General features: G+C 47.4%; 50 protein-coding genes, 5 tRNA genes and 2 riboswitches (2 of these 57 cut by a window edge). Of the genes, 35 read left to right on the top strand and 20 right to left on the bottom strand.

Annotated features, from left to right (window positions below; genetic code table 11):
* The 3 genes from ttcA to AAKU61_RS03615 form a co-directional block, all read right to left on the bottom strand.
* Positions 1 to 81: the start of a tRNA 2-thiocytidine(32) synthetase TtcA gene (gene ttcA / locus AAKU61_RS03625; RefSeq protein ID WP_354329756.1), read on the bottom strand. The gene continues 834 nt to the left of window position 1, outside the view; the window shows 81 of its 915 coding nt (coding positions 1-81); the start codon lies at positions 79 to 81; the stop codon falls past the left edge of the window.
* A gap of 74 nt (positions 82 to 155) precedes the next feature.
* Positions 156 to 554 (bottom strand): dihydroneopterin aldolase, encoded by a 399-nt coding sequence (locus AAKU61_RS03620; protein WP_322120331.1) that lies wholly within the window; start codon positions 552 to 554, stop codon positions 156 to 158.
* An 86-nt stretch (positions 555 to 640) separates the two neighbouring features.
* A complete protein-coding gene (locus AAKU61_RS03615; RefSeq protein ID WP_354329717.1) occupies positions 641 to 1,531 on the bottom strand; it encodes an SDR family oxidoreductase in 891 nt (296 codons plus the stop codon).
* Positions 1,532 to 1,610: 79 nt separating this feature from the next.
* Here AAKU61_RS03615 and AAKU61_RS03610 point away from each other — a divergent pair, with 79 nt between their 5' ends.
* From AAKU61_RS03610 to AAKU61_RS03590, 5 genes are all read left to right on the top strand, one after another.
* The gene (locus AAKU61_RS03610) at positions 1,611 to 2,855 is read left to right on the top strand and encodes a class I SAM-dependent methyltransferase (RefSeq protein WP_354329715.1); all 1,245 of its coding nucleotides are present in this window, start codon (positions 1,611 to 1,613) and stop codon (positions 2,853 to 2,855) included.
* Positions 2,856 to 3,042: 187 nt separating this feature from the next.
* Positions 3,043 to 3,240, top strand: a complete 198-nt coding sequence (locus AAKU61_RS03605; protein ID WP_322120328.1) for a DUF2905 domain-containing protein — start codon at positions 3,043 to 3,045, stop codon at positions 3,238 to 3,240.
* A gap of 326 nt (positions 3,241 to 3,566) precedes the next feature.
* A complete protein-coding gene (locus AAKU61_RS03600; protein ID WP_322120327.1) occupies positions 3,567 to 5,195 on the top strand; it encodes a tetratricopeptide repeat protein in 1,629 nt (542 codons plus the stop codon).
* A gap of 154 nt (positions 5,196 to 5,349) precedes the next feature.
* The gene (locus AAKU61_RS03595) at positions 5,350 to 6,906 is read left to right on the top strand and encodes an HDOD domain-containing protein (protein WP_354329713.1); all 1,557 of its coding nucleotides are present in this window, start codon (positions 5,350 to 5,352) and stop codon (positions 6,904 to 6,906) included.
* A gap of 159 nt (positions 6,907 to 7,065) precedes the next feature.
* Complete coding sequence (locus AAKU61_RS03590; RefSeq protein WP_354329711.1) at positions 7,066 to 7,713, top strand: LysE family transporter; 648 nt, start codon at positions 7,066 to 7,068, stop codon at positions 7,711 to 7,713.
* Between the two features lie 185 nt (positions 7,714 to 7,898).
* Here AAKU61_RS03590 and AAKU61_RS03585 read toward each other — a convergent pair whose 3' ends face one another.
* From AAKU61_RS03585 to kefF, 4 genes are all read right to left on the bottom strand, one after another.
* The gene (locus tag AAKU61_RS03585) at positions 7,899 to 8,708 is read right to left on the bottom strand and encodes a hypothetical protein (RefSeq protein WP_354329709.1); all 810 of its coding nucleotides are present in this window, start codon (positions 8,706 to 8,708) and stop codon (positions 7,899 to 7,901) included.
* Between the two features lie 24 nt (positions 8,709 to 8,732).
* Positions 8,733 to 9,305, bottom strand: coding sequence for a TMEM165/GDT1 family protein (locus AAKU61_RS03580; protein WP_322120323.1), 573 nt, complete (start codon positions 9,303 to 9,305; stop codon positions 8,733 to 8,735).
* Between the two features lie 169 nt (positions 9,306 to 9,474).
* Positions 9,475 to 9,606, bottom strand: a riboswitch (yybP-ykoY riboswitch).
* A 33-nt stretch (positions 9,607 to 9,639) separates the two neighbouring features.
* Positions 9,640 to 11,448: a glutathione-regulated potassium-efflux system protein KefC gene (gene kefC / locus AAKU61_RS03575; RefSeq protein ID WP_322120322.1), complete on the bottom strand. Its 1,809-nt coding sequence runs from the start codon at positions 11,446 to 11,448 to the stop codon at positions 9,640 to 9,642.
* Complete coding sequence (gene kefF / locus AAKU61_RS03570; RefSeq protein WP_354329707.1) at positions 11,448 to 12,050, bottom strand: glutathione-regulated potassium-efflux system oxidoreductase KefF; 603 nt, start codon at positions 12,048 to 12,050, stop codon at positions 11,448 to 11,450. Before kefF ends, kefC begins: the two co-directional genes overlap by 1 nt.
* Before the next feature lie 282 nt (positions 12,051 to 12,332).
* Here kefF and AAKU61_RS03565 point away from each other — a divergent pair.
* The 16 genes from AAKU61_RS03565 to AAKU61_RS03490 all read left to right on the top strand — a co-directional run bounded on the left by AAKU61_RS03565 (position 12,333) and on the right by AAKU61_RS03490 (position 29,361).
* A tRNA-Tyr gene (locus AAKU61_RS03565) sits at positions 12,333 to 12,417 on the top strand.
* 49 nt (positions 12,418 to 12,466) lie between these two features.
* Positions 12,467 to 12,540 (top strand) — tRNA-Gly (locus AAKU61_RS03560).
* A gap of 43 nt (positions 12,541 to 12,583) precedes the next feature.
* Positions 12,584 to 12,658, top strand: a tRNA-Thr gene (locus tag AAKU61_RS03555).
* A gap of 79 nt (positions 12,659 to 12,737) precedes the next feature.
* Entirely contained in the window at positions 12,738 to 13,931 is a 1,194-nt protein-coding gene (tuf, locus tag AAKU61_RS03550) for an elongation factor Tu (protein WP_322120244.1), read from the top strand.
* A gap of 94 nt (positions 13,932 to 14,025) precedes the next feature.
* Positions 14,026 to 14,101 (top strand) — tRNA-Trp (locus AAKU61_RS03545).
* A 36-nt stretch (positions 14,102 to 14,137) separates the two neighbouring features.
* The gene (secE, locus tag AAKU61_RS03540; protein WP_354329705.1) at positions 14,138 to 14,521 is read left to right on the top strand and encodes a preprotein translocase subunit SecE; all 384 of its coding nucleotides are present in this window, start codon (positions 14,138 to 14,140) and stop codon (positions 14,519 to 14,521) included.
* Positions 14,521 to 15,114: a transcription termination/antitermination protein NusG gene (nusG, locus tag AAKU61_RS03535; RefSeq protein WP_354329703.1), complete on the top strand. Its 594-nt coding sequence runs from the start codon at positions 14,521 to 14,523 to the stop codon at positions 15,112 to 15,114. Before secE ends, nusG begins: the two co-directional genes overlap by 1 nt.
* Before the next feature lie 127 nt (positions 15,115 to 15,241).
* Complete coding sequence (rplK, locus tag AAKU61_RS03530; RefSeq protein ID WP_186886082.1) at positions 15,242 to 15,673, top strand: 50S ribosomal protein L11; 432 nt, start codon at positions 15,242 to 15,244, stop codon at positions 15,671 to 15,673.
* A complete protein-coding gene (gene rplA, locus AAKU61_RS03525) occupies positions 15,673 to 16,368 on the top strand; it encodes a 50S ribosomal protein L1 (protein ID WP_354329701.1) in 696 nt (231 codons plus the stop codon). Before rplK ends, rplA begins: the two co-directional genes overlap by 1 nt.
* A 296-nt stretch (positions 16,369 to 16,664) precedes the next feature.
* Positions 16,665 to 17,201 carry a 50S ribosomal protein L10 gene (gene rplJ / locus AAKU61_RS03520; RefSeq protein ID WP_323492395.1) on the top strand — a complete coding sequence of 179 codons (537 nt, stop codon included), beginning with the start codon at positions 16,665 to 16,667 and terminating at the stop codon, positions 17,199 to 17,201.
* Between the two features lie 50 nt (positions 17,202 to 17,251).
* On the top strand, positions 17,252 to 17,620 hold the full coding sequence (rplL, locus tag AAKU61_RS03515; protein WP_322120316.1) for a 50S ribosomal protein L7/L12: 369 nt from the start codon (positions 17,252 to 17,254) through the stop codon (positions 17,618 to 17,620).
* A gap of 255 nt (positions 17,621 to 17,875) precedes the next feature.
* Positions 17,876 to 21,982: a DNA-directed RNA polymerase subunit beta gene (gene rpoB / locus AAKU61_RS03510; RefSeq protein WP_322120315.1), complete on the top strand. Its 4,107-nt coding sequence runs from the start codon at positions 17,876 to 17,878 to the stop codon at positions 21,980 to 21,982.
* A 198-nt stretch (positions 21,983 to 22,180) separates the two neighbouring features.
* Positions 22,181 to 26,407, top strand: coding sequence for a DNA-directed RNA polymerase subunit beta' (gene rpoC / locus AAKU61_RS03505; RefSeq protein ID WP_354329698.1), 4,227 nt, complete (start codon positions 22,181 to 22,183; stop codon positions 26,405 to 26,407).
* Between the two features lie 410 nt (positions 26,408 to 26,817).
* Complete coding sequence (locus AAKU61_RS03500; protein WP_354329696.1) at positions 26,818 to 27,666, top strand: biotin--[acetyl-CoA-carboxylase] ligase; 849 nt, start codon at positions 26,818 to 26,820, stop codon at positions 27,664 to 27,666.
* A gap of 105 nt (positions 27,667 to 27,771) precedes the next feature.
* Positions 27,772 to 28,614 carry a type III pantothenate kinase gene (locus AAKU61_RS03495; RefSeq protein ID WP_354329694.1) on the top strand — a complete coding sequence of 281 codons (843 nt, stop codon included), beginning with the start codon at positions 27,772 to 27,774 and terminating at the stop codon, positions 28,612 to 28,614.
* Positions 28,615 to 28,674: 60 nt separating this feature from the next.
* Positions 28,675 to 29,361, top strand: coding sequence for an SPOR domain-containing protein (locus AAKU61_RS03490; protein WP_322120311.1), 687 nt, complete (start codon positions 28,675 to 28,677; stop codon positions 29,359 to 29,361).
* A 125-nt stretch (positions 29,362 to 29,486) separates the two neighbouring features.
* Here AAKU61_RS03490 and AAKU61_RS03485 read toward each other — a convergent pair whose 3' ends face one another.
* A complete protein-coding gene (locus AAKU61_RS03485) occupies positions 29,487 to 30,065 on the bottom strand; it encodes a PilZ domain-containing protein (RefSeq protein ID WP_354329692.1) in 579 nt (192 codons plus the stop codon).
* Positions 30,066 to 30,336: 271 nt separating this feature from the next.
* Here AAKU61_RS03485 and AAKU61_RS03480 point away from each other — a divergent pair, with 271 nt between their 5' ends.
* The 3 genes from AAKU61_RS03480 to AAKU61_RS03470 all read left to right on the top strand — a co-directional run bounded on the left by AAKU61_RS03480 (position 30,337) and on the right by AAKU61_RS03470 (position 33,358).
* A complete protein-coding gene (locus AAKU61_RS03480) occupies positions 30,337 to 30,819 on the top strand; it encodes a cache domain-containing protein (protein ID WP_354329690.1) in 483 nt (160 codons plus the stop codon).
* A 311-nt stretch (positions 30,820 to 31,130) separates the two neighbouring features.
* Positions 31,131 to 31,997 carry an N-formylglutamate deformylase gene (gene hutG / locus AAKU61_RS03475; protein WP_354329688.1) on the top strand — a complete coding sequence of 289 codons (867 nt, stop codon included), beginning with the start codon at positions 31,131 to 31,133 and terminating at the stop codon, positions 31,995 to 31,997.
* Positions 31,919 to 33,358, top strand: coding sequence for a formimidoylglutamate deiminase (locus AAKU61_RS03470; RefSeq protein WP_354329687.1), 1,440 nt, complete (start codon positions 31,919 to 31,921; stop codon positions 33,356 to 33,358). The genes hutG and AAKU61_RS03470 overlap by 79 nt, the downstream gene beginning before the upstream one ends.
* A 206-nt stretch (positions 33,359 to 33,564) precedes the next feature.
* Here AAKU61_RS03470 and AAKU61_RS03465 read toward each other — a convergent pair whose 3' ends face one another.
* On the bottom strand, positions 33,565 to 36,033 hold the full coding sequence (locus AAKU61_RS03465) for a PAS domain-containing sensor histidine kinase (RefSeq protein ID WP_354329685.1): 2,469 nt from the start codon (positions 36,031 to 36,033) through the stop codon (positions 33,565 to 33,567).
* 31 nt (positions 36,034 to 36,064) lie between these two features.
* Here AAKU61_RS03465 and AAKU61_RS03460 point away from each other — a divergent pair, with 31 nt between their 5' ends.
* The 3 genes from AAKU61_RS03460 to AAKU61_RS03450 all read left to right on the top strand — a co-directional run bounded on the left by AAKU61_RS03460 (position 36,065) and on the right by AAKU61_RS03450 (position 39,123).
* On the top strand, positions 36,065 to 36,190 hold the full coding sequence (locus tag AAKU61_RS03460; protein ID WP_354329683.1) for a hypothetical protein: 126 nt from the start codon (positions 36,065 to 36,067) through the stop codon (positions 36,188 to 36,190).
* 549 nt (positions 36,191 to 36,739) lie between these two features.
* Positions 36,740 to 37,189, top strand: a complete 450-nt coding sequence (locus tag AAKU61_RS03455) for a DUF3429 domain-containing protein (RefSeq protein WP_354329681.1) — start codon at positions 36,740 to 36,742, stop codon at positions 37,187 to 37,189.
* Positions 37,190 to 37,239: 50 nt separating this feature from the next.
* Complete coding sequence (locus AAKU61_RS03450) at positions 37,240 to 39,123, top strand: M61 family metallopeptidase (RefSeq protein WP_354329679.1); 1,884 nt, start codon at positions 37,240 to 37,242, stop codon at positions 39,121 to 39,123.
* A 245-nt stretch (positions 39,124 to 39,368) separates the two neighbouring features.
* Here AAKU61_RS03450 and metF read toward each other — a convergent pair whose 3' ends face one another.
* From metF to ahcY, 3 genes are all read right to left on the bottom strand, one after another.
* On the bottom strand, positions 39,369 to 40,196 hold the full coding sequence (gene metF / locus AAKU61_RS03445; protein WP_354329677.1) for a methylenetetrahydrofolate reductase [NAD(P)H]: 828 nt from the start codon (positions 40,194 to 40,196) through the stop codon (positions 39,369 to 39,371).
* Entirely contained in the window at positions 40,196 to 40,537 is a 342-nt protein-coding gene (locus AAKU61_RS03440) for a phage holin family protein (protein WP_322121166.1), read from the bottom strand. The genes metF and AAKU61_RS03440 overlap by 1 nt, the downstream gene beginning before the upstream one ends.
* 99 nt (positions 40,538 to 40,636) lie before the next feature.
* Positions 40,637 to 42,091, bottom strand: a complete 1,455-nt coding sequence (gene ahcY / locus AAKU61_RS03435; protein ID WP_503012573.1) for an adenosylhomocysteinase — start codon at positions 42,089 to 42,091, stop codon at positions 40,637 to 40,639.
* A gap of 26 nt (positions 42,092 to 42,117) precedes the next feature.
* Positions 42,118 to 42,196, bottom strand: a riboswitch (S-adenosyl-L-homocysteine riboswitch).
* Positions 42,197 to 42,517: 321 nt separating this feature from the next.
* On the opposite strand from ahcY, the gene AAKU61_RS03430 reads away from it, so the two are divergent.
* Positions 42,518 to 43,621, top strand: a complete 1,104-nt coding sequence (locus AAKU61_RS03430) for an alkane 1-monooxygenase (RefSeq protein WP_354329676.1) — start codon at positions 42,518 to 42,520, stop codon at positions 43,619 to 43,621.
* Between the two features lie 283 nt (positions 43,622 to 43,904).
* On the opposite strand, the gene AAKU61_RS03425 is transcribed toward AAKU61_RS03430, so the two are convergent.
* The gene (locus tag AAKU61_RS03425) at positions 43,905 to 44,447 is read right to left on the bottom strand and encodes an adenine phosphoribosyltransferase (protein ID WP_354329674.1); all 543 of its coding nucleotides are present in this window, start codon (positions 44,445 to 44,447) and stop codon (positions 43,905 to 43,907) included.
* Positions 44,448 to 44,526: 79 nt separating this feature from the next.
* Complete coding sequence (locus AAKU61_RS03420) at positions 44,527 to 46,521, bottom strand: cation:proton antiporter domain-containing protein (protein WP_354329672.1); 1,995 nt, start codon at positions 46,519 to 46,521, stop codon at positions 44,527 to 44,529.
* A 118-nt stretch (positions 46,522 to 46,639) separates the two neighbouring features.
* Between AAKU61_RS03420 and AAKU61_RS03415 the strand changes: the two genes are divergently transcribed.
* The 7 genes from AAKU61_RS03415 to hpf all read left to right on the top strand — a co-directional run bounded on the left by AAKU61_RS03415 (position 46,640) and on the right by hpf (position 52,284).
* A complete protein-coding gene (locus tag AAKU61_RS03415; protein WP_354329670.1) occupies positions 46,640 to 47,713 on the top strand; it encodes a KpsF/GutQ family sugar-phosphate isomerase in 1,074 nt (357 codons plus the stop codon).
* Entirely contained in the window at positions 47,713 to 48,258 is a 546-nt protein-coding gene (locus AAKU61_RS03410; protein WP_354329668.1) for a KdsC family phosphatase, read from the top strand. The genes AAKU61_RS03415 and AAKU61_RS03410 overlap by 1 nt, the downstream gene beginning before the upstream one ends.
* Positions 48,255 to 48,932, top strand: coding sequence for an LPS export ABC transporter periplasmic protein LptC (gene lptC / locus AAKU61_RS03405; protein ID WP_354329666.1), 678 nt, complete (start codon positions 48,255 to 48,257; stop codon positions 48,930 to 48,932). The genes AAKU61_RS03410 and lptC overlap by 4 nt, the downstream gene beginning before the upstream one ends.
* 19 nt (positions 48,933 to 48,951) lie before the next feature.
* A complete protein-coding gene (gene lptA / locus AAKU61_RS03400; protein WP_354329664.1) occupies positions 48,952 to 49,530 on the top strand; it encodes a lipopolysaccharide transport periplasmic protein LptA in 579 nt (192 codons plus the stop codon).
* A 1-nt stretch (position 49,531) separates the two neighbouring features.
* Complete coding sequence (lptB, locus tag AAKU61_RS03395) at positions 49,532 to 50,272, top strand: LPS export ABC transporter ATP-binding protein (RefSeq protein ID WP_354329662.1); 741 nt, start codon at positions 49,532 to 49,534, stop codon at positions 50,270 to 50,272.
* A 17-nt stretch (positions 50,273 to 50,289) separates the two neighbouring features.
* Positions 50,290 to 51,786, top strand: a complete 1,497-nt coding sequence (locus AAKU61_RS03390; RefSeq protein WP_354329752.1) for an RNA polymerase factor sigma-54 — start codon at positions 50,290 to 50,292, stop codon at positions 51,784 to 51,786.
* Positions 51,787 to 51,939: 153 nt separating this feature from the next.
* Complete coding sequence (gene hpf / locus AAKU61_RS03385; protein ID WP_322121175.1) at positions 51,940 to 52,284, top strand: ribosome hibernation-promoting factor, HPF/YfiA family; 345 nt, start codon at positions 51,940 to 51,942, stop codon at positions 52,282 to 52,284.
* A 287-nt stretch (positions 52,285 to 52,571) separates the two neighbouring features.
* On the opposite strand, the gene ggt is transcribed toward hpf, so the two are convergent.
* From ggt to lolB, 6 genes are all read right to left on the bottom strand, one after another.
* Entirely contained in the window at positions 52,572 to 54,380 is a 1,809-nt protein-coding gene (gene ggt / locus AAKU61_RS03380; protein WP_354329660.1) for a gamma-glutamyltransferase, read from the bottom strand.
* Positions 54,381 to 54,557: 177 nt separating this feature from the next.
* Positions 54,558 to 55,151, bottom strand: coding sequence for a 50S ribosomal protein L25/general stress protein Ctc (locus AAKU61_RS03375; RefSeq protein ID WP_354329658.1), 594 nt, complete (start codon positions 55,149 to 55,151; stop codon positions 54,558 to 54,560).
* A gap of 107 nt (positions 55,152 to 55,258) precedes the next feature.
* Positions 55,259 to 56,221, bottom strand: a complete 963-nt coding sequence (locus AAKU61_RS03370; RefSeq protein WP_322121178.1) for a ribose-phosphate pyrophosphokinase — start codon at positions 56,219 to 56,221, stop codon at positions 55,259 to 55,261.
* 128 nt (positions 56,222 to 56,349) lie between these two features.
* Positions 56,350 to 56,426: transfer RNA gene (locus AAKU61_RS03365), tRNA-Gln, on the bottom strand.
* Between the two features lie 72 nt (positions 56,427 to 56,498).
* Positions 56,499 to 57,356: a 4-(cytidine 5'-diphospho)-2-C-methyl-D-erythritol kinase gene (ispE, locus tag AAKU61_RS03360; RefSeq protein ID WP_354329656.1), complete on the bottom strand. Its 858-nt coding sequence runs from the start codon at positions 57,354 to 57,356 to the stop codon at positions 56,499 to 56,501.
* A gap of 50 nt (positions 57,357 to 57,406) precedes the next feature.
* On the bottom strand, positions 57,407 to 57,671 hold the final stretch of the coding sequence (gene lolB, locus AAKU61_RS03355) for a lipoprotein insertase outer membrane protein LolB (protein ID WP_354329654.1). Its footprint extends 320 nt past the window's final position; the window shows 265 of its 585 coding nt (coding positions 321-585); the start codon falls outside the window, past its right edge; its stop codon occupies positions 57,407 to 57,409.

Genomic DNA, 57,671 nt, shown 5'->3' with positions numbered 1-57,671 from the left:
GCACAGGCGCTTGTGCAGCTTATTATTTTCGTAAGTGATTTTTTCTTGCGACTTTTGGCTAACTGGTGTCTGCACTGGCATCGCGCCGGTAATAGATAAATCAGACAAATCAGACAAATCGGCAAAACTGGTTTCTTGTACTTGCATGATGGCGCTTAAATGTCGGTTTTAATTTGAAATACTTCTACGCCCACACCTTCGCAATCGGGGTAGACATCAGGCTTCATGGTCGAGACCCGGACTGCGCGCACGCGAGGATGTGCCAGCATACTTTTGGTGACATCGTCACACAAGGTTTCTTGTAAATGAACGTGCCCTTGTGCCATGCGTTGTGCGATGGTTTCGCGGATAAAATCATAATCTACTACTTCGTCCAGATGATCTGCGGATGGTGTAGAGAGCGCCAGCGGAATATATAAATCTACATTGATGATCACGCGTTGCTCGCCTTTTTTCTCAAAATCGTGCACCCCGATATTGATCATGACTTCGTAATTACGCAAAAATAAACGCCGACAATCGGCGAGTTGTGGATAGTGGAGGACAGATAGCATGATGGGGTCAGTTCAATGTAATGGAATTATGGAATTATGGAATTGTAAAACTACAGTAGGTCGAATACGGGTAAGGAATAAGATCGTTATTTAGGTGTCGCCGAGGTCGCTAAAAACATAATGTCACGTGCAGACGGCAGCAAATGCTGGCCGCCATCCACCATGATGGTCGTGCCGGTAATCGCAGGCATGTCGGCGACAAAGCAAATCGTATTGGCGATATCCTCAGGTGTACTAGAGCGACCCAGCGGCGTGACTTGATGTGCTTGCGCAAAATCTTCGGCAGTCTGGTGGCCGGACACCATCGTAATCCCGGGCGATACGCCAACCACGCGCACCTTGGGTGCGAGTGCCTGTGCCAAGGTCGTTGTGGCACATTGCAAGGCTGCTTTGGATAGGGTGTACGACAAAAAATCAGGATTCAGATTTTGCAGCTTTTGGTCCAGCAAATTAATCACGCAGCTTTGTTGCCCATCCGGCGTGGCTGCATGTAAAGCCCGTGATAACAAAAGCGGAGCTAACAAATTGGCATGCATATGTTTATCTAAACGCAGTTTGGAGACATCGCTAATACTATCCTCTTCAAATAGCGAGGCGTTATTTACAACGCATTGCACGCTGCCAAAGGCCGCGATGACTCTGGGTAGCAGCTCTTTGACGGAAGTTTCATTCGCCAGATCACAATGCAAGGCAATTGAGCGTCTGCCCATGGCCTTGATCTCCGCCACTACATCAAGCGCTTCTTCTTCTGAGCGACCATAATGTACCGCAACATCCCAGCCACGCTGCGCCAAAGTCAGCGCAATGGTGCGACCGATGCGTTTGGCGGCGCCGGTGACCAAGACCACTCGTGTCAAACCATCTTGCGTCAAACCTGATGGCGAATTGATGGCCGTTTCTGTCTTGGTAGCTGAAGCGGATGCGGTATCAGATGCTGAAGGAGCGGCTGAACCAGCGGCTGTAATGGTAATTGTCATGGCGATACTTTCTTACTCGGCTGATTCTTTTTAATCTTAAATTTCACCTTGAAGGCGACGATTTTTATACAATGCGGCTATGCGACTATCTCACTCCACACGACAGCAACTTACATTACCTGCACCCGGCGCCGATGCCCAGGCGGCCTCTGAGGCTTTACAGCAGCACATTATTCAACAGATTGACGCAAATGCAGGCTGGATCTCGTTTGCTCGCTATATGGAACTGGCTTTGTATGCGCCGGATCTGGGTTATTACAGCGGTGGTGCGGCAAAACTAGGCAAAGACGGCGATTTTACAACCGCGCCAGAAATGTCAGCGCTATTTGGTGCGACCTTGGCGCAACTGGCGGCCTCTTTATTAGCGCAAACCAGCGCGCAAGTGATGGAATTCGGGGCGGGTACCGGGAGACTGGCGTTTGACTTCTTGTCAGAATGTCAGGCTGCTGGGATTGCCGTTGAGCGCTATTTTATCGTGGAATTGTCCGGCGAGCTAAGAGCAAGACAAGAAGACCTGCTGAAAAATTTCCCGCAGGTGCAATGGTTGCAACAAATGCCCGAAGCTTTTTGTGGTGTTGTACTGGGTAACGAGGTACTGGACGCTATGCCAGTGCATTTGGTGGTGAAGACAGAACGGGGCTGGCGCGAAGTCGGTGTGAGCCTACGCAATCAAGCTGAGCCTGAGCACACCGCGGCAGAGAGCACGATCAAGCAAGGCTCGGAGTTGATTTTTTCTGACCGCGAGTTGGATGCACAATTACAGTCGCAGCTGCTGGCACAAATCCCCGGCGCTGATCAGCTTCCGCTGGGATACATGACGGAACTCCATCCGGTTGCCGTAGGCTTTATGCGCAGCCTGGCTGCAATGCTGAAAAAGGGGGGCGAACTCAGCGGCAAAGGCGCGCTCGCCATTCTGATTGATTATGGATTTCCTGCGCATGAATACTATCTGGATCAACGTACGCAGGGCACGCTGATGTGTCACTATCGGCACCATGCGCATCCCGATCCATTTTATTTGCCGGGTTTGCAAGATATTACGGCGCATGTGGATTTCACCAGCATGGCGCTGGCAGCGCAAGCAGGTGGGCTGGAATTGTTAGCTTATGTCAGCCAGGCGGGATTTTTGCTGGAAGCCGGCATCGGTGAATTGCTTATGCGAACCTCCGCCAGCGACCCCATGGCGTATTTGCCAAAAGCCAACGCTCTGCAAAAGCTGATTTCTCCTGCCGAGATGGGGGAGTTATTTAAAGTCTTGGTGGTTGGTGCGGGAGTAGAACTGGATGCCAGATTATTGCGACACGACCGTAGTCATCGATTATAGAGAGTCGATAAGGCGTACTTTAAGCAGAATGATGAAGTGATCTATACATATATACTCCCATTAAGTATATTTTAATCGTCCAATTAAAGTCTGGACAGTCAGCAGTATTTAGAAAAAAATTAGGGGAGTATATGATATTCATCGCCAATTTAGCCGTATTTTCTAGCCTCACTTCAGAGGCTTGGCAATGATACGCTGGGTACTCACGATTTTTATCGCATTGATCGTCTTTAGCGCCTTATTACCTTGGTTAGAAAAACTGGGGATAGGGCGTTTGCCTGGCGATGTCCGCTTTAAATTGTTTGGTCGGGTTTTCTCTCTGCCATTTGCCTCGACCATTATTTTGTCCTTGGTCGTGCTCTTGTTGGCGCGCTTCCTCAAATAAGCTGATACGTCTGACCGTTAGTTGCTTATTTACTTAGTCACTCATCTAGCGCCTGAGTTCGCAACTGAGTTAGCCGCCATAAACCAGTTGAATGTGGTTTTAGCGTGAAGCTAGCTTGAAAATTGCCCAAAGCCATTTTGGATAGGTTAAAGTTTTAGACATTGAGACCGTCAATTTAAAGACATTGCGCCCGAGCAACGAAGTTTGGTTGCAGCTAAGTTTGAAACTGAGGTTGAAACTAAAGCTAAAACTAAAATTCAAGCGAAATCCAAGTTGCAGGCGGCAAGTCAGCATCCCGATAAAAATAACGAATACCTAAGGTGTCCATGAGCGATTTAGCTGAAATAAGAGCATTGCTCATTGAGCCGCATGCAGGCATGCGGGTCAGTTTGCACAATATGCTGAATTTATGCGGCATAACTAAAATTGAACATGCTTTGACCGCTGGTACAGCGATCCGTACTATCCAATCCAAAGTGTTTGATCTGATTTTATGTGAATACGATCTTGGCGTAGGCCAGGATGGTCAGCAATTATTAGAAGACGTGCGCCACCACAAACTGACACCGCTTTCTACCATCTTTATTATGGTTACGGCCGAGCGTGCTTACGCCAAAGTGGTTAGTGCGGCAGAGCTGGCACCTTCCGATTATCTATTAAAACCCTTCACCGCCGACATGCTGCTAGAGCGTGTGATCAAGGCAATCGAAAAACGTAAAGCGTTTGTCGAAATCTTCGCTCTGATGGAGCAAGGTGCTTTGGTCGAAGCGATTACCGCCTGCCATCACGGCGAGCGAGATTATCCCAAATACGTCGTTGACTTCATGCGCTGGCGTGCCGAGTTGCATGTCGTTCTGGGCGAAGCCGCCGAGGCAGAGGCGCTCTACACTGCTTTGTTTGAAATGAAAGCCGTGGCCTGGGCCAAACTCGGTCTAGCCAAAACTCTATTTATGCAAGGGCGCTTTGAAGAGGCCGAAGATATTCTCAAAACGCTGGTTGCTGAGAATAACAAATACATGGACGCCTACGACTGGCTGGCTAAAACTCACGAAGCGATCGGCGAGTTGCCCGAGGCACAGACAGTGCTGGAAACCGCCATCGAAGTATCACCCCACGCAGTACGTCGCTTGCGTCGCCTGGGTGAAATCGCCCTAGAAACAGGGGATATAGAAACTGCCGAAGCCACTTTTAAAAAAGTCGTCGCCAAAGCCAAATTCTCAGAATTCCGTGACCCCGAGGACCATGTCAAATTAGTGGATGCCTTAGTCAAAAAAGGCGATAACGAGCAAGCAAAATCGGTCATCCGCGACATGGAAAAAAACATGGTCGGGCTGAAAAAGACTGCAGCCTGCCGTGCGATTTCTACGGCTAAAATCCATGCCGCTACGGGTGATGCGCGCCTCGGTGACGAGTTGGGCGCAGCAGTTGCCGCCAGCCGCGAAAATATAGGCTTGTCGACCAATCTGAAATTAGGTTTAGCCAAAAGCTGTCTGGAAAATGATCAAGAGGGTGAGGCCACTGAGGTCATTCTTGACGTGATGCGTAATGCCACTAACCAAAAAATGATGACCCGCGCGATCGGGGTATTTGAGAGCGTAGGCAAAGGACATCTGGCAAAAGAGTTGGCACAGCAAAGTCAAAAAGAAGTCATGGATTTGGTAGCGCAAGGTGTGCAAAAAGCCAAGCAAGGTGATTTCCGCGGCTCGGTAGAATTACTCACAACCGCCGCTCGTAAATCGCCAGATAATCCGCAAGTCGTGATGAACGCGGCTTTGGCAGCGCTGAAGTGTCTGGAGAATCTGGGTTGGGACAATCAGATCGGGGAGCAGGCCAAACATCTAATCGAATCTGCGCGTCGCCTGGACCCGATGAACCCGCGACTCAAAGCGATTCAGGGTTTGTATGATGAGCTTCAAAAGAAATATGGTATTACCGCAGTAAGAAAAGTGAAATAGATACATAAATTAAGAACAAAAAGAGAAGCAAAGTAGGACGCATTGAGTTTGGCGTAGTAATCAAATTACGCATAATCAAAGCAAAACAAAGCACAACCAAAGCACGATCTAAAACGAGCAAGCCAATCGCCAGCGTACCTACTTATTGTTATCTATGCCTATCGATACCTCCGTTAATTTAGAGCAGAATGCGCCAGAAATTGCGCGTGATCGCTTGCTCAGAAAAATTGCAGAAGATGCTACTTTGCCGACCTTGGGGGCAGTCGTATCCAAGGTGGTGGAGATCACGTCTTCTGGCGAAGATTCGATCGCCAAGCTGGCACATTTTGTTTTGGCTGACGTAGCACTGACGCAAAAAATATTGCGTTTGTCAAACACCATTCACTACCGCACCCGGGCTACCGCCCCAGTCACTACGATTTCAAGAGCGATTTTTTTGCTCGGGTTTGACACGGTAAAAACCGGTGCATTGGCGATGTTGCTGGTGGATTGTTTTAAAGATAAAAAACATGCGCAAAGTGTCCGCAAAGAGCTAGTACATGCGCTTTGCGCCAGTATCGTCGGACGTGAACTGGCGCAGCGTAGTCATTATCAAGATGCAGAAGAAGCCGCTGTTGCTGCTTTGTTTAAAAATATTGGACGGGTTCTAGTCGCCTCGTTTGATCATGTTTTATATGGACGTATACAGGCCATGCAGACAAGCGGGCAGGCGAATGCTGCCGATGCCTCCAGCTTGTTGTTAGGTTGCAGTTATGACCGTTTTGGCGAGATGGCATTGCAGGATTGGAAAATTCCCGACACCATTATTCAATCGCTGGGGGCATTACCCGCCGGTGAACAAAAAAAAGCCGGCCATCGCAACGAGTGGCTTAAGCAAGTCGCCACCTTTAGCGATGGCGTAGCGAGTCTGGTACTCACCACAGGCACAGATAATCTGAGCGTACGCTGCAAACCTTTACTGCAAAAATTTGGCAAAGTATTAGAGCTGGATCAAATTAAGCTGGAAGAAATGCTGGCGCGAGTGACGCAAGAAACCAGACAACTAGCAGAGAGTATGGACATCGCTCTTCCAGCTGCTGGCGATACCGACGAAATGCTCTCTGCAGACGGCGAATTCCCTAGCGAATTTTTGCTAAAAAGTTTTAATGCAGATCAAATGCAGCAGGCTGAACGCTACGCTAGCGGCAAGCCACGCAATGCGCGTGACCTCTTGCTGGCAGGGGTACAAGACGTCACGCAAATGCTAGCTTCTGATCAAATCAAACTCAATGACATGATATTGCTGGTGCTGGAGACCTTGTACAGCAGCATGGGTTTTCGCTTCGCCACGGTTTGTTTGCGAGACCCGTCCAGTTCCAGCTTTATGGCACGTGTGTCAGTTGGCGAACTGTATGCAGAGCGACAGCGAGGTTTTGTATTCCCGATGAAAGTAGAGCAAGATGTGTTTCATTTGGCCATGACCAATAATGCGGATTTGATGATCTCTGATGCGACCGCTCCGAAGATACAAAAACTGCTCCCAAGCTGGCATCGTGCGCTGTTACCAGATGCTCTGAGCTTTATCGTACTACCGCTCGTCATCCAGAAAAAATCATTGGGATTTTTTTATGCAGACCGTGCAATCGCGGCAGAAGAGGGCGTCCCTCCTGACGAAACTGCATTGATTAAAACCTTAAAGAGTCAATTATTAGCCGCCATGATGCGTGGCTAAGTAAAGCCAGTCCAATAGCAAATAAGTAAGCATAAAAATTTTATTTCTCTTATTTTGTGATGCGCTTGTCCTCGAATTTCTTCCACAGATTAAAATAGACCCCCAGCAAACTTGCTGCCTGGCTTATTCGCTCTTGCTCAAAATACTTACGGACTCATCATGACGTTTACCCTCTGGCTTACCTTTTTTTTCGCAGCCTGCCTGATTGCGATTTCCCCAGGCTCTGGTGCCGTACTCTCGATGGCGCATGGCTTAAATTATGGCGTTAAAAAAACGAGCGGCACCATCATGGGCTTGCAAGCCGGTTTGCTATTGGTGTTTACGATTGCCGGTGCTGGCGTAGGATCTATCTTGATGGCGTCCGAATTTGCTTTCAGCGCTGTCAAAATCATCGGTGCCTTGTATTTGATTTATTTAGGCATTAGCCAATGGCGTGCCAAAGTCGATGTCAGTGCTAATGAAGGTGCTTTGGCATCGCAAGCATCGACGGCACCGGATTTGCGTAAGCGATTTTTAATTGGATTTTTGACCAATGCCACGAACCCAAAAGGGATCATTTTTATGGTGGCGGTGTTGCCGCAATTTATTAGCCACGACGCGCCCTTGTTGCCGCAGCTGTTGATATTAGGGATGACGATGTGCGCTGTAGATTTGGTGGTGATGCATAGCTATGCATGGGCAGCGTCATCGATGCAACGCTATTTCCGCGATCCACGTTTAGTGAAAAAGCAGAATCGCTTTTTCGGCGGGATTTTAATGGCGATTGGCGCGGCGTTATTTTTTGTTAAGCGCAGTCCGGGTACTTAAATTGCGACTCAATTCACTTCAGTTTGCGACTGATTGATATAGACAATAAATTATATACTCTAGGTAGGTATATATTAGTTGTCCATACAATCCTTGGGCAATGAAGCATATTTTAATAAAATAAAGGGGAGTATATTAAATAATCCCCTTATTCCCCTCAATACACACACGCGATTTCGCTCAGCTTAGTCCAGCGGAATTTCTTGCTTCTTCGCCAGCGCATCAATGTCTTGCCAGATACTCATTTGATTCAGCAAACGCGTTGCCGGATCAAGCATGGCATTGAGATTGAAAAAACGTTCCAGCGCGGTGTCATCAAAATTACTGGTTTGCGAGAAATTGGTACGCTTGTATTGCTGTTTAAATGCCAGTAATAAATCACCGGGCGTATCTTTGTGCCAATACTGCATCAAGCCGCCGACCATCAATGCGCTGTCGGTTGTTTGCTCCAGCATCTTAGGGTTACGTGAACTGCCCACATCCCGATAATCTAGCAAGCGCGGAAAATAGAAGCGTTTGACCCAGCTTGCCGGAATGCCGCCATCGCGGGTAATCGCGACACTACGCCAGAGCTTCCAGCTCTTTTCCGCATTGTCGGCTTCAATAAATTGTTGATCGGCATGCAGTACGCAGGCTTCACCCAACTCGATTTCTAACACCACTGGCAAACCGGCTTGCACGGCGATGTCTTCCAGTTCTGGCATCTTCGGTTTTTCTCCGCGTGCTTCTTGCAATGCCTGGATAAAGGTGCCCAGCGTTGCTTCATGCGCCGCATGCAATTCACTGGTGGTTTGACGGAAGGCGATGCAGGCGGCGAAGTAGGCCATTAGTTCGCCGACGTAAATGCCGTTCTCGACATGAGCCTGTTCAGCTCCGGTATGCAAGCCTTGGCGAGCGCTACCAGCGTGAATGCCGTTACGCAAAATCGGATACAGCTGGGTGGAGACAGTGCCGTATTTGACCAGTGTTCCTGCGGGTAAGCTAAATGTCGTCATGTCGATCTGATCTACTCTAAAAATTCAAAAAAATTGATTGCCGAGTCCCGTCAATACGACGATACCCAGAACTGCAAAAATAGCGGCGGCGATCCAACGTACCAGCTTGAACGGAAAGTTTGGCGAGGCGACTTTACCAAGGAACACCGCAGGCACATCGGCTATCAACATACCCAAGGTACTACCCGCAACGACCAGACCTAGATTGCTGTATTTAGCAGCTAAGGCGACGGTTGCAAGTTGCGTTTTGTCGCCGATTTCTGCCAGAAAAAATGTAATGCAGGTCACTATAAAAACACCGTAACGACCCTCGGTAACGGTATTCTCTTCCATCTCGTCTGGCTTCAGCGTCCAGGCCGCAATTGCCAGAAACGATAAGCCCAATGCCCAGCGCAAAATGGTAGGGGAGACGTGGCTGGCAACCCATTGCCCTAACAAACCAGCCAGAGCATGATTCGCCAATGTTGCGACTAAAATCCCTAAAATAATGGGGATGGGTTTCTTATAGCGAGCGGCCAGAAGCAGCGCGAGTAATTGAGTTTTGTCGCCAATTTCACCAATGGTGATGGCAAGGGCAGAGACGAAGAAAGCTTCCATGAGATGTGCGGATCAGGCGAGATAAAAACCAATGATAAATGCACCTCTCGCCCAATCCCAGGTAAGTAAGGTGCATATATCAAAGGTCTTGCCCAATCTTTGTAAATACGGGTTAGCTGATGCTGCTAATGCTGAACTAATAATTCAACTAACAGTTCAATCAATAACCAAGCTCATGCTCGTACTTACTAAGGCCAAACGCACCATGACGGTTGTCAAGTATGTTGATGCGTTTTCTTCTGCGTTGATAAGCAAATTGCTGAAAAAACGCTGAAGCAGGCTACTCCCCAATGAAATAAGTTGTGGATTATACAGCATACGATTTCTGTCAAACTCAGGACGCATCCCAACCGCTTTTATGCGCCGCCTCACGCGCTTCCTTGTCGCGGTTAAACATTTCTTCCAGCTCATCCCGCGCTTGTTTGGCAATCGATACGACTTGCTGTTGATCTTTGTAGTGCGGATAAACTGCATGGATCGTTTTAATATTGTGCGAGCGGAAGCGCATCGCTGTTTGCCGTGCCTGATACACGCCAAAACCAAGATGCTCCAGCACTTGCCGACCTAATTGCAATGATGCCTCAAAGGTTTCCCGTTCAAAAATTGTTACGCCTCTGTCCATTAGCTGGTAACAATGCCCGACATTACGGGCTCTGGCAATAATACTCAGATTGGGGAAATGCTCTTTGGCGATATCAACCAATGCCAGACTATCTTCCACGTCATCAATCGCAATCACCAGGACTTTGGCTTTATCGGCACCCGCCGACAGCAACAAATCGGCGCGAGTGGCGTCACCGTAAAAAATTTTAAAACCAAATTTGCGTAGTAATTCGATTTGGTCAGGATCGTGATCCAGAACAGTGGACGTAATCCGGTTGGCATACAGCAAACGGCCGATGATTTGTCCAAAGCGTCCAAATCCGGCAATGATGACCGGATTATCTTGTGAGGTGATTTCGTCGTCCGGTGGTTTTGACAAGTTGCGTAGATGCGGTTCTATCCACTTATCGTAAATCACGAGCAATAGCGGCGTCGCCACCATCGACAAGGCAACCACGACGACCAGTAGGGCGGAGGTTTCAGCGGAAAATACCTTGGCGCTAGTCGCGGTGGCAAACACGACAAATGCAAATTCGCCACCTTGTGCTAACAAAAAAGTGAACAGGGAGCGTTGAACTTTGGGAATCGAGAAGCGCACACTGAGGAAGTACAGCACCGACATTTTCAGGAATAAAAATACCAAGACCAGACCGATAATTTGTAGCGGCTTGGTTAAAAATAATCCAAAATCGACAGACATACCTACGGCAATAAAAAACAAACCAAGTAACAAGCCTTTAAATGGCTCCAGATCGCTTTCGAGCGCATGCCGGTACTCAGATTCTGCCAGCAACACGCCCGCTAAAAAAGTGCCAAGTGCCATCGACATATTGACTGATTCCATCAGCAAGGCAATCGAGATCACCAGGAGTAAAGCAAAGGCAGTGAAGATTTCGCGCATCCCGGTTTTGGCGATAATGCGCATGATGGGTCTGATTAGATAGCGACCACCGACGATCAGAGCAGCGATGACACCGATGACTTTGAGGCCGCCTAACCAGCCTTCGGTTTCGCCCTGCGCATCTGCGACTCCCAGCAAGGGAATCAGTGCAATCATCGGAATCGCTGCAATGTCTTGAAACAAAAGAATAGAAAAGCTAGCGCTACCAGCGGGAGTCGTCATTAAATTACGTTCTTCCAGCGTTGCCAGCGCAATGGCGGTGGATGACAGTGATAAACCCAGTGACGCGATCAGTGCAGTTCGCCAGTCGACACCAAATGCAAGACCGGCGAGGAATAAAGCACCGGCGCAGCCAATCACTTGTGCTCCGCCCCAGCCGAAGATGGGACGTCGCATTGCCCATAATCGCTTCGGCTCTAATTCAAGCCCAATGACAAATAACAGTAGCACCACGCCGAATTCTGAAAAGTGCAAAATGACCTGTACATCTTCAATCAACCGAAAGCCCCACGGACCGATCGCCATACCTGCCAGTAAATAACCCAGCACTGCACCTAAGCCTAAACGCTTCGCAATTGGTACGGCAATCACGGCTGCCAGCAGATAAATCAGTGCATTAAGTAACAAATTATTTTCCATCAAGGAGCCTCTTGCGCTGATGCGGGGTAATGAATTGGGTCCGATGGCGTCGTGATCTTCGGTATCCAATCAGGATAGGTATTCAACAAGTCGCGATATTCTTGGCAGTGCTGATTGACGGTAACCTCGTCTGCCTGATCAGCGCCAAACAGCAAATGCGGTTTGCACCAGTTCATTCCACATAGATGTGCAGTTTGTTGCAGTGGGGGTAAGAATAAGCCGAATTCATGGCGATGGGCTCCTTCCGCCTGATAATCTTGCTTGCCACCTCCGGTGGTGGTGGCAAGCAAAAAATCTTTAGCTTTTAACGCGGTGCCGTCGGTTCCATAAGCCCAGCCATATTCCAGCACGACATCCATCCACTGTTTAAGAAGAGCGGGTACGCTGTACCAATGGATTGGGAATTGGAAAATAATCAAATCGGCTTTTTCCAATAAAGATTTCTCATTTGCAACATCTATAAAAAAATCTGGATAACGATCGTATAGATTGTGTACATGGACATGAGGCAATGTCTTTGCGGCATCAATCATCCTTCGGTTGACGCGGGAGCGATGCAGCGCAGGATGGGCGCAAATCAATAAAATGGAGGGCGGGGGCATAATTTTGTTTGGGACAATGGAATTAGATTCGATGTTTAGATGCACAGATAGCAAAACATCCTAGCGTATTTTTACGCGGCTCTTTCTCTGATCATTTACTTATAAGTGTTTATTTTGCACAAGCCTAGTATTGTTTCCTGATAGTCAATAGTTCGCGTCGTGTATTCGACACAAAAGCAAAATTCAAAAGCTTTAAAACCAAACCAAGAGAAAAATCAGCCCGCATTCCAAAAAAGCTGTTGACAGTCGAATCGAACATCTCCATAATTCGGGGTTCCCTGCGGAGGGGTGGCCGAGTGGTTAAAGGCGACAGACTGTAAATCTGTTCTCTCTGAGTACGCTGGTTCGAATCCAGCCCCCTCCACCACAGGAAAAAATTACCGTACGTGAATTGTGCGGCTGAAGTGGTGGCCCCTGCGGGTGTAGCTCAATGGTAGAGCTGAAGCCTTCCAAGCTTATGACGAGGGTTCGATTCCCTTCACCCGCTCCAGTTTTGTATTTTTGTGCAGCATAAATGCTGCGCAAAGCAAGCTGCCCTTGTAGCTCAGTGGTAGAGCACTCCCTTGGTAAGGGAGAGGCCACGTGTTCGATCCACGTCAAGGGCACCATGTTTCTGTGTTGTTTTCAAATCTAAAAGTTGTCGGGCGTGTGCCTGAGCATTCTCATCAAAATCGTTAGGAGTCTAAAATGGCAAAAGGTAAGTTTGAGCGCACCAAGCCGCACGTCAACGTAGGCACAATTGGTCACGTAGATCACGGTAAAACCACATTGACGGCAGCGATCGCGACAGTATTGTCCAAAAAGTTTGGCGGCGAAGCCAAAGCCTACGATCAAATTGACGCAGCGCCAGAAGAAAAAGCACGCGGCATCACGATCAACACAGCCCACGTAGAATACGAAACAGCCAATCGTCACTACGCCCACGTAGACTGCCCAGGCCATGCTGATTATGTTAAAAACATGATCACCGGCGCAGCACAAATGGACGGCGCGATCTTAGTTTGCTCCGCAGCAGACGGCCCAATGCCACAAACTCGTGAGCACATCCTGTTGGCGCGCCAAGTTGGTGTTCCTTATATCATCGTATTCCTGAACAAATGCGACATGGTTGATGACGCTGAATTGTTAGAGCTCGTTGAAATGGAAGTACGTGAATTACTGTCCAAATACGAATTCCCAGGCGACGACCTGCCAATCATCCAAGGTTCCGCGAAATTGGCGCTCGAAGGCGACAAAGGTCCACTGGGCGAAGAAGCCATCATGAAACTCGCTGATGCACTAGACAGCTACATCCCAACACCAGAACGCGCTGTTGACGGCGCTTTCCTGTTGCCAGTAGAAGACGTCTTCTCCATCTCCGGTCGCGGCACCGTAGTAACAGGCCGTATCGAACGCGGTATCGTTAAAGTTGGTGAATCATTAGAAATTATCGGCATCAGCGACACTGCAGTTACGACTTGCACCGGCGTTGAAATGTTCCGCAAATTGCTCGACCAAGGTCAAGCAGGCGACAACGTTGGTGTATTGTTGCGCGGCACTAAGCGTGAAGACGTACAACGCGGTCAAGTGTTAGCAAAGCCAGGTTCTATTAAGCCACATGCCCACTTCACAGGTGAAATCTACGTCTTGTCCAAAGACGAAGGTGGTCGTCACACACCATTCTTCAACAACTACCGTCCACAGTTCTACTTCCGCACAACGGACGTAACTGGCTCGATCGAGTTGCCGAAGGATAAAGAAATGGTCATGCCAGGTGACAACGTCTCTATCACAGTCAAGCTGATCAACCCGATAGCGATGGAAGAAGGCTTGCGCTTCGCGATTCGTGAAGGTGGTCGTACAGTTGGCGCTGGTGTTGTTGCTAAAATCTTGGCCGATTAATTCAGTCAGAGTTTGTAGAAGTTTTTGAGTTGATTTCGAAGTAAATATAGCGGCTTGCCAAGGCCGCTATATTCGTCAAGTCGTTCTAAGTTGTAGGGGTGTAGCTCAATTGGCAGAGCGTCGGTCTCCAAAACCGAAGGTTGTAGGTTCGATTCCTACCGCCCCTGCCACCATCAAAGCCACAAGGCGCCGAAAGTAAATAAAGTATGTCTAACCAATCCGTACAAACTGTAAGCACAACGAATGATAAATATAAAATCATTCTGGCGATTGTTGCTGCGGTTGCTGGTGTTGCTGCTTTTTATATCCTTGTGAATCAGCCGGGTTATATTCGTGCGGCAGCGTTAGTTGTTGGTTTATTGGTTGCTGTCGGATTGATCTGGTCGTCAGAAACCGGGCGTAACTTTGTTTCTTTTGCCAAAGAATCAGTGCGCGAAGTAAAAAAGGTTGTTTGGCCTACTCGTAAGGAGGCTGGTCAAATTACTGCAGTTGTATTTGGGTTTGTATTTGTAATGGCTCTTTTTCTCTGGGGCACTGATAAATTTCTCGAATTTCTATTGTTAGATGTAGTTCTTGGATGGAAATCATAATGACTGAGCACATTCAGGAAGATCAAGATGGTGCAGAACCTAATGTTTCTGTGCCTAAAAGTGCTAAAAGATGGTACGTAGTTCATGCTTATTCTGGTATGGAAAAAAGCGTACAGCGCGCCTTGATGGAGCGCATTGAGCGTGCAGAAATGCAAGATAAATTCGGACAGATTCTGGTTCCTACCGAAGAAGTTATTGAAGTAAAGAACGGTAAAAAAGCAGTAACAGAGCGCCGCTTATTTCCAAGTTATGTTTTCGTTGAGATGGAAATGACGGACGATACTTGGCATTTGGTCAAAAATACCAGCAAGGTTACAGGTTTTATAGGTGGAAAATCAAATAAGCCTGCGCCTATCCCTCAGCGTGAGGTTGATAAGATTTTGCAGCAAATGCAAGACGGTGTTGAGAAGCCAAGGCCAAAAATATTGTATGAAGTGGGTGAAGTTGTTCGAATTAAAGATGGTCCATTTACTGACTTCAACGGCAATGTTGAAGAAGTAAACTACGAGAAATCGAAAGTTCGAGTCACTGTTACGATTTTCGGGCGAGCAACTCCAGTAGAGCTGGATTTTGGTCAGGTAGAAAAAGTGTAAAGAATTAACGTCATTCAGTACGGTAAGTTAGTAATAATTTAAAAACTGAAAAGCAGTAAACAGAGGAGCCCATCACTGCATTTACTGCTATGCCGGGCGCTACTACTCAACTAATGAAGGAGCCATCATGGCAAAGAAAATTATTGGTTTTATCAAGCTGCAAGTGCCAGCTGGTAAAGCAAACCCATCCCCGCCAATCGGACCAGCTTTGGGTCAACGTGGTTTGAACATTATGGAATTCTGCAAGGCGTTTAACGCCCAGACCCAAGGTGTAGAGCCAGGTATGCCGATTCCTGTTGTGATCACTGCATTTGCTGATAAGTCTTTCACTTTCGTGATGAAGACGCCTCCAGCAACGTATATGATCAAAAAAGCAGCTGGCATCACTAAAGGTTCAGCGAAGCCTCATACTGATAAGGTTGGTAGCATCACACGTAAGCAAGCAGAAGAAATCGCGACAACAAAACGCGCTGATTTGACTGCCGCTGATATGGACGCAGCAGTGCGCACTATCGCGGGTTCTGCGCGCTCCATGGGTATCACGGTAGAGGGACTGTAATGGCTAAGTTATCCAAAAAAGCAAAATTGCTCAAAACCAAAGTTGATCGTTTAAAAGTTTACTCTTTTGATAATGCGGTAACTTTGATCAAAGAATGCGCAACAGCAAAGTTCAATGAATCCATCGACGTTTCGATCCAACTTGGTGTTGATCCAAAGAAATCAGATCAAGTAGTTCGTGGTTCAGTTGTATTGCCTTCCGGCACTGGTAAAACAGTCCGCGTTGCGGTATTTGCTCAAGGTGCTAAGGCTGAAGAAGCAAAAGCTGCAGGCGCTGATATCGTTGGTATGGAAGATTTGGCTGAGCGTATTAAAGCAGGCGATATGCCGTTCGACATCGTTATTGCATCTCCAGATACCATGCGTATCGTTGGTACTTTAGGTCAGATTTTAGGTCCACGTGGTTTAATGCCTAATCCAAAAGTTGGTACTGTGACTCCAGACGTTGCGACAGCAGTTAAAAATGCAAAGGCAGGTCAAGTTCAATACCGTACAGATAAAGCAGGTATTATCCATTCAACTATCGGTCGTAAATCTTTCGCTGATGGTGATCTGAAGGCAAACTTGGTAGCTTTAGTTGAAGCATTGAATAAAGCGAAGCCAGCTTCCAGCAAGGGTGTTTATCTGCGTAAGATTTCTCTGTCATCCACAATGGGTGCTGGTGTACGCGTTGACCATAGCAATCTGGCAGGTTAATCAAGAATTAAGTCCGTACATTGATAAAGATGTACGGCCAATCTTTGGGCTGGCTAATAAATTTTAATTAGTCAGAGTGTCAAAGACCGTTGGGCTTAATTTATTTCTAATAAGTTAAGTTAAATCGCAAGAGAGTAATCTCAAGTACCCAACGCAGATGGTGTACCCGGATAAGTTTTGTAGTTACATACTGTTAATCCAGTAAAACTCCTAACTTCGGACGCCGTGTTCGAAACGATATGAGGGAGACACATCATCCTGATGTGAAGACTGAGTATCATAATTGGAGGTTGACCGTGAGTCTCAATCTGAATGATAAAAAAGCCGTCGTCGCTGAAGTCTCTGCAAAAGTAGCAACTGCTCAGACTATCGTCGTAGCTGAATATCGTGGTATCCAGGTCGGTCATTTGACGCAATTACGTGCTAATGCGCGTGCTCAAGGTGTGTACATGCGAGTATTGAAAAATACACTTGCACGTCGTGCTGTTGAGGGAACTGTGTTTGCAAGCCTCGCTTCTGAAATGACTGGTCCGTTGATCTATGCGATCTCGGAAGATGCTGTTGCAGCTGCAAAAGTTGTTCAAGATTTTGCAAAAAGCAATGACAAACTAGTCGTAAAGGCAGGCAACTATGCTGGTAAATCGCTAGATAAAGCTGGCGTTATGGCATTGGCAAGCATTCCTGCTCGTGAAGTGTTGTTGGCGCAAGTGTTAGGTATGATGCAGGCTCCTGTATCTAGCTTCGCACGCGCTTTGGCCGCTCTCGCAGCAAAGAAAGAATCTGATTCACCTGCAGCACCAGTAGCAGAAGTTACTGAAGCCGTTGCTGAATAAGATTTTTCGTCAAATACTGAATTAATGTAATTTATAAATTGGAGTTTCAAATGGCAATTAGCAAAGACGATATCCTGGAAGCCGTAGGCGCGATGTCCGTAATGGACTTGAACGACTTGGTTAAGGCATTCGAAGAAAAATTTGGCGTATCTGCTGCTGCAATGTCTTCTGGTCCAGCCGCTGGCCCAGCTGCTGCTGTAGAAGAGCAAACAGAATTCAACGTGGTTCTGACTGAAGTTGGCGCAAATAAAGTTGGCGTAATTAAAGCAGTTCGTGAATTGACAGGTTTGGGCTTGAAAGAAGCCAAAGACGTAGTTGATGGCGCACCGAAAACAGTTAAAGAAGCTGTTTCTAAAGCCGATGCTGAAGCTGCTAAGAAGAAATTGGAAGATGCTGGCGCGAAAGCAGAAATTAAGTAATTTTGTAATAATAAGGCAGATCTTGGGATTTGCCTAAGTCAAAGACAGGAATCTTCTCGAAAGAGAAGGTTCCTCTTTGGCTTCTTTGTCGTTGTAATGATGTTGTTTAGATAATGTCGTTTCAGTTGTATTTTTTTTGTTCTGGAAATTCATAAGGTTAAGGGCTGAGACTTGAGGTTTCTTTTTGTAATTGTTACACCAATTATGTTTTGAATCCTGAATTCTCCATCCTTCCTTGTCACTAACGGAGTGTCCATGCACTACTCATTTACTGAGAAGAAGCGCATTCGTAAGTCTTTCGCGAAACGCGCTAACGTTCACAACGTTCCGTTCCTGCTGGCGACCCAGCTCGAGTCATATTTAGGTTTTTTACAGGCAGACAAAACAGCGTCTGCTCGTAAAAATGAGGGCTTGCAGTCAGCCTTCACCTCAATATTTCCGATCGTGTCGCATAACGGGTTCGCACGTCTTGAATTTCTATCCTATGTTTTAGGTGATCCTGCTTTTGACGTCAAGGAATGTCAACAGCGTGGTCTTACTTTTGCATCTCCTTTACGTGCCAAGGTACGTTTGGTAATTCTTGATAAAGAATCGCCAACTAAACCAGTTGTTAAAGAAATGAAAGAGCAAGAAGTCTATATGGGTGAATTGCCACTCATGACGACTACTGGCTCTTTCGTCATCAACGGTACTGAGCGGGTTATCGTTTCTCAGTTGCACCGTTCCCCTGGCGTGTTCTTTGAGCATGACAGAGGTAAGACTCACTCATCAGGTAAATTATTATTTTCGGCAAGGATTATTCCTTACCGTGGATCATGGTTAGATTTTGAGTTCGATCCTAAAGATATTTTGTTCTTCCGCATCGATCGTCGTCGCAAGATGCCGGTCACCATCTTGTTGCGTGCTATTGGCATGAACAACGAGCAGATACTGGCAAACTTCTTCGTATTTGATAACTTCACTTTGCATAATGACGGCGCTGAAATGGAATTCGTTTCTGAGCGTTTGCGTGGCGAGGTTGCACGTTTCGATATCTCTGATAAAGCCGGTAAAGTCATTGTCGCCAAAGATAAACGTATCAATGCTAAGCATGTACGTGAGATCGATGTTGCTGGCATTAAGCATATATCGGTTCCAGAAGATTATCTGTTGGGTCGCGTATTAGCTAAAAATATCGTCGATGGCGATACTGGTGAGGTGATTGCTAATGCAAATGATGAATTGACAGAAGAATTGATGGGTCGCTTGCGCGACGCGAAGGTTGGAACTATCCAGACTTTGTACACCAACGATTTGGATCAAGGTTCTTATATTTCCCAGACTTTGCGTGCTGACGATACAGCGGATCAGATGGCTGCTCGCGTCGCAATTTATCGTATGATGCGCCCAGGCGAACCGCCAACAGAAGATTCAGTCGAAGCCCTGTTCAATGGCTTGTTCTACAGCGAAGATCGTTACGATTTATCCGCTGTCGGTCGTATGAAGTTCAACCGCCGTATCGGTCGTGATGAGCTGACTGGCGCGATGACTTTGTCAAACGAAGACGTATTGGCAGTGATTAAGATTTTGGTGGAACTGCGCAATGGTCGCGGTGAAGTCGACGATATTGATCACTTGGGTAATCGTCGTGTTCGTTGTGTTGGCGAGTTGGCTGAAAACCAATTCCGTGCTGGTCTGGTGCGTGTTGAGCGCGCGGTCAAAGAGCGTCTGGGTCAGGCTGAAGCCGACAACCTGATGCCGCATGACTTGATCAATTCCAAGCCTATCTCTGCTGCAATTCGTGAGTTTTTTGGTTCTTCACAACTGTCTCAGTTTATGGATCAAACCAACCCATTGTCTGAGATCACGCACAAGCGCCGTATCTCTGCACTTGGACCTGGTGGTTTGACACGTGAACGTGCAGGTTTTGAAGTGCGTGACGTTCATCCAACTCATTATGGCCGCGTTTGCCCTATCGAGACTCCAGAGGGACCAAACATTGGTTTGATCAACTCACTGGCCTTGTATGCTCGTTTGAATGAATATGGTTTCCTAGAGACGCCATATCGTAAAGTGGTTGACAGTAAAATCACGCAACAAATTGACTACTTGTCCGCGATTGAAGAAGGTCGTTACATTATTGCTCAGGCGAATGCGACGATTGACGGTGCTGGCACATTAGTCGATGAATTGGTGTCTGCTCGTGAAGCGGGTGAAACGATTCTAGTTTCTCCAGAGCGTATCCAGTACATGGACGTCGCAACAGGTCAGGTAGTTTCTGTCGCAGCATCTTTGATTCCTTTCCTAGAACACGATGATGCAAACCGCGCCTTGATGGGTGCCAACATGCAGCGTCAAGCAGTTCCTTGTTTGCGCCCTGAAAAAGCATTTGTTGGTACAGGTATCGAACGTACTGTCGCAGTCGATTCTGGTACAACAGTACAAGCATTGCGTGGCGGTAAAGTCGATTACATCGATGCGGGTCGTATCGTTATTCGTGTGAATGATGCTGAAGCACAAGCTGGTGAAGTCGGTGTAGACATCTACAACTTGATCAAGTACACACGTTCTAACCAAAATACCAATATCAACCAACGTCCTATCGTTAAAGTCGGCGATATGGTTGCGAAGGGTGACGTTTTGGCTGACGGTGCCTCCACCGATCTGGGTGAATTGGCTCTCGGTCAAAACATGCTGGTTGCATTTATGCCATGGAATGGTTATAACTTTGAAGATTCGATTCTGATCTCTGAAAAAGTAGTAGCTGATGATCGTTACACATCGATTCATATCGAAGAGTTATCTGTTGTTGCTCGTGATACCAAGTTAGGTGCAGAGGAAATCACTCGTGATATCTCTAATCTTGCTGAGAATCAATTAGCACGCCTTGATGAAGCGGGTATTGTTTATATCGGCGCTGAAGTGACAGCTGGCGATACTTTAGTTGGTAAAGTAACACCAAAAGGTGAAACACAACTGACTCCTGAAGAGAAGCTGCTGCGTGCGATTTTCGGTGAAAAAGCATCAGATGTTAAAGACACCTCCCTGCGTGTGCCGTCTGGCATGGTCGGTACTGTTATTGACGTTCAAGTGTTCACTCGTGAAGGTATCCAACGCGACAAACGTGCTCAACAAATTATTGATGATGAGCTGAAACGCTATCGTCTTGATTTGAATGATCAGTTACGTATTGTAGAAGGTGATGCTTTCGAACGTCTGGAACGTATGTTGATTGGTAAAGTCGCTAATGGCGGCCCGGCTAAATTGGCAAAAGGCAGCAAGATTACTAAGGAATACTTAGCTGATCTGGATAAATATCACTGGTTTGATATTCGGCCGGCAGATGATGATGCGGCTAAAGCTTTGGAAGCGATTAAAGATTCCATCGCTGAAAAACGCCATCAGTTCGATCTGGCTTTCGAAGAAAAACGTACCAAGCTGACACAGGGCGATGAACTGCCACCTGGCGTACAAAAAATGGTCAAGGTTTACCTGGCTGTTAAACGTCGCCTGCAACCTGGTGACAAGATGGCGGGTCGCCACGGTAACAAAGGTGTGGTATCTCGTATCGTTCCTATCGAAGACATGCCATACATGGCTGACGGTACTCCAGCCGACATCGTGTTGAACCCGTTGGGTGTTCCATCACGGATGAACGTTGGTCAGGTTCTGGAAGTGCATTTGGGTTGGGCAGCTAAAGGTTTGGGTCTGCGTATCGGTGAAATGTTAAAAGCCAAAGTGAAGATCGAAGAGCTACGTGGCTTCTTGAAACAGATTTATAACGAATCTGGCAAAAAAGAAGACATCGATGGTTTTTCTGATTCCGATATTTTGGAATTGACAAGTAACCTGAAAAACGGTGTTCCTTTTGCAACACCGGTGTTCGATGGTGCGCATGAAGGCGAAATTCGTCGCATGCTTGATTTGGCTTATCCTGACCATATCGCTAAGCAACTCGGTATGACACCTTCGAAGAACCAAGTGACTTTGTATGATGGTCGCACTGGTGAAGCATTTGAACGTAGCGTGACAGTTGGTTATATGCACGTACTTAAATTGCACCATTTGGTTGATGACAAGATGCATGCCCGCTCTACTGGCCCTTACTCTCTGGTTACTCAGCAGCCACTCGGCGGTAAAGCGCAGTTCGGTGGTCAGCGTTTCGGTGAGATGGAAGTTTGGGCTTTGGAAGCGTACGGCGCATCGTATGTCTTGCAAGAGATGTTGACAGTGAAGTCGGATGACGTGAATGGCCGTACCAAAGTGTACGAAAATCTCGTCAAGGGCGATCACGTGATTGATGCCGGTATGCCGGAATCCTTCAACGTGTTGGTCAAAGAAATTCGCTCCCTCGGTATCGATATCGATCTCTCACGGGATTAAGCGACAACTAGCAGTATTAGCCGTCTCTGAGCAAAAACTTAGAGACGGCATTAGTATCTATAGCCGTTTAGAATTTTTTGTTCCCGGTATTGGCGGAACCTAACTAAAACCTAGGCTCTCCCGTTGATGCGAACAGGGTTTAAGCAAAAAACTCTTGTACCATCCAGCACTAGCGTTTACCTCACTGGAGTGACACACATGAAAGCACTGCTCGATCTATTCAAGCAAGTTCAGCCTAACGAACAATTCGACGCGATCAAAATTGGTCTCGCGTCTCCCGAGAAAATCCGTTCGTGGTCCTACGGCGAAGTAAAAAAGCCGGAAACCATCAACTATCGTACTTTTAAACCAGAGCGCGATGGTTTGTTTTGCGCCAAAATTTTTGGCCCTATCAAAGATTACGAATGCCTGTGCGGTAAGTACAAGCGTTTGAAGCATCGCGGTGTTATCTGCGAAAAATGCGGTGTAGAAGTTACTTTGGCTAAAGTGCGTCGTGAGCGCATGGGTCATATTGAGTTGGCTTCTCCAACTGCACACATCTGGTTCCTGAAGTCACTGCCATCCCGTTTGGGTATGGTACTGGATATGACTTTGCGGGATATCGAACGTGTTTTGTATTTTGAAGCTTATGTTGTGACCGACCCTGGTATGACTCCGCTGAAAAAATGCCAGATCATGTCGGAAGATGATTACGCTGCTAAGTATGAAGAGCATGGTGATGAGTTCACGGCGTTCATGGGTGCCGAAGGTATCCGTGAATTGCTGCGTTCTATCGACATCGACCGTGATGCAGAGACTTTGCGTGTTGAACTGAAAGAATCAAAATCTGAAGCCAAGATCAAGAAGTACGCCAAGCGTCTGAAAGTACTCGAAGCATTCCAACGTTCTGGTATCAAGCCAGACTGGATGATCATGGAAGTACTGCCAGTATTGCCGCCAGAATTGCGTCCGTTGGTACCGTTGGATGGCGGTCGTTTTGCGACTTCCGATCTGAACGATTTATATCGTCGCGTCATTAACCGTAATAATCGTCTGAAGCGCCTGATGGAATTGCGCGCACCAGAAATCATTACCCGCAATGAAAAGCGTATGTTGCAAGAAGCCGTCGACTCATTGTTAGACAATGGTCGTCGCGGTAAAGCAATGACAGGCGCGAATAAGCGTCCGCTGAAATCATTGGCTGAAATGATCAAAGGTAAGGGCGGCCGTTTCCGTCAAAACTTGTTGGGTAAGCGCGTCGATTATTCTGGCCGTTCAGTCATCGTGGTTGGTCCACAACTGAAATTGCATCAGTGCGGTTTGCCTAAGTTGATGGCGTTGGAATTGTTCAAACCTTTCATTTTCAATAAATTGGAATTGATGGGTCTGGCAACAACGATCAAAGCAGCAAAGAAATTAGTGGAGATTCAAGAGCCTGTTGTTTGGGATATCTTGGAAGAAGTCATCCGTGAACATCCGATCATGTTGAACCGTGCGCCGACATTGCACCGTTTGGGTATTCAGGCGTTTGAGCCAGTGTTGATTGAAGGTAAAGCGATCCAGTTGCATCCACTGGTCTGCGCCGCATTCAATGCCGACTTTGACGGCGATCAAATGGCGGTTCACGTTCCTTTGTCGATCGAAGCACAAATGGAAGCCCGCACACTGATGCTGGCATCCAACAATATTCTGTTCCCGTCTAACGGCGAACCGTCTATCGTACCTTCGCAAGATATCGTATTGGGCCTGTACTACGCTTCCCGTGAAAAAATTAACGGTAAGGGCGAGGGCATGATGTTCCCTGATGTTTCAGAAGCGATCCGCGCCTGGGACAACAAGGAAGTCGAACTTAGCACACGTATCACCGTGCGTATTACAGAATTTCCAAAAGATCTGGAAACGGGTGAATTCGTTAAAACGATCAAACGTTACGAAACCACGGTTGGTCGCGCAATTTTGTCAGAAATTTTGCCAAAAGGTTTGCCGTTCACCGTACTTAATCGTGCGTTAAAGAAAAAAGAAATCTCCAAACTGATCGATACGTCTTTCCGTAAGTGCGGTCTGCGCGCAACGGTCGTATTTGCTGATCAATTGATGCAAATGGGTTTCCGCCTCGCGACACGCGCTGGTATTTCTATCTGTATCGATGATATGTTGGTACCGCCACAAAAAGTCACATTGATTGCAGCGGCTGAGCATGAAGTGAAACAGATCGAGCAGCAATATGCGTCTGGTCTGGTAACTGCTGGTGAGCGTTATAACAAGGTTGTCGATATCTGGGGCAAGACCGGTGATGAAGTCGGTAAAGCCATGATGGATCAACTCAAGGTAGAAGACGTTATTCGCCGCGATGGTACTAAAGGTACGCAGGAATCTTTCAACGCCATTTATATGATGGCTGACTCCGGTGCGCGTGGTTCTGCTGCGCAGATTCGTCAGTTAGCAGGTATGCGCGGACTGATGGCGAAACCGGATGGTTCTATTATTGAAACACCGATCACCGCGAACTTCCGCGAAGGTCTGAACGTGTTGCAATACTTTATTTCCACTCACGGTGCACGTAAAGGTCTGGCCGATACCGCTTTGAAGACAGCGAACTCCGGTTACCTGACACGTCGTCTGGTTGACGTTACCCAAGATCTGGTCGTGATCGAAGATGATTGCGGTACAGCCAACGGTGCGTCAATGAAAGCGATTGTTGAAGGCGGTGAAGTCAACGTGCCTTTGCGTGACCTGATTTTGGGTCGTGTTGCAGCTAATGATATCGTCAATCCAGAAACACAAGCCAATTTGTACGACGCAGGTACCTTGTTGGATGAAAACGCTGTAGAAGAGATCGAACGTCTGGGTATCGACGAAGTCAAGGTACGTACGCCACTGACATGCGACACACGCTACGGTTTGTGCGCAATGTGTTACGGCCGTGACCTCGGTCGTGGTTCTATGGTCAATGCGGGAGAAGCAGTTGGTGTTATCGCTGCTCAGTCGATTGGTGAGCCAGGTACTCAGTTGACAATGCGCACCTTCCACATCGGTGGTGCCGCATCTCGTGCAGCGATTGCGTCTTCTGTTGAAGCTAAGTCCAACGGTACGATTCGTTTCACCGTCACCATGCGTTATGTGACTAATGGTAAGGGCGACCAGATTGTGATTTCCCGTTCTGGCGAAGTCTTGATCACGGATGACCACGGTCGCGAGCGCGAACGTCATAAAGTACCTTACGGTGCAACATTGATCGTTAAAGATGGTATGGTCATCAAAGCTGGTACAGCATTGGCGACTTGGGACCCACTGACACGTCCTATCATTACTGAATACACCGGTACTGTGAAGTTTGAAAACGTCGAAGAAGGCGTTACCGTTGCCAGACAAGTCGATGATGTCACTGGTTTGTCTACACTGGTTGCAATCGATGCAAAACGTCGCGGTACTGCAGGCAAGGCTGTTCGTCCACAGGTCAAACTGTTGAACGAACAAGGTGAAGAAGTTAAGATCTCTGGTACCGAGCACGCAGTAACGATCGGCTTCCAAGTCGGTGCTCTGATTACGGTCAAAGATGGTCAGCAAGTTCACGTTGGTGAAGTATTGGCACGTATCCCGACTGAATCACAAAAGACTCGTGATATTACCGGTGGTCTGCCACGCGTTGCTGAGTTGTTTGAAGCACGTTCGCCAAAAGATGCAGGTATGTTGGCTGAAGTCACAGGTACAGTAGCTTTTGGTAAGGAAACCAAAGGTAAGCAACGTCTGGAAATCACCGACATGGACGGCGAGAAACACGAGTTCCTGATCACCAAAGACAAACAAGTCCTGGTACATGACGGTCAAGTTGTGAACAAAGGTGAGATGATTGTTGACGGCCCGGCCGATCCACAAGACATTCTGCGTTTGTTGGGTATCGAAGCGCTGGCACGTTACATCGTTGATGAAGTTCAGGACGTGTACCGTTTGCAAGGCGTTAAGATCAATGACAAGCACATTGAAGTGATCGTACGTCAGATGTTGCGTCGCGTTGTTGTGGTTAACCCAGGCGATGCAAACTACATCATCGGTGAGCAAGTTGAGCGTTCTGATTTGTTAGGTGAAAACGATAGAGTTGCTGCTGCTGGCGGTATCCCTGCGACATATGAAAATATCTTGCTCGGTATCACTAAAGCATCCTTGTCGACAGATTCTTTCATCTCGGCAGCGTCCTTCCAGGAAACTACACGTGTTCTGACAGAAGCAGCGATTATGGGCAAGAAAGATACCCTGCGCGGCCTGAAAGAAAACGTCATCGTGGGTCGTTTGATTCCTGCCGGTACAGGTTTGGCATTCCACCGCGCTCGCAAGTTGAAAGAAACTTGGGAAGCCGATGAACGCACAGCCTTGTTGCAAGCAGAAAAAGCAGCATTCGCGCCAATGCCAGAAACGGCAACAACGGATGCAGCCGACGGCGAAGCGTAATCTAATGCTAGGCATGCATCATTTGCAGGCAAGCTAAGGCAATGTAATTGCAAAAAACGGCACCGCAGCTAGTCTCCGGTGCCGTTTTTATTTTGTAAATTGTTTAGAAATTTGCATGCAAATGCGCCACGAGCAAGCCAGGCGAAGTTTGATATGAATACTTAATTATCTGTAAAATCTATCTAAGCTGTTAGTCGTAAATTTAATATACTGGTAATGAGTATTTTAAGTTGTCCTTATAAATCTTGGACAATCAGTCATTTTTATGAAAAATGAGGGGGAGTATATTGTTTTATTCAGAAAAACTCTTTCGCTTTTCTGGCTGTATTCGTCTATTTTTTTGATCGGTTTTTAAGCTCTGGCTCTTATTGACCAATAAAGCATTTTTTAAATCACGCAGTCCTATCCGTATGACAACAACAATCACAAGTACACCCGGTACACCCGGCACACTCAGCACATTCAGCCCATTAAGTACCAACCAGATTTTGCCTCTGCGCGATCAGTATGGCGTGCAGGTAGATGTTGAGGTCGTAGCTGAAACCGGCTCAACCAATGCTGATTTGATGGCGCGCTTAGGCGACTTGCAAGCGCCATTGCTTAGGATTGCAGAACGTCAGACAGCAGGTCGCGGACGTGCTGGTCGTGTCTGGCATTCAGCACCCGGCGGCGTGTTGACATTCTCTTTGGCGTGGCGTTTTAAACGTGGTGTACAAGCTGGCAGTGCACAAAGTTTATCTGGCTTGCCGTTAGCAGTTGGTACCGCAGTAGCAGAGGTTTTGTTGAGCCTGGGTGTGCCGGTGCAGTTGAAATGGCCAAATGACATACTCAAAGACAAAAAAAAGCTGGCCGGCATATTGATAGAAACCGCCAGCACCAATGACGACGCGATGTGGGCGGTGATCGGCATAGGCCTTAACTTGCGCGTGCCCGAGGCGCTGGAAGCCGAGATTGGGCAAGCCGTGGCCGATGCACCATGGCTGGCACAAATGGACAGAAACTTACTGATGGCGCATCTGCTTAATGCGCTGGCAAAGGCCTTAGAACAATTCCAGCAACACGGTTTTTCAGCCTTTGCCGCACGCTGGAATGCGCTGCATGCTTATGCGCAGCAAAATGTGTTGATACTGGATGGCGGTGAGCAACGGCATGCGGGGATCGCATTGGGCGTAGATGCAACGGGTTGTCTAGTATTACAAACCGAGCAAGGGCAGGTGACGGTCGTGGCAGGTGATGTATCCTTGCGTCCGGTTCCATAAAAAATACAGAACGTAAAGAGTGCTAGTCCTAAAAACCAAAGCAGCTGAACCAAGGCGTCTGAAACAAAATGCCACCACAAACAGTAGATTGAGGAAAACGCCTGCATGTTGCTATTAATCGACGCCGGAAATACCCGCATCAAATGGGCAGTGCTTGCCGAATCCGGTTTGACTGACTTGCCCTTGCGTGCGGTACCGGTATGGTTGCTGTTTGATTCTGTCAGTCACGCTGAGTCAGACCAATTACCTACTGCTTGGAAAGTGCTTGCAGCGCAGGGCATATTGATCAATCGTATTGTGATTTCTAATGTTGCTGGTAGTGACTTCAAAGCGACTTTAATCAATTATCTGGAGCAAGCGTTTTCGTTAGCAAGCTTCAAGCTCGTGCCCGAATTTTTTGCTTCGGCAGCACAAGTTGCCGGGGTTAAAAACGGCTATCGCAATCCAGCACAATTAGGTTGCGATCGTTTTACCACTGCCATTGCGGCGCATGCCTTGTATCCGCAGCAATCGCTCATTGTTGCCACATGCGGCACTGCGACGACCATAGATGCGCTGAGCGCCGATGGCGTGTTTCACGGCGGGATGATTTTGCCCGGTTTAAAACTAATGGCGCAGTCATTAGCAAAAAATACCGCGCAATTGCCCCAAGTTGCAGAGAGTATTTCGCTGATAAATTTATTCGCCGATAACACTGAGTCTGCGATAGTCAGCGGCTGCATTAATGCCCAGGTCGGTGCTTTAGAACGCGCCGTTGCACGCTGGCAGGCTTTACAAAATACGCCGGTGACTTGTCTCATTTCAGGCGGTGCTGCAACTTATCTTCTTCCTCATTTGACGCCGGATCTTGGCATTGCCTGTCAGCATGTGGATAATCTGGTGTTGACGGGTTTGGCCGTAGTTGCATCGATGCACACTACTGTCAACTCCAGCCAACCGCAGCTTTAGCAAGAGTAGTCAACCGTTAACAAGCTAAATACCGCATCCACCTCTAATCATGAATAAATTATGCTGAGATTTTTTTTCTGGAGCTTGCTAATACTGAATGCGTTTTTAATCGCCTTCAATCTAGGCTATCTTGGTAACTGGGACATGGATGCCCATGAGCCGCAAAGAATGGTTAAGCAACTGAACAGCGATCAGTTGCATGTAATCTCTGCCAGCCTGGCGCTGGCACCCGCGCAAGTGCCCGAGGAGCGAAAAAATGATGTGCAGGCTTGTCTGCAAATCGGTAATTTTTTACAAGCAGATGCAAGCAAGATTGAAGACAAACTAAAAACCTTGGCGCTCGGTGATCGTCAATCACGTATTAATGTGGTCGATGCAGATACCGTGACCTATATGGTATTTATTCCATCCCAAGGCAGCAAAGATGGTGCCGACAAAAAAGCCGGTGAATTACGTCGTCTTGGCATCACCGATTTTTTCATTGTGGTGGATCAATCAAATCTGCGATTTGGTATTTCACTCGGCGTATTTAAAACCGAAGATGCAGCCAAAGCGCATTTGAATAAACTCAGCAATAAAGGCGTACACAGCGCCCGCATTGGCGCACGTACCCTCACTACTAATAAATTTGCTTACCAATTACGTGCGCTCAGTGCAGAAGAAAAAGCCCGTTTTGATATCATCAAACTCGACTTTTCAGAGCAAGATGTACGCAACTGCCAATCCACGGCATATAGTAAAAATTAAGCAAAAACCAAGCAGAAACTAAGCTGATGAGGCACGCTCTTACCGGCTAATTAGTGGCGGTAAGAGTGTTGTGGGACTTGTGACGGAGCTGGCGCTAAAAACGTGAGGCTTGATTCGGTTCAAACTCACATTTCTGAGTACGAAATTCCACCCGCATTGCTAATCTCTAGCCTCTCTTCCAGCAATTTTTTATCGCCGCTCCGGAAATCCACAAACTCCAGACCGATGCGAAATAATTTTTGCGACAAGATGGTGTAATTCATGCGGCAACTAATTTCCAGAATCTTCTCTTTAGTGCCTGCATTCAGCGGCGGCAATGCCAATAGCAAAATCACTTTACCCTCATAAAAGACATTGTGATCGCAATGGATACTCAAACCTCCCAGCGATATCTCGTTGACGCGTCCATGGAAAGTCTTTTTGCCCATGCCACCTTCATACACAATCGCCATGCGCCATTTAACTAAATAACGTTTATAAATGCGATTGTTGGCCCGGGGCAGCCTGGTCGAAATAGAGATGGGAGCGAAGTTGGAGGGCGCGCTTGTCTGCCCACTTGATGGCTCACTTGATGAAGTATCCGCTGAAGCATCCGACAACGCATTCTTAGCCTCTTGCAGAGGCTCGCCATCCACGTTGTCCAGTTCGTCTTCGACAAGGTCTGACTGGTCTTGCGCAGGTTGGTCGCTATCTGGATTTTTCATAGGGGCGATCTATTAAAACTCGATATTAAAACTTGAGGTTAAAACCTAAATACGTCTTAGAAAGTTACCTAAAAATTATAAGCGCATTAACCATCCATTGTTACATTTGGGTTGTAACAGACAGTACAACTTCTGCCGTCTCTAACATGTCGTGTTGTTCTAATTCATGCATAAGTAGTTTGTGTCTGACTTAAGGATGGATTATGCTAAAACCGCCAACAGTTTTTTTCAATAATTCTGTGGCAACTCTAATAATATAACAGGAGACAATATGAAAGCATTCATCAAAATGTTGGTAGCGACCGTATTCGCCGGTTTATTTGCCATCTCATTTACCGGTACCGCCTTGGCTGTCGAGCACGGCAGCGCGCAAGAGGCAACCGATCTGGTGAAGAAGGTAATCGCCTATTACAAAGCTAATGGTAAAGAGAAAACATTTGCCGAGATCAATGATCCCAAAGGACAATTTCTGGTGAAAGATTTGTACATCTTTGCCGGCACGGTCAAAGGCGGTGGTCCGACGCTGGCACATGGCGCTAACCCTAAATTGATCGGTAAAAATTTAGGTGAGTTGAAAGATGTGGACGGCGTTTTTTTCGTCCGTAAAATGACGGAAGTCGCCGCCAGCAAAGAAGGTAAAGGCTGGGTTGACTACAAGTGGCCAAACCCGATCACCAAAGTCTTAGAGCAAAAAAGCACCTACGTAGAACGAGTCGACGATCTTTATTTCGCCTGTGGAATTTATAAAGGATAGTCCAATACTTCTGCGGCTTGTAGAAGGAAAACCTCTGCTAAGCCGCAGAACGATTGGACGATCCATTTGACTTTCTAAAAACCGTTTAATCTACTTGCTGTAGCAGGATGCGCTATGTGTACCGCGGTAATCCGTAGCAAACCGTAACGAACAGTATGCCGGTGCGCATGGCGCACCCTACTGATGATCAGATCTCATTAAAAAGTTTTTAGACGACTTCAATACCTAAAAACGTAGCTACAACAATCCCGGCAGCAATAAGTCACTAAAATTACGATACACCTGAGAGTTTTTTTCAAAAGAAGTTCATCATGCAACCCGTATTCCATTTCCAGCAAGGCAGTGTGCCTTTATTGATTTCTATGCCGCATGTCGGCACCAACATCCCGCCCGAAGTCAGCGCCCAGTTAGAGTCTGTGGCTTTTGATAAAGCCGATACCGACTGGCATTTGCCCTTGCTCTACAACATGGCACAAGACTTAGGCGCATCGGTAATCCATGCCGATTACTCGCGCTACGTGATTGATCTGAATCGTTCCCGCGATGACAGTAATCTGTACCCGGGGCTGGATACAACGGGCTTGTGCCCGGTCGATACCTTTACCAAACAAGCTTTATATCCCGCAGGTAAAACGCCCGATGCGGCAGAAGTGCAACGACGCATTGCGACTTACTGGCAGCCGTATCACGATCAATTGCAGCAAGAGCTGGACCGCTTGCGTGCGCAGTTTGGGACAGTGATTTTGTGGGATGCTCATTCGATTGCGTCGCAAGTCCCGCGGTTTTTTCAAGGCAAATTATCTGATCTGAATTTTGGTACCGCAGATCAAAGATCCTGTGATCCCGGTTTGCAGCAAGCGCTGATGCATTGCCTGCAAACGTCAGCAGAGGCGCAAACTTATAGTCATATATTTAATGGTCGCTTTAAAGGCGGTTACATCACCCGTAATTATGGTCAGCCGCATGATGGTGTCCATGCAGTGCAGCTAGAGATGAGCCAGTGCATCTACATGGATGAGCCAGCGCCATACGCCTATCGCCCCGATCTGGCGGCACAAGTGCAGCCATTACTGCGCCAGTTACTCACAACCTGCCTGGAATGGGCACAACAGCAATCGCACTTTCAATTAAAACCTCAGGCGAATCCGACTACTTCAACCAGCATGGTGCAGTCTTGAGTGCTACTTTATTTGCCCGCAATGCTTATCTTGCTGATGGTTGGGCCAAGAACGTCAGATTGAGTTGGGGTGCAGACGGTGATCTTACAGAAGTCATTTGTGATGCGACGCCTGACGCACACGAGGTACAGGAAGAATTTGTCCTGCCTGGTATGATCAATTTGCATTCTCATGCCTTCCAGCGTGCAATGGCGGGTATGACCGAAATCGCAGGCGAGGGACCTGATAGTTTCTGGACCTGGCGTGACCTGATGTATCGCATGGCGTTGCAAATCACGCCTGAACAGATGGAGGCGATTGCCGCCCAGCTGTATATGGAATGCCTGCGCCATGGGTATACCAGCGTGTGCGAATTTCACTATCTGCATCGCGCGCTTGACGGCGGGTTTTATGCCAACATGGCAGAGACCGCGCAACGCGTGATTGCTGCCGCACATACTACCGGCATGGGAATCAGTATGTTGCCGGTGCTATATAGCTTTGCCGATTTTGGTGACGTCCCGTTGCGGCATGATCAGCGTTGTTTCTCTACCAATACCGAGCAGATTTTGCAACTGATCAGTCAGTTAGAAACCGCGCGCAATGGTCAGGTTGAGGTCGGTGTGGCACCCCATTCGCTACGCGCTGCTAACGTGGCACAGATCAAGGAATTAGTGGCTGCTTTGCCAGCGAACAGGCCAATTCATATTCACATAGCTGAACAACAGAGAGAAGTCGATGCCTGTATTGCGCACAGCGGCAAACGACCAGTGCAGTTGTTGTTGGACACCCAGCAAGTCGATCATCGCTGGTGTCTGGTGCATGCCACCCATCTGGACAAAGCTGAGCTAGCAGCGGTTGCAGCCAGCAAGGCCGTCGCGGGTATCTGCACAACGACAGAGGGTAATTTGGGTGACGGATTTTTTGATCTGCCGGATTACATTGCTGCGCAAGGTCGCTTTGGCATCGGCAGCGATAGTCACGCTTCGCAAAGTCCCATCGAGGAATTGCGCTGGCTGGAATACGGTCAGCGGCTGCGGCTGCAAGGCCGCAATATCGCCAGTCAAGCTGGGCAGCGCCGCGTTGGTGATTTTTTATGGCATGCCAGTTTGCAAGGCGGAGCGCAGGCATCCGGTCGCCAGGTTGGCCAACTCGCGATTGGTAAACGGGCTGATATGTTAGTGCTGGATGATCAGCATCCTAATCTGCAAGGCTTGCCAGTGGCAGATTTACTCAATACCTGGATTTTTGCAGGCAACGATAATCTGGTGCGTGATGTGCGTGTTGGCGGTCGCCCGGTAGTGCAGCACCGACGGCATGTGGAGCAAGATCGTATTCAGGGTGGGTATGCCGATTGTATGCGGGTGTTGCGGCAGTCTTAAGGAGAAAATACAGGTGGGGTACGCTCATTAGTTCACCTGTTATTTATCTCAATAAATGATATTTATTTGGGAGTATGTTGATAAATAGGGGGGCTATTGTCCAAGTTTGTTCTGGACGATTAAAATATACTCAGTGCTAGTATTAATAATTCAATATTGATGCTTTGCTGATAGCGATTGCATTCCTGGAGTTGGCGCCGGGAATTTTATGGCGCCTTTTGTGGCAAGCACAGCGTGAAGTGCGCACCCGTGTCCAGACTGCTATGGATGCTGATGCGCCCACCTAGCACACCCGTTACCAGGTTGTAGACAATATAAAGTCCTAGTCCACTGCCGCCTTGTCCTAGCTTGGTCGTAAAAAATGGATCAAACAAATGCACCTGAGTTTCTGCCGTCATGCCATGTCCGTTATCTTGATAATCCAATATAATTTCTTCATTCAGCAATTGCGCTTTAATTGAAATATGTCCTTTTTCTATATGCTCAAATCCATGCAGTAAAGAGTTGGAAGTCAAATTAGTAATGATCTGTTCTATCGGGCCAGGGTAACTATCAAGTTGAATTTTTTCCGGGATATCGATCTCGACGACATGACTCGTGCGCTTTAGCATTGGCAGCAGTGTTGTCATCACTTCTTGCACTGTTGATTCCAGATCAAACGAACGGCGCCGGGCACTCGATTGATCCACTGCGACTTGCTTGAAATCAGAAATTAGCTTGGCGCTACGAATTGCATTGTGTTCTATCATCTTGCCAGCTTCATGCATGAGTGTGGCAGACTGTATTGCCTCACTTTTTCGTAATCCACCGCCATTGAGTTTATCTAAAAAGCTACTGGTTTCGTCTTTGAGGGTGGATGCGATTGTGACGATATTGCCGATCGGTGTATTCAGTTCATGAGCAATGCCTGCAACCAGATTCCCCAGCGCCGCGAGCTTTTCAGACTGGATTAAATGCTTCATCGCTTGCTGTAATTCTTCGGTGCGTTCTAGTACACGACTCTCCAGCGCAAGGTTTAATTGTTCTAATGCGATTTTGGTTTTTTCTAGTTCAGTAATATCTAAAATTGCACCGATCATTCCATCAACAATACCGAATTGGTTTTTATACACTGCACGGTGAAAGATCACATGTTTAACTTCATTAAAATAGTCGTCAAGGTGTAATTGGAAAACTTGTTTTTCATACTTCTGGTATAGCTCTTGATCTTTCTCCTCATACAGCTTGACTCGGTTCGGCTCTAGCCAGTCAGTCATTTTTTTATTAATAATTTTTTCACGGGTGAGTCCCGTCATCGTGATGAACGCGTCATTACAACCCAGATAGATACCATCTTTATTTTTATAGAAAATGGGGATTGGCATTGCGTCTAATAAGGCTTCGAGAAAATTCCGCTCTTTTAAAATCGCTTCTTCGGCAGCTTTACGTTCTGTGATATCAGTGATATTGCAACGGATGAGTCGTGTATTTTGCGGACTTGGCAGCCTCACCAGATGTAGCTCACATGGGAATTTTGTACCATCAGAGCGCACGCACTTCAATTCAAAACGAAGGTCTGGCCCAATCAATGATTCATTAAAATAGCCGACAATCGTACTCGTCAGATCCTTTCCGTCATTATCTTTAGTCGAGACGAGTTTGATCGGGCTAAGCTTTAGCAAATCTGCGTGCTGGTAGCGAAAAAGTTGTAGGGCATTACGATTGACATCGATAAAGCGATTCTTGTCAGCGTCTAAAACCAACATCGCCTCCGGCGCGTGATCTATCAGGGTTCTGTATGTCGCCTCGCTATTACGCAAGGCGATTTCAGCTAGTTTGCGCTCGGTCATATCGGTTAGCGTTTCTAAGGCGCCAATCATCTGACCATCTTCATCCAACAAAGGCACCGCGGTGAACTGTAGCCATTTTCCAGTATCACCAACAACGTCAATCAGCTTTAAAAAAGCTTCCGTTTCGATGCCACCGATCACGACTTTGCTGTGCAAAACTGGGTTCTTATAATGTGTTTGGATCTCATCCATCGTCGCATTATTCAGCACAAAGTCAGCCAGGCAAGGCCTTGGCTCAAGATAAAAACCTCGCCATGTGTGATCTGATCCGACAATCTCGTTCGCGTTGGTGTTTGTCATTTGCTCCAGCAAGGTGTTCCATTGCGTCACCTTATGGTTCTTATCAATAGTGAATAAGGCAATCGGTAGATTTTTATAGGTCCGCTGCATTTGTTGCTCTATGGCGTTAGCGCGGGCAACAGCGAGTTTGCGCTCGGTAATATCTCTGGCGGAAGCCACTGATCGCTGCTTTCCTTCCAGCTCTTCTATGTGTAATGACACCTCTACCCAAAACAGATGACCATCGGCATGTTTGGCGTGCCATTCAAATAATTGCGGACCTTCATTAATCGCTTTTGCTAACCAGTAGACCGCTTCTGCTTCTGTATATGGTGCGACATCAGAACTGGTATTTTTGATGTTGAGCGCGGCTACGTCTTCTGCTGCAAATCCATATAGCTCAGTAAAGCGGTGGTTGACATCAATTAACTTACCGGTTTCCATGTCTCGGATAACAATCGCCTCACTACTAAAGTTGAATAGCTCACGATAATTGCGCTCACTTTTTTGTAGTTCTCGTTGGCTGCGTTTTTTAGTTTGCAGCACAAATAGAAGCAAAATAAGCATCACTAAAAAGCCAACCATTAACGGCACTGTGATGCTGAAAAAAAGCGGTGGCGAGTCCGCAATTGATGGAACTTTGTGGGGGCTAGAATTGCTGTTAGTTAAGGCGCTATCCACGCTGTCAGTGCTTGGTTTGGTCGCGCCAGTAGCGGAATTTTGAGTCGAGAATAGTGGCGTTGACCCGAGATTTTTTAGACTTGGTAAGCTGTCAATCTTGGCATTGAGATGGGCGTATTTGCCTAAAGTTAACATAATGCTTGGGTTGACTTCAGTTGCCTCAGTGTGATGTGAGTACAACGCAAAAAAAATAAAACACAGTATAAGTTTTGCCGTCCAGGATGTGACGAGCCTCGTTTGCCATAAAATTTTACAGCGCGTGTGGAGCATGCCTGGATTGTTGAGTAGGGCCATTTTTGCCTAGAATTAGACAGTCTGAGCTAAGACCGCAGAGATTATTTAATGGGATATTTTTCTCGCTGATCGAATCATCAATATACCTAAAAAGGACGACATTCGGTATTTTTAAGATTGAATTAGTTGTTTTTAAAAAAAGCTGACTAATTTCTTTCTTATGCCTATGGCCAAATATATCTAATGTCGGCGATTCCTCATAAAATATCGGCTAATGGTAATTGATAGGTAATCCGAGTATTGCCGTAACAGCAGCATTGATAAATGCTGACAAAAAAACTAAAGAAGAACGCAAAAAATGGATATTCCGAACAAGCAGCTTGTGAACAAACTGGGTTTCGCCGGGCTCATTCCCTTTTGTTTGTTAAGCTTGGCATGCTGGATTGTGCATCCTGACTGGTTGGGTTATTTCATCAAAGCTCAGCTATCTTATGGCGTTGCGATTTTGTCTTTTTTGGGCGGTTTACACTGGGGCATTGCTTTAATGTCGAAAAATTTAAATCCTGCAGATACCCGCAAAGCTTTGTTGTGGGGCGTTATCCCTTCCATGATTGCCTGGTGTTCTATGGTTAACGTTGGCGTTGGTTTTTTAGTACAAATTATTGGTTTTGTGGTCGCCTATCAGTTCGACAAGCAGCTCTATCTTCGTTATGAACTACCCATATGGTTTATCGCATTACGCTTAAAATTAACGGGCGTTGTGGTTGCCGCACTCGCTTTTACTTTTATTGCGGCAAATGTACGCTGAAAAAATAAGTGGCGACAAAACCAGTAGCGATGTCAGGGGGAATAATGCGTATGAGAAATACAATTAAAAATAGGATCGTTGTGAAGAATAAAGAGTCCACATCAGCAAGCGCAATCAAGTACAGCATTGTCCCCAAAGATTTAGCTGGTCATCTATACCAAGTCAGCCTACAAATAAGTCAGCCTGATCCTGCGGGGCAGATTGTGATGTTACCCGCCTGGATACCCGGTAGCTATATGGTGCGTGAATTCTCGCGCAATATTGTGCAACTGCAAGCACATAGCGCAGGTAAAAAAATTGCCGTCAAAAAACTCGACAAACATACATGGCAAGCCGCTGCCTGTGATGGCGTCTTGACTTTGGAGTACGAGGTCTATGCATGGGATTTGTCGGTCCGTGCAGCGCATCTGGATCAGCAACATGGTTTTTACAACGGCACTAGCGTATTTTTGCAGGTGCTGGGACAAGAGATGTCGCCGCATATTGTGGACATCCAGCGCGCTGATGATGCCGCTTGCAAGACCTGGCGCGTTGCCACATCGCTGCCTGAATTAAAAGCAAAACGCTACGGCTTTGGCACTTATATCGCCGCCAACTATGACGAGCTGATTGATCATCCGGTAGAGATGGGCAATTTTGCTTTGGCGAGTTTTGAGGCGCATGGTGTGCCGCATGATTTTGTCGTGACAGGCACCGTACCCAATATCGATTTGCAACGCATCACCGCAGACGTAAAAAAAATCTGCGAAACTCAAATTGCTTTTTTTGAGCCCAAGACCAAACGTGCACCGATGGATCGCTATGTGTTTATGACCATGGCTGTGGGTGACGGTTATGGCGGTCTTGAGCATCGCGCATCGACTGCGCTGATTTGTAATCGTAGCGATTTGCCAGCTAAGCACCAGACCGAAATAACTGATGGCTACCAGAACTTTTTGGGTCTGTGCAGTCATGAATATTTCCATACTTGGAATGTCAAACGTATTAAGCCCGCAGCATTTGCCCACTACGATTTAAGGCAAGAAAATTACACCAGCCTGCTATGGCTGTTTGAGGGTTTTACCAGCTATTACGATGATCTGATGTTGGTACGTTCTGGCTTAATCAGCGAGGCTAGTTACTTTAAGCTGGTTTCTAAAACCATCAACATGGTCATGCGAGGATCGGGTCGTAAAAAACAAAGCGTGGCCGAATCTAGTTTTGATGCCTGGACCAAATATTATCGCCAGGATGAGAATTCACCCAACGCGATTGTCAGCTATTACACCAAAGGCTCACTGGTCGGACTGGCACTCGATCTGACAATCCGTATCGAGACTGCGGGGAAAAAATCGCTGGACGATTTGATGCGCGCACTATGGCAAAAATTTGGACGTGATTTCTATCAAAAGACAGCGTTAGGTCAGCAACAAGGTCTGGGCGAAAACGAGATTGAGGCGATCATACAACAAGCAACTGGCATCAATGCCAAGCGCTTCTTAGATCGTTACGTGCGCGGTACGGAAGATTTGCCGCTATCTAAATTATTTGAAGATTTTGGGGTCGTCCTCAACGATGGCAGCAAGTCTGCAAAAATAGTCAAACCAGTGCTGGGTGTACGTACCGGCAAAGACGGCAATGACTGCAAACTAGTTAATGTATACGAAGGTCGCGCTGCACACCGTGCAGGATTGTCCGCAGGAGATGTGCTGATCGCCATCAACGGTTTGCGGGTCAGCGCCGCCGATGCCGCAGATGGTCTGACGAATGCATTGAGTCGCTACAGCGTCGGCGACACCGTGCAATTGCATGTGTTCCGCCGTGACGAGCTAATGCTGGTCCAGGCCAAGTTGCAGTCAGATGATGTACCAGCCTTAGCACTGGCTTTGGAAGAGCACAGCAAAGCTGTATTGCAGACAAAACGACCCAGCTATCAGCGTGTAGTGAAGGCTTAATTTCTGAGGCTTGATATAAGATACTAGGTGGTAGTACCTTAATTACTAAGGCAGATGTCCATAACTTAATTGGACATCTGCCTTTATTTTATGGATACTCCCATTAAATACTTATTTTCTTTGCCCCATAAAATTCTAAAGAGTTTACTGCTTGATTTTTATGTTTGACTGCGATCTCACACGCCAGAGCTGTCAATAGCGACTGTTATCAAGCTGCTAGTGAGCTCATTTCTGCGTTGAAATGACTACACTAAACGCTGCCAAATCGCTGTAGTCGCCGCTGCTTGATTTAGCGAATAAAAATGCAAGCCAGGTGCACCGCCCGCCAGCAAGCGTTCGCACAAGTTCGTTACCACATCCAGGCCAAAGGCTTTAATCGAGGCCGTGTCATCGCCGAAGCTGGCTAGTTTTAAGCGTACCCAACGTGGGATTTCTGCGCCGCACATTTCTGAGAATCGCATCAGCTGGCTGCTGTTCGTAATTGGCATGATGCCAGCTACGATCGGTGCGGTGACACCCGCTTTTTGTGCCAGTTCTACAAACTGAAAGTAGGCATCAGGATTGTAAAAATATTGGGTGATCGCCGCATTTGCACCAGCGTTCATCTTGCGCACAAAACTTTGCAAATCATCTTGTGGCGAGCGTGCTTGAGGGTGCATTTCTGGATAAGCGGCAACTTCGATATGGAACCAGTCACCGGTTTCTGCACGAATAAATTCCACCAACTCATTGGCATAACGGAACTCACCTGCTGCACCATAACCGCTGGGTAAATCGCCACGTAAGGCGACCAGACGATGGATGTCATTGGCCTGATATTGTTTGAGAATATCGCGGATAGAATCGCGGGTGCCGCCGACGCAAGACAGATGTGGTGCTGCTGCATAACCTTCTTTGCGTATATCGATCACTGTATCCAGCGTACCTTGTTGCGTGGTACCGCCAGCGCCAAAGGTGACTGAGAAATATTTAGGTTGCAACTCTGCCAGTTTGGCACGTGTAACACGCAATTTTTCTGCGCCTTCCGCTGTTTTGGGCGGGAAAAATTCGATACTAAAATTGTGCTCAGACATTATTTTTTAAACAGTAAGGTGGAGAGCGTCCAAGAGATCACGCTATATAACAATGCGCCACCCACAGCTGACCAGAAACCAGCGACATGGAAACCATCAACTAAATTGGCGACACCCCAGAACATCAGACCATTGATGATGAAGATGAACAGGCCAAGCGTCAGCACAGTGACTGGCAGTGTCAAAATCAGCAGAATAGGGCGGATGATGGCATTCACAAAACCCAATACCAAGGCAACAATCAGTGCGGTAACAAAGCTGTCAATCGACACCGAGTGCATAAGGTAGGGTAGGGCAAGTAAGGCGAGGCCGTTGATGATCCAGGTGGCTAGCAGGCGCATGGGTTCTCCAGTGTGATGGCGTTTGAGAGGGAAATACTGCGGTAAATGCCCCTCCCCCCTAAAGCGGGAGATGGGCTTTCATTCTACCAAGCCTGCTGATTAATAACGATATTGCTCTGGCTTGTAAGGGCCATTTTTGCTGACGCCGATATATGCTGCTTGCTCATCTGTCAGCTCACTCAACTGCGCATTAAGTTTTTTCAATTGCAGGCGAGCGACTTTTTCATCCAGATGTTTTGGCAATGTGTAGACGCCAACCGGATACTTGTCATTGTTTAAGAACAGTTCGATTTGTGCGATGGTTTGATTCGCAAAAGAAGAACTCATCACATACGATGGATGACCAGTGCCGCAACCCAGATTGACCAGACGACCTTCGGCCAGCAAGATAATGCGACGACCGCTAGGGAAGATCACGTGATCGACTTGTGGCTTGATGTTTTCCCAGGTGTATTGCTTGAGTGCGGCGACGTCGATTTCATTGTCGAAGTGGCCGATGTTGCAGACAATTGCCTGATCTTTCATCTTCAGCATGTGAGCATGGCTGATGACGTGGTAATTACCGGTCGTCGTCACGAAAATATCACCGTGTTCCGCTGCATATTCCATCGTCACAACACGATAGCCTTCCATTGCTGCTTGCAATGCACAGATAGGATCGATTTCTGTGACCCAGACTTGTGCAGACAGTGCACGCATTGCTTGCGCTGAACCTTTGCCCACGTCACCATAGCCAGCGATCACTGCTACCTTACCGGCGATCATGACGTCAGTTGCGCGCTTGATGCCATCGACTAAAGATTCACGGCAACCGTACAAATTGTCGAACTTGGATTTAGTGACGGAATCATTGACGTTGATCGCTGGGAAGGCGAGTTTGCCTTCTTTGTGCATCTGGTACAAACGGTGCACACCAGTAGTCGTTTCTTCTGTCACGCCTTTGATTGCTGCCAGACGTTTGGAGTACCAGGTAGCATCAGTTGCAAGCTTGGATTTGATGGCATTGAAGAGGCAGATTTCTTCTTCTGACCCCGGGTTTGCCAGAACAGAAATATCTTTCTCTGCACGTGTACCGAGGTGCAGCAACAATGTTGCGTCGCCGCCGTCATCCAAAATCATGTTGGAATAACCACCGTCAGTCCAGTCAAAAATACGGTGTGTGAAATCCCAGTATTCATCCAGATTTTCGCCTTTAAATGCGAATACCGGCGTGCCACCCGCAGCGATTGCAGCAGCAGCGTGATCTTGCGTGGAGTAAATATTGCAGGAAGCCCAGCGTACTTGTGCGCCGAGTGCATTTAGCGTTTCGATCAGTACCGCAGTCTGGATTGTCATATGCAGGGAGCCAGTAATGCGCGCACCTTTTAATGGCTGGCTGGCAGCGAATTCTTCACGAATTGCCATCAGGCCTGGCATTTCTGTTTCTGCGATCTGGATTTCTTTGCGACCCCAGCTAGCTAAGCTGATATCGGCGACGAAAAAGTCTTGAGTGGATTTTGCTGCTGAGTTTGAAACAGGTGTGGCGGCTGCGGTAGTCATGGTGGTGGCGTTCATCACGCCCTCCTTTCTAAGTGAAAAAAGTAACGTGAGCGCAGTTGCAGTGTTGATCATCCAAGCCTGGCGAAATAGCAAGATTTCGTCGCAACGCTCCTCGGATTGGCTGAAGTATAGCGCACTTGGAATGCCACGTCTGTACTTTGCGCTGCCAGTTGCGGGTCAGTTTGACGGTGCTGATGTCACAATTTTAAGAAAAATAATTGTCGATAAGCTTGGTGATCAGTTTATAGTCTAGGTCGGCGGCGATTCAGAATTGTGTTTTGGCGCAGGAGGCGTTGAGGGAATATATTTCGATGGGTATTAATCCAAAGACACTGGATTTTTGCCTCTGATTCATTCTATTCATGCGTGATGCATCGCAACATCAAAAATCTAATTGACCTGCTATATTGTTTTAATTGATCGACGACTGAAAATTTTGCTATGACGACCCATCAGCCATCTTTACCTGCTCAATCTCCCTCGCTCATTGCGCGTTGGATCTGGCCGCTGCGCTTTTTTTTGATCCTGTTGGTGCCGATGTCTTTGTTTGATGCCTGGCGATTTGGTCGTGCTCTGGAGATGCCGAATCTATTTGCGTTCTGGCCTTTTTTTGTGATGTATGGGGTTTTGAGTCTGATCGATTATGTGGTTGGTCAAGATACCTCACAGCCTGAGGAGAACGTGCGCCATATAGCTCTGTATCGGTGGATTGCGCTGGCTGCATTGCCGGTGCAATTGTTGTCGCTGTGGTGGGGTTTGCATGTGTTCACGACGACGGATTTTAATTGGATCGGCAAGCTAGGCTGGATCTTTTCAGTCGGTGCCGTATCGGGGATTTTGGCGATCACCGTTGCGCATGAGTTGGTCCATAAACCAACGCGCTTAGAGCAGTGGGTTGGTGGCATCTTGTTGTCTTCCGTCTGTTATGGCGGATTTAAAATTGAGCACGTATATGGACATCATGTGAACGTATCTACCCCTAAGGACGCGTCGTCTGCCAAGTTATGGCAAACGGTGTATGGCTTTATTCCACAAGCGGTCTGGCACAACACTCTGAATGCCTGGCGACTCGAAAAAAATCGTCTTCAAAAACGTGGACTGTCAGCCTGGCGCAATGAGGTATTGCTTTGGTCTGCGGTATCTACTGTGTTTGCTGCGGCAGCGTTTTTACTCTTTGGTTGGGCTGGTGTGTGTTTTTTTGTCGGCCAGGCTGTCGTGGCGTTTTGTGAGCTGGAGGCGATCAATTACGTCGAGCATTACGGCCTGACCCGGCAACGCACTGATAACGGTTATGAGCGTGTTCGTCCAGAGCACTCATGGAATTCCAGCTATCGTTTGATGAACTGGTTTTTGATGAATCTGGCGCGGCATTCCGATCATCATGCCTACGCATCTCGACGCTACCAGGAGTTGCGCCATTTTGAAGAGGCACCGCAATTACCGGGCGGTTATGGGGCGATGGTGGTGCTGGCGTTTTGTCCGCCTTTATGGTTCCGGATTATTCATCCGCGGATTCCCGCGCATGTACGGCAAGCCGATGTCTGATGAGTTTTAGCAGGCGTTGGCCGGGCTTGTTTTGGGCGAGCTGACAAGGAAGGTAATGCAGAAGAAATTCATATACTCCCCATTAATTTTTTAAAATATAGCCTATTGTCCAGTAATCCTCTGGACAACTTAAAAATACATAGTGCAGTATATTGGCTGATCTAGTTTTGTCATTTGTGTTAAATGTAAAAAAAGAGCCAAATTAATTGGCTCTTTTTTGTGTTGACGGTTTGCTCAGCATTGTTGATTGCAACAATAGCAACCCGGTATTTTCCTGATTTGCTTAATGACCATCAAAATTACAAACGGTGTACAAAGGCATGCCGCTGGCCTGAATCAGTTTTGATCCTCCCAGTTCTGGCAAATCGACAATCACCGCACCTTCGATGACTTCTGCGCCCAGACGTTCTAACAGTTTTTTACCCGCCATCATAGTGCCGCCAGTGGCGATCAGATCATCGATCAGCACGACGCGGTCACCGGGTTTGCAGGCGTCGGAATGCAGTTCTACCGTGGCACTGCCGTATTCCAATTCATATTGCTCGGATACCGTGTGGAAGGGCAGTTTGCCTTTTTTGCGGATGGGCACAAAACCCAGATTGAGTTCATAAGCCAGCACCGATCCGATGATAAAACCACGGGCATCCAGACCAGCGACAACATCGAGTTTTTCATCCATATAGCGATGTACGAACATGTCGATCAGCACCCGGAATACTTTGGGATTCTGCAGCAATGGGGTGATGTCACGAAACATAACGCCTTGCTGTGGCCAGTTTTCCACAGTGCGGATATGTTCTTTAATATAGTCGGATGGATTGAACATCACAGCTTGCCTTCTTAAATGGGTTGAATGATGCAAATTGCCTAAGTAGCAATTGATGGAGCAAACAGAAAAATGCTCGCTATTTTAACAGCCGTTGCTCTGCTCTAGCGACAGCTTCTGCCGTACCTCGTACGACAATGACATCGCCTGCAAGCAGAATAATGTCCCTGCTTTTCCCTTGATCTTGTTCTAGTCGCGTCTTGCCACGGCGCACCGTTGTGACATCTACATCCAGATTCTCCAGATCTAATTTATCTAAGGTGTTACCGACGGCATTGGCGTGCTCACCCAGAACAATCGTGTGCAAACGGATTTGCATGTTTTCTGGTCCGTCCGCGGCATCACTGGCACCGTGGAAATAACCGCGCAACGATTCATAACGTTCTTCACGCGCAGCCTGCACCCGATGTACTACACGACGCAGCGGCACACCAAGCTGCACCAGGGCATGCGAGGCGAGCATCAGGCTGCCTTCCATCAGTTCTGGCACGACCTCGGTTGCACCGGCCTCGCGTAATTTATTGATGTCGCTATCGTCATGGCTACGTACAATCACTGGCAGGCTGGGATTAAGTTCTTGCACCAGATGCAAGATTTTTAATGCGGATTGAGTATCTTTGTAAGTAATCACCAATGAGGCGGCGCGTTTGATGCCGGCGGCGATCAGACTTTCGCGCCGTGCTGCATCACCATACGATACATTGGCACCGGCAGTCTGGGCTTCGCGGATGCGATCCGGGTCCAGATCGAGTGCGTAGTAATCAATATTTTCTTCAGTCAATACGCGTGCCAGACTTTGCCCGCTACGACCAAAACCAGCAACGATGACATGCCGCTTGGTGCTCATGGTGCGGGCAGCGATTTGGGTCAGTGCCAGCGACTGCATCATCCATTCGTTAGCGGACAACTTCATCACGATGGCGTCAGATTTGGCCAGAATAAAAGGCGATGCCAGCATCGACAACACCATTGACGCGAGTATTAATTGCAATAACAGCGGATCAAGCAGTTGCAAACCGCCAGCCTGATTTAATAAGACAAAGCCAAATTCTCCCGCCTGTGCCAAACCCAAACCAGTACGCAAGGCGACGCTGCCTGTGCTGCCAAATAGTTTGGCAAGACCGGTAATCAGTAAAAATTTGAGCAATACCGGTCCCAGCAGCAAGATCAAAACGAGTAGCGGATGCTCAAACACCAGGCGTAAATTTAACAGCATGCCGATGGTGATAAAAAATAAACCTAGCAAGACATCGCGGAAGGATTTGATGTCTTCTTCGACCTGATGCTTGTATTCAGTCTCTGAGATGAGCATGCCAGCGACAAAGGCACCCAGCGCCATGGATAAACCCGCGTGCTCAGTCAGCCATGCCGCACCTAGCGTGATCAACAACAGATTAAGCATGAAGAGTTCTTGCGAGCGGCGTTTGACGACGATGCTAAACCAGCCGCGTACTAGTTTTTGTCCAACAAATAACAGCAGAAACAAGACCAGAGCGGCTTTCCCGCTGGCCCATGCGAGAGCTTCAAACAAATTGCTGGAATGCGATGCCAGCGCCGGTACCAGGATCAGCAAAGGGACAAACGCCAGATCCTGAAACAATAAAATGCTGATAATTTGTCGGCCATGCGGGCTTTCCAGCTCCAGTTTTTCGGTCAGCATTTTAGAAACGATGGCGGTGGACGACATAGCCAGCGCACCGCCTAGCGCGAAGGCGGCTTCCCAACTGATATTAAAATGTTGAGGCAGCCAGTAAGATGCTGCTAATCCAATCCCCATGCTGCTGGCAATAGTGACCAGCACTTGCGCCAGACCCAGCCCGAACACAGTTCTGCGCATCGACATCAGTTTTGAGCGCGAAAACTCCAGCCCAATGGAAAACATTAAAAACACGACGCCAAATTCGGCCAGCTCATGCGTGGCCGCACTATCTTCTGCCAGCCCCAGACCAAACGGGCCGATCAAAATACCGACCACCAGATAACCCAGCATCGGAGGCAATTGCAGCATACGGAAAGCGACGACACCTAGAACGGAGGCGGCGAGTAAGAGGAGGGTAGTGTCAAGTGCGGTCATGCAAGCATTATTGCTTAGATGATCAAAAAAACGAACAATATTCACTGGCAAGCAACATATGCAAGCTTATGCAAACTGGCAGAGTTTTTGCTTAGCCAATTTCGTTTATACTCTCGGGATGAGCTCTATTAACTTTATCCCCACCCAAACTCCGGCGGACGTGTCGTCTAAGCTTTCTTCTAAACTTTCGACCAGCCTTGCGCCTGACGAAACCTTTGCCCGTCGTGCTTTGCTATTGGCAAGCGAGACTTTGCAGATCGAAGCAGACGCAATCAAGGTTCTGCAATCCCGACTTTCCGACGATTACGCGGCATTTGCCCTGGCTACTGATCTGCTACTGCACTGCCAGGGGCGGGTAGTTGTTTCTGGTATTGGCAAATCGGGCCATATTGCCCGTAAGATCGCTGCGACTTTCGCATCGACTGGAACGCCTGCTTTGTTTGTACATGCCGCCGAAGCTGCACACGGCGACTTAGGTATGGTGACGCCCCAAGATGTATTTATTGGTATCTCTTATTCAGGCGAAGCGTCGGAATTGATCGCGATTGCCCCTATCATCAAACGCCTAGGTGTCAAACTGATTACCTTGACTGGCAATCCGGTGTCGGGTTTGGCAAAACTGGCCGACGTGCATTTAAATGTGCATGTCGACAAAGAAGCTTGTCCGCTTAACCTCGCACCAACGGCCAGTACGACAGTCACACTGGCACTGGGCGATGCACTTGCTGTTGCGGTCTTGGATGCACGTGGTTTCCGTGAAGAAGATTTCGCCCGCTCCCACCCCGGTGGCGCGCTCGGTCGCCGTTTGTTGACACATGTCCGCGATGTGATGCGTAGCGGCGACGATATTCCTCAAGTGACGCCTGACACTAAGTTGACCGTTGCGCTGATGGAAATTACCAAAAAAGGCATGGCGATGACAGCCGTAGTCGATCATGAGCAGCGGGTAATCGGCGTATTTACCGATGGTGATTTACGTCGTTTGATGGAAAGTGTTCAGGACTTTACTAAAATTGTGATCGCGGATGTGATGCATAAAAATCCACGCAGCATTCGTGCGGAGCAGTTGGCAGTTGAAGCGGTTGAGGTAATGGAAACCCATAGAATTAATCAATTGTTGGTAGCGGATGAACATGGCAAATTAGTCGGCGCTCTGCATATTCATGACCTGACCCGCGCTAAGGTGATTTGATGACTGCAACGACAATGTTGAATTCAAATGCAGTTGCCAAGGCAGCTCAAGTCCAATTAATGATTTTTGATGTAGACGGTATTTTGACCAGTGGTAGCCTGCATTTTGGCCCTGATGGCGAAATGATGAAAAGCTTTAATGTGCTGGATGGTCAGGGAATTCGTTTGCTGCAACAAGCCGGTATTCAGACTGCCATCATCAGTGCGCGTCAGTCGCCTATTGTGGCGCGTCGTGCAGCAGATTTGGGGATTGTTCATTTGCGCCAGGGTATTCATGACAAACGGTCTGCTTTTCAAGAATTATGCGCTGAGTTGAAGGTCGAAGCAGAGCATTGCGGCTTTATCGGTGATGATGTAATTGACTTGCCGGTATTATCGCGGGTTGGTTTTGCCGCCAGCGTACCGAATGGACATGCCGAGGTACGTTGCCGTGTTGATTACATCACGCAGGTGAGTGGTGGCAATGGTGCGGTACGCGAAGTTTGTGATTTTATTTTGCGGGCGCAAGGTAAATACGACCAGGCCTTAGCGCCTTTTCTACTATGAAGTATATTTTTTCTGCAGATCGTTTCCGCGTCTGGGTAGGCATTATTATGCTCGGCGTAATTGCGATGGGTAGCTTTTGGGTGCTGCAAGTTTTACGCAAAAGTGATGAAGAAGGAAATATGCGCAGTGCTGCTCGTACCGATCCTGATTACTATGTGGAAAATTTTAATTTCATCCGTTTGTCGAACAAAGGACAGGCGAATTTTCATGTCACCGGTAGCCGGCTCACTCATAACCCGCAATATGATAATTTTGAAATTACACAACCCCGTATTAATAGTTTTGATAAAGATAAAACTCCTGTAACAGTACGTGCTGATCGCGGACTGGTAGAGCAAAAAACTGCACAACTTAGCGAGCAAGCTAAAGCACAAGTTGAGATTAATACCCAAAGTGACGAGATTCATCTGTATGACAATGTTCAGGTAGTAAGGCCTGAGAGTGATACTACAAAATACATGCAGTTAAATACCGATTATCTATTGTTGTTACCCGATCTGAATACGATGAAAACAGATCATCCCGTGACCTTGTATTCACAAAATTCAGAAACACATGCAGTTGGAATGACGGCGAATAATGAGACACAAGAGACTCAGTTACTAAGTCAGGTTCACATGCATTTTACTAAGCCAGGTGCGAAGTCAGGCACGAAGCAAAAAACATCTAATTAATCAAAATGGAGAGCAAGTAATGAGCTTCCACAATAAACAATCCAAGCATCTGATCGGCGGCTTTTTATGTGCTGTCAGTGCAGTAGTTTTACATTCGGCGGCATTTGCTGAAAAAGCGGATGCCGATAAGCCGACAGAAATTACCGCAGATCATTCTATTTCCGAAGGGAAGAAAAACGTATCTACCATCACGGGGAATGTCGTTTTGACCCGAGGTACCTTGTTAGTCAAAGCCGAGCGCGCTGTCGTGACAACCGCACAAGATGGAACGCAGAGTGCTGTTCTCTATGCTGTTGCGGGCGGCAAAGTATTTTTCCGTCAAAAGCGTGACGGCGGTCCAGACTTATGGGTAGAAGGTGTAGCAGACCGGGTCGAATATGACACCAGGACAGAATTAGTAAAATTTATTTCTAAGGCTGACGTGAAATATCTTGAAGGTAAAACCGTCACACAGGAACAGCAGGGCGACTTTTTATCCTACGACAGTCTTAGCGATGTATTCGTGGCGACTAATAATACGTCTGGAAAATCTGTTGACGGTGGCGGACGTGTGACGTTAATTTTGGCTCCAAAATCCGACAAAAAAGTCAAAGAATAAGATGAGTACATTATTAGTTAAGGGTTTGCAAAAGCGCTATGGCGCGCGGCAAGTCGTCCGTGACGTGTCGTTGGAAGTAAAGAGCGGTGAAGTGGTCGGTTTGCTAGGTCCGAACGGCGCTGGCAAGACTACATCGTTTTATATGATTGTTGGACTGGTACCCTCTGATGCCGGTGAGATCAATATTGATGGTGTTGATATCTCGCGCTTACCCATACACAAACGTGCAACCTTGGGCTTATCTTATTTGCCGCAAGAGGCCTCGGTATTTCGTAAGCTGTCTGTAGAAGACAATATCCGTGCAGTTCTTGAATTACAAAAAGATGAAAACGATCAATTTCTGAGTAAAAAGAAAATTGAAAAACGTTTAGACACCTTGCTGGCCGAATTGCAGATTGACGGCATTCGTGAAAATCAGGCTTTATCCTTGTCGGGTGGTGAACGTCGCAGGGTAGAGATCGCCAGAGCATTGGCAACCAATCCTCGTTTCGTGTTGTTGGATGAGCCTTTTGCAGGCGTCGATCCGATTGCCGTCATTGAGATCCAACGGATTGTGCGCTTCCTTAAAAACCGGGGTATCGGCGTTCTGATCACAGATCACAATGTACGCGAAACTCTTGGCATTTGTGACCATGCCTACATCATTAATCAGGGCGCTGTGTTGGCGACTGGTAAGCCAGACGATATCATTAAAGACGAATCGGTTCGCCGAGTTTATCTGGGAGAGCATTTCCGCATGTAGCGGGAAGCCATACGATGATGAAGCAAAGCCTGCAACTCCGCACGTCCCAGCATTTGGCCTTAACGCCCCAATTGCAGCAATCGATACGTTTGCTGCAATTGTCCACGCTGGAGCTACATCAAGAGTTAGAAAATCTACTTTCCGACAATCCCATGTTGGAGCGGGTAGATGATCCTATGGATAATGCAGTGCGCTTGCTGGCCGACGGCGCCATCAGTGCGACTACGAATAATTCTGAAACTGAATTCGCCGCGCCAGAAATGAATGGCGATGCAGCTACTGCAAGTGCCAGTACTGAAAATGCCGAGCTTAGCGAAGTCGCTGCCTCTGCCGATAGCACCAGCGCGAATGAAGAAGAGTGGAGCTTTGATGATGTTCCTCAAGGCAGCAAATCGTCAGAAGAAGATGACGGACGTCCGCAGTTAGAAGCAGCACAAACTAGCCTCAGAGATCACTTGTTGGAGCAGATGCGATTGAACATTCGCGAGCCCCGTGATCGTGCTCTGATTGAGCTGATGATTGATGCCTTGGATACCAATGGCTATTTGATGGAAACGCTTGAAGAAATTCATGCCAGCTTGCCATTGGAATTATGTGTTGAGCCGGAAGAATTATCCTTTGCGCTGAACATGTTGCAGAACTTTGACCCTAGCGGTGTCGGTGCCAGAAATGTATCCGAATGTCTGGCCTTGCAGATTAAACGTTTTCCTAAAATTCCTTTTGTGACGCGTCGGCTGGCGCAAAAAATTGTTGAGAGCCACATCACTTTATTCGCTCAAAGAGATTTTAATAAGTTGAAGAAAATCCTTAATTGTGATGACGAGGATTTACGCGAAGCGCAAGTGGTTATTCGTCAATGTAACCCCAAACCGGGTGCTGAATTTGCCGTGGCGGCTTCAGATTATGTCGTGCCGGATGTGATAGTCAGAAAGACAGTGAACGGCTGGCAAGTATTACTCAATCAAGATGTGATGCCAAAGCTACGTGTTAATAGTATGTACGCCAGCATCATGAAGCAAAATCGGGGTGACGGTACGCTAGGTTCCCAATTGCAAGAGGCGCGCTGGCTAATCAAAAATATGCGGCAACGCTTTGATACGATTTTGCGGGTTTCACAAGCGATAGTTGAAAGACAACGTAATTTTTTCACGCACGGTGCCGTTGCAATGCGACCACTTGTGTTGCGCGAAATTGCTGATACACTGGGTTTACACGAGAGCACTATTTCTCGTGTAACGACGCAAAAATACATGCTGACCCCGCATGGTATGTTTGAGTTGAAATATTTCTTCGGTAGCCATGTCGCGACGGAAGCAGGGGGGGAAGCATCATCCACCGCGATACGTGCACTCATCAAGCAGTTGATAGGAGCAGAAGACCAGAAAATCCCACTCTCTGACAGCAAGATTGCAGACATGCTGGGAGAACAAGGCATGGTAATTGCGCGACGCACAGTCGCCAAATATCGCGAGGCCTTGAAAATCCCGCCAGTAAGCCTGCGCAAATCTTTGTAACTTGTTCTTGAAATATCCTCGTGTGTTGCTATATATAATTTAGCTCAATAAATAATTTAAGTATTAGTCTGCCAATTCATCGTCTGATTAAATTTACATTAATTGAGTTAAGACAAAATGTTTGTAACAAGTAAGATTACCAAGGAGCGTAGTATGAATCTCACCATCAGTGGACATCACCTCGAAGTAACTCCTGCAATTCGTGAACATGTGCAAAATAAGCTTGAACGTATCAGGCGGCATTTCGATCAAGTAATTGATATCGCCGTCATCCTGACCGTGGACAAGCTCAAAGAAAAGGAAAAACGCCATAAAGCAGACATTAATCTGCACATCAGTGGCAAAGATATTCATGTTGAAAGCCTGGCACAAGATCTCTACGCCGCCATCGACACTCTCATCGACAAACTGGACCGACAAGTCATTAAACATAAAGACAAAATCCAAAATCATCAACATGACGCGATCAAACACATACCCGATCCGACGCCAGTGTAAGCAGATGACTTAGTCGCTTTTTCGATTAGAAAATAGCAAAAAAGGACGCAATCCGGCGTCCTTTTTTTGTTTACGTAACACTTGATTTTTTTGCGAAGATTATGCGCTGATATAAATATACTCCCATATTATTTTTATAAATATGGCTTATTGTCCAGTAATTACATGGACAACTAAAATATACCTGGGGAGAGTATTTATATTGGGTACTGGAGAAATAAGCGACACTCGTAGCTATTCATTTCTTTAAGCCGCACAGATTAGCTTGTACGCATTTAAATTTAACCTCAATACCCTAAAGTTTTTCCGTCGGGATTGCGCGGATCTGAATAACCATCAAATCCCTGATTGCTCATTTGTATCGTTTGTGTGCGCCCCATAGTCGGTGACAATCTCAGATGCTGACCTTTTTGCTCCAGTATGTTTAAGGTATCGATAGTGATCCCTTTTTCTACGCGCAATTGATCTGGCATCCATTGATGATGAATGCGAGGCGCAATGCTGGCTTCGGCAATATTCATATCATGGTCAATCACATTCATAATAATTTGCAAACTGGTGGTGATAATCCGGCTACCCCCCGGGCTGCCTGTGGTCAGAAATGGTCGTCCGTCTTTTAAAATAATTGTCGGTGACATTGAGCTGAGCGGGCGCTTGTATGCCGCAATCGCATTGGCATCGCCACCAAGTAATCCAAACGCGTTGGGAGCACCCGCTTTTACGGAGAAATCATCCATTTCATTATTTAAGGTAATGCCGGTGCCGCTAGCAACGATGCCGCTACCAAAATTCAGATTCAGCGTGTAGGTAGTTGCGACGACGTTACCATACTGATCTGCTGTAGCAAAATGGGTAGTTTGATCACTTTCGTAAGGCGCTAGTTTACCGGGCTTGATTTGATCGGACGGCGTTGCATGTTCTGGATTAATTTTCTTTGATAACTCATCAGCATAGGCGCGTGATGTCAGTGCTTTAATCGGTACTTTGACAAAATCGGGATCGCCCAAATATTCAGAACGATCGGCATAAGCGAGCTTCATGGTCTCCGCCATCAGGTGTAAGTTTTGTGCGCTATTACTGCCTTGTTCTTTAATCGGAAAGTGTTCAAGAATATGCAACATTTGTACGATGTGTACGCCGCCTGAGCTGGGTGGCGGCATGGCCACGATTTCATAGCCGCGATAACTACCTTTGACGGGTTCGCGCTCGACGACCTTATAATTTTTCATATCTTCTGCGCTGATGATGCCTTCATGCTGCGCCATTTCTGCAACAATTTTCTTTGCGATGGCGCCTTGATAAAAAGCACTCGCGCCTTCTTTTGCAATCAACTTGAGGGATGCAGCCAGATCTTTTTGGATTAATTTTTCACCTGCGACCAGAGGTTTGCCATTTTTAAAAAAGATCGCTTTGCTCGACTCCCACGCGCCCAAATGGTCGTATTCTGCGTCGAGGATGCTGGCTAGATGTGGACTTACCTCAAAGCCTTGTTCTGCCAGTTGTATCGCAGGTGCAATGACATCTGATAATTTCATGGTGCCGTATTTACTTAGCGCCTGCGTCAATCCGGCGACAGTTCCAGGTACGCCAATCGCCAAATGCGAGTAGAGTGATTTGCCAGGAATGACTTTGCCTGCTTTATCCAGATACATGTCGCGGCTTGCTTTGATGGGGGCCATTTCGCGGAAATCCAGTGCGATGTCTTTACCCGATTTGGCGTCATGGATTAGCATAAAACCTCCACCACCAATATTGCCTGCGTTGGGCAACACCACCGCCAGCGCAAAGCCAACCGCCACCGCAGCATCGACCGCATTCCCGCCGCGCTTTAACATATCCAGGCCAACTTGCGTTGCCAAGCCTTGTTCGCTCGCCACCATCCCATGCTTAGCATGGATTGGACTGACGATGTCATAACCAATATCGTATTTAACAACGGGATTAATGCTGGTAGTTTTAGCTACGAATTGCGCTTGTGTCGCAGTAATGCTTGATGCCAGCGCCAGTGCGATTAATCCTAAGCGTGATACGCGCAACAAGCTTGTTGAATTTGACAGAAATAGGCAAGGTAGTGGGGAAAGCAGCGGAGCGCGCATGGATTATCCTTGGGACGTTTCAATAGAATTGATTTTAACTTGATCGTCTTATCCAGTCAGACTGGATTTCTCTTATTAACAGGACTTGCGTAAGTCCTAATTAGTTTAGATAGATATTATTTCGTTCAATAAAAAAGCCACCTGAAGGTGGCTTTTTTTGGTTCAGGCAGAAACGAATTACTTCGCTGCTGCTTCGCCTTCTGCTGCAGTAGCGCCAGCAGGTACCACAGCGATAGCGACAGTCGCGTCATCACCGTGAACAATTGCTGTAACGCCTTTTGGCAATACCAGGCTAGAAACGTGGATAGATTGACCAGCTTCCAATTTGGACAGATCAACTTCAACGAATTCTGGCAAGTCTGCTGGCAAGCAAGAGATATCCAGTTCAACAGCAACGTGGCTGATGACTGCAGCAGACAACTTAACTGCTGGAGATACGTCAGCATTGATGAAATGCAGAGGTACTTTTACGTGGATTTTCTTGTTTGCATCAACGCGTTGGAAGTCAACGTGCAATACTAATTGTTTGTATGCGTGGACTTGGAAGTCGCGCAACAATACTTTTTCGGCTTTACCATCAACTTCCAGATCCAAAATGGATGAGTGGAAGGCTTCTTTTTTCAATGCATGGTACAAAGCATTGTGGTCCAGAGTGACGCTGACAGGCGCTTCTGTACCGCCGTAGATGATACCTGGTGTTTGGCCAGCAATACGCAGGCGGCGGCTCGCTCCGGTCCCCTGCTCTTTGCGTGCAAATGCGATTACTTTCATGGTGCTACTCCAAAAAATGCAAGATTGAACTTGCGGTTTTGCGTCCCCGCGACCAGGGACACAGAAAAAACGAGCTTGTTTTAAAACAAGCTCGCAGAAAATTATGCTTAATCCGTGAACAGAGAAATAACGGATTCGCCTTTAGTAATACGGCGGAAAGTCTCAGCCAGCAAACTGTCGCAAGACAATTGGCGGATTTTGCTACATGCTCTTGCAGCATCTGACAGAGGAATGGTATCGGTGACAACCAGCTCATCCAACGGTGAGTTGGAGATACGGTCAATTGCCGGACCCGACAATACTGGATGTGTACAGTAAGCCAATACTTTTTTCGCGCCACGTTCTTTCAGAACTTCTGCCGCTTTGGTCAGTGTCCCGGCAGTATCGACCATGTCATCCATAATCACGCAGTTACGTCCTTCGACTTCACCGATGATGTTCATGACTTCTGATACGTTGGCTTTTGGACGACGTTTATCAATGATCGCTAAATCGCAACCCAAACGTTTTGCCAGCGCGCGGGCGCGGACGACGCCACCAACGTCGGGTGAAACGACTAATAAGTCTTCATAGTTCTTGGCAACCAGATCACCCAGCAAAATCGGTGATGCATAAATATTATCAACCGGAATATCAAAGAAGCCTTGGATTTGGTCTGCATGCAAATCCATAATCAGCACGCGATCAACGCCAGCTTTTTCCAGCATGTTGGCAACAACCTTCGCTGAGATCGCTACTCGTGCAGAGCGCGGACGGCGGTCTTGGCGGGCATAACCAAAGTAAGGAATCGCCGCAGTAATGCGACCAGCAGATGCGCGCTTCAGAGCGTCGACCATCAAGATGATTTCCATCAGATTGTCATTCGTCGGTGCGCAGGTTGATTGCAAAACGAAAACATCTTTACCTCGGACGTTTTCATTAATTTCGACCATCACTTCACCGTCGGAAAATTTAGAAACGTCTGCTTTACCGAGAGGAATGCCCAATTGTTTGACAACACCTTCAGCCAACGCAGGGTTAGCATTTCCGGTGAAAACCATCATGTTGTCATTTGCGCGCGCGTTTGCCATGGCGGGACCTATCGGCTAGATTGAGGGTCAAGCGTAGTTGCTAATTCAGACTTAAACTTTTAGCAAAAACACTGCTGATACAATTGAAAAAAGCCGCCGCACATTGTATGCGGCGGCTTTATATTTAATGGCAGGGGATGGAGGACTCGAACCTCCGAATGCCGGAATCAAAATCCGGTGCCTTAACCAACTTGGCGAATCCCCTACACAACCGTTTATCTGGTGTTAAATTCTGAGCCGCTATTTTAGCGGGATTTCAACACCAGACCAAATTTTTTTACGTCTGCAGCAAATAAGCCATCGGGTGTTGACTTATTGCTTTGGCTTTCCATGATTGCCAGTGATGCGGTACTTGTTTTAGCGCCTGATCGGCGTTTGCCTCATCAGAAAATGCACAAAAAACACAAGCACCAGATCCGGTCATCTTCGCGTTGCCGTAAGCGCTAAGCCACTGAATGGCTGCTGCAACTTGCGGGAACAGCGTACAAGCAACTGTTTGCAGATCGTTTTTCCAAATCATTTCTGATAGGCTGGAAAAGTCCGCTATTTTGATTGGTTTCGTATCCCTTGTCAACTCTTTGGCAGAAAAAATTGCTGGTGTCGGTACTTGGACGCCGGGTTCTATCACCACAAACCATTGCTCTGGTGTGTGGATAGCTTGCAGTCGCTCACCTATGCCTTCTGCGAAGGCATTTTGGCCGAACAGGAAAAACGGAACATCGGCACCCAATTGCAAGCCCAGCGCCATTAGTTCGTGCCGCGTTAGCCCGCATTCCCATAAATGATTTAGTGCGATCAGCGTGGTTGCTGCATCGGATGAGCCGCCGCCAAGTCCGCCACCCATGGGAAGTTTTTTCGTCAGCGTTAGATTGGCGCCATAAGTGCTGCCGCTATGATGTTGTAGCAAGCGAGCTGCGCGCACCATTAAATCGGTATCTGCAGGAACCCCGACAATCTCGTTGGTACGATGAATAAGGCCGTCATCGCGGACTTCAAAGTCCAGCATATCGCAGTAGTCAATCAACTGGAACGCAGTTTGTAGTAGGTGGTAGCCATCTGCGCGGCGACCAGTGACGTGCAAGAACAGATTAAGTTTTGCCGGTGCCGGGCAATTGCTGAGGTGGCGGGGCTTCATTATGCTTGTTTCTATTGCTGTTTTTACCTTTTTAACATTCATCGCTGCGCTCATTGCAAGGTCCATTGTTCTATCGCGATGCGGATGGCAATTTCTCCGGCTTGCACAGAGTTACGTTGTAAGTTGATACGCTTGGGGTAGAGAGGCGTGCTATCCAGATTCCATGTGACGTAGCGCAGATGCCATCCATCGGCATCAAGCACGGTATTATCATCCGTTTTTAGTGCGATCCGTTTGCCTTGTGTGTCGAGACTAAAACCTTGTAACCAGTCGCGTAAGCCGCTGACTGGTAGCGCCCAACCCAAACTATCATTG

Origin of the sequence: Undibacterium sp. GrIS 1.2 (assembly GCF_040544435.1) — a bacterium.
Classification (GTDB): Bacteria; Pseudomonadota; Gammaproteobacteria; order Burkholderiales; family Burkholderiaceae_D; genus Undibacterium.
This window is presented reverse-complemented; position numbering and strand designations above follow the sequence as displayed.

What these genes read in the sequence shown, in the direction of transcription:
- AAKU61_RS03460 (WP_354329683.1), top strand. Translation starts at nt 36,065, where the DNA reads ATGCTGAAAAAAAGCGGTGGCGAGTCCGCAATTGATGGAACTTTGTGG.
- AAKU61_RS03375 (WP_354329658.1), bottom strand. Translation starts at nt 55,151, where the DNA reads ATGAAAGTAATCGCATTTGCACGCAAAGAGCAGGGGACCGGAGCGAGC.
- AAKU61_RS03610 (WP_354329715.1), top strand. Translation starts at nt 1,611, where the DNA reads ATGCGACTATCTCACTCCACACGACAGCAACTTACATTACCTGCACCC.
- rplK (WP_186886082.1), top strand. Translation starts at nt 15,242, where the DNA reads ATGGCAAAGAAAATTATTGGTTTTATCAAGCTGCAAGTGCCAGCTGGT.
- AAKU61_RS03585 (WP_354329709.1), bottom strand. Translation starts at nt 8,708, where the DNA reads ATGACGACATTTAGCTTACCCGCAGGAACACTGGTCAAATACGGCACT.
- AAKU61_RS03500 (WP_354329696.1), top strand. Translation starts at nt 26,818, where the DNA reads ATGACAACAACAATCACAAGTACACCCGGTACACCCGGCACACTCAGC.
- AAKU61_RS03415 (WP_354329670.1), top strand. Translation starts at nt 46,640, where the DNA reads ATGAGCTCTATTAACTTTATCCCCACCCAAACTCCGGCGGACGTGTCG.
- nusG (WP_354329703.1), top strand. Translation starts at nt 14,521, where the DNA reads ATGACTGAGCACATTCAGGAAGATCAAGATGGTGCAGAACCTAATGTT.
- ahcY (WP_503012573.1), bottom strand. Translation starts at nt 42,091, where the DNA reads ATGAACGCCACCACCATGACTACCGCAGCCGCCACACCTGTTTCAAAC.
- ggt (WP_354329660.1), bottom strand. Translation starts at nt 54,380, where the DNA reads ATGCGCGCTCCGCTGCTTTCCCCACTACCTTGCCTATTTCTGTCAAAT.
- AAKU61_RS03595 (WP_354329713.1), top strand. Translation starts at nt 5,350, where the DNA reads ATGCCTATCGATACCTCCGTTAATTTAGAGCAGAATGCGCCAGAAATT.
- AAKU61_RS03590 (WP_354329711.1), top strand. Translation starts at nt 7,066, where the DNA reads ATGACGTTTACCCTCTGGCTTACCTTTTTTTTCGCAGCCTGCCTGATT.
- rplA (WP_354329701.1), top strand. Translation starts at nt 15,673, where the DNA reads ATGGCTAAGTTATCCAAAAAAGCAAAATTGCTCAAAACCAAAGTTGAT.
- AAKU61_RS03390 (WP_354329752.1), top strand. Translation starts at nt 50,290, where the DNA reads ATGAAGCAAAGCCTGCAACTCCGCACGTCCCAGCATTTGGCCTTAACG.
- AAKU61_RS03465 (WP_354329685.1), bottom strand. Translation starts at nt 36,033, where the DNA reads ATGCTTATTTTGCTTCTATTTGTGCTGCAAACTAAAAAACGCAGCCAA.
- metF (WP_354329677.1), bottom strand. Translation starts at nt 40,196, where the DNA reads ATGTCTGAGCACAATTTTAGTATCGAATTTTTCCCGCCCAAAACAGCG.
- lptC (WP_354329666.1), top strand. Translation starts at nt 48,255, where the DNA reads ATGAAGTATATTTTTTCTGCAGATCGTTTCCGCGTCTGGGTAGGCATT.
- rpoB (WP_322120315.1), top strand. Translation starts at nt 17,876, where the DNA reads ATGCACTACTCATTTACTGAGAAGAAGCGCATTCGTAAGTCTTTCGCG.
- kefF (WP_354329707.1), bottom strand. Translation starts at nt 12,050, where the DNA reads ATGCCCCCGCCCTCCATTTTATTGATTTGCGCCCATCCTGCGCTGCAT.
- AAKU61_RS03420 (WP_354329672.1), bottom strand. Translation starts at nt 46,521, where the DNA reads ATGACCGCACTTGACACTACCCTCCTCTTACTCGCCGCCTCCGTTCTA.
- AAKU61_RS03615 (WP_354329717.1), bottom strand. Translation starts at nt 1,531, where the DNA reads ATGACAATTACCATTACAGCCGCTGGTTCAGCCGCTCCTTCAGCATCT.
- rplL (WP_322120316.1), top strand. Translation starts at nt 17,252, where the DNA reads ATGGCAATTAGCAAAGACGATATCCTGGAAGCCGTAGGCGCGATGTCC.
- AAKU61_RS03455 (WP_354329681.1), top strand. Translation starts at nt 36,740, where the DNA reads ATGGATATTCCGAACAAGCAGCTTGTGAACAAACTGGGTTTCGCCGGG.
- hutG (WP_354329688.1), top strand. Translation starts at nt 31,131, where the DNA reads ATGCAACCCGTATTCCATTTCCAGCAAGGCAGTGTGCCTTTATTGATT.
- lptB (WP_354329662.1), top strand. Translation starts at nt 49,532, where the DNA reads ATGAGTACATTATTAGTTAAGGGTTTGCAAAAGCGCTATGGCGCGCGG.
- lptA (WP_354329664.1), top strand. Translation starts at nt 48,952, where the DNA reads ATGAGCTTCCACAATAAACAATCCAAGCATCTGATCGGCGGCTTTTTA.
- AAKU61_RS03480 (WP_354329690.1), top strand. Translation starts at nt 30,337, where the DNA reads ATGAAAGCATTCATCAAAATGTTGGTAGCGACCGTATTCGCCGGTTTA.
- secE (WP_354329705.1), top strand. Translation starts at nt 14,138, where the DNA reads ATGTCTAACCAATCCGTACAAACTGTAAGCACAACGAATGATAAATAT.
- AAKU61_RS03490 (WP_322120311.1), top strand. Translation starts at nt 28,675, where the DNA reads ATGCTGAGATTTTTTTTCTGGAGCTTGCTAATACTGAATGCGTTTTTA.
- AAKU61_RS03430 (WP_354329676.1), top strand. Translation starts at nt 42,518, where the DNA reads ATGACGACCCATCAGCCATCTTTACCTGCTCAATCTCCCTCGCTCATT.
- rpoC (WP_354329698.1), top strand. Translation starts at nt 22,181, where the DNA reads ATGAAAGCACTGCTCGATCTATTCAAGCAAGTTCAGCCTAACGAACAA.
- AAKU61_RS03580 (WP_322120323.1), bottom strand. Translation starts at nt 9,305, where the DNA reads ATGGAAGCTTTCTTCGTCTCTGCCCTTGCCATCACCATTGGTGAAATT.
- tuf (WP_322120244.1), top strand. Translation starts at nt 12,738, where the DNA reads ATGGCAAAAGGTAAGTTTGAGCGCACCAAGCCGCACGTCAACGTAGGC.
- AAKU61_RS03605 (WP_322120328.1), top strand. Translation starts at nt 3,043, where the DNA reads ATGATACGCTGGGTACTCACGATTTTTATCGCATTGATCGTCTTTAGC.
- AAKU61_RS03620 (WP_322120331.1), bottom strand. Translation starts at nt 554, where the DNA reads ATGCTATCTGTCCTCCACTATCCACAACTCGCCGATTGTCGGCGTTTA.
- AAKU61_RS03450 (WP_354329679.1), top strand. Translation starts at nt 37,240, where the DNA reads ATGAGAAATACAATTAAAAATAGGATCGTTGTGAAGAATAAAGAGTCC.
- AAKU61_RS03425 (WP_354329674.1), bottom strand. Translation starts at nt 44,447, where the DNA reads ATGTTCAATCCATCCGACTATATTAAAGAACATATCCGCACTGTGGAA.
- AAKU61_RS03495 (WP_354329694.1), top strand. Translation starts at nt 27,772, where the DNA reads ATGTTGCTATTAATCGACGCCGGAAATACCCGCATCAAATGGGCAGTG.
- AAKU61_RS03470 (WP_354329687.1), top strand. Translation starts at nt 31,919, where the DNA reads ATGGGCACAACAGCAATCGCACTTTCAATTAAAACCTCAGGCGAATCC.
- AAKU61_RS03440 (WP_322121166.1), bottom strand. Translation starts at nt 40,537, where the DNA reads ATGCGCCTGCTAGCCACCTGGATCATCAACGGCCTCGCCTTACTTGCC.
- AAKU61_RS03370 (WP_322121178.1), bottom strand. Translation starts at nt 56,221, where the DNA reads ATGGCAAACGCGCGCGCAAATGACAACATGATGGTTTTCACCGGAAAT.
- hpf (WP_322121175.1), top strand. Translation starts at nt 51,940, where the DNA reads ATGAATCTCACCATCAGTGGACATCACCTCGAAGTAACTCCTGCAATT.
- AAKU61_RS03410 (WP_354329668.1), top strand. Translation starts at nt 47,713, where the DNA reads ATGACTGCAACGACAATGTTGAATTCAAATGCAGTTGCCAAGGCAGCT.
- kefC (WP_322120322.1), bottom strand. Translation starts at nt 11,448, where the DNA reads ATGGAAAATAATTTGTTACTTAATGCACTGATTTATCTGCTGGCAGCC.
- AAKU61_RS03485 (WP_354329692.1), bottom strand. Translation starts at nt 30,065, where the DNA reads ATGAAAAATCCAGATAGCGACCAACCTGCGCAAGACCAGTCAGACCTT.
- AAKU61_RS03600 (WP_322120327.1), top strand. Translation starts at nt 3,567, where the DNA reads ATGAGCGATTTAGCTGAAATAAGAGCATTGCTCATTGAGCCGCATGCA.
- ispE (WP_354329656.1), bottom strand. Translation starts at nt 57,356, where the DNA reads ATGAAGCCCCGCCACCTCAGCAATTGCCCGGCACCGGCAAAACTTAAT.